This is a genomic window from Stenotrophomonas sp. YJH_SMC_122, assembly GCF_059369535.1.
Genome location: NZ_JCAFST010000005.1, coordinates 169710 through 227380 on the forward strand (window position 1 = coordinate 169710; position 57671 = coordinate 227380).

A 57671-nucleotide genomic window follows, 5' to 3' on the forward strand; every position below is an offset into this window, starting at 1 on the left:
ATGCTGGGATCGGCATGGAAGCCGGCCAGGACGGGATTGCGGTAATGGCCGGCCGGCAGCGGCACTTCAAACGCCTGGTCATCGCCGCGGTACTCGAACCAGTCGAAGTACACCGGCGGAGCGTCCGGCGGCGCGCTGGCCCGGGTGGCAGCGGCCGACAGCAGGAACAACGCCCCCAGCAGGCGGCGCGCCATCGACCTCAGGCCGGCCCTGTCGCGGGCCAGAGGGGACTTCGTGGACAGCGTCATCATCGTCGGGCCTCGGCTTCGGCAATGGGAAGTTCGAACGGGCCGGCCGGTGCCCCGCTGCGATCGCGCAGCGTGCACACCGGGCCATCGGCCCAGCAGTAGCGGACGTGCGTTGCGTGCGTCGAGCGCGGGCCACGCAGCAGGATCCGGCGCCCATCCAGTTCGGCGTCGCCGTAGTCGCAGTGGCGGGTATCACCCCTGGTCTCGCACAGTTCAAAGCCAATCGGTCGCAGCGCACCGGTTGCGGTGAGCGCGCCTTCGACATCCTCGAACGCGATGGCCACGCCCGCGGGCGTCCGCACGGCCGTGACCGCCCGCGGACCTGACGGTGCCAGATCCTGCTCGCCGTACACCACGTGGCGGGCCACGCGCGCCAGGCGGCGCCCGAGTTCCTGCTTGTTCGGCGGGTGGATGTCGTAGGCATCGCCGATGTCGATGGCAATGGCGAGCCCGCTCCGCGCATCCTCGGCGGCGACGCGCCGCTGCGCCTCGCGCACCTGCGCCCAACCGCTGTCGGCCGGCGCAACCGGCGGCTGGCCATAGCTGGCCAGCTGCACGAGCAGCAGTGGCGTGCGTGCACCGAACTGACGCCGCCAATCGTCGCGCAGCGCACGCAACCGCGCCGCGTATGCCGCGCCATCACCGGTGTTCGATTCGCCCTGGTACCACAGCATGCCGCGCAGCCCGAAACCGCCGAGCGGCGCGATCATTCCGTTGTACAGCGTCGACAGCCCGGTGGCGGCCTGCCAGGGGCCAAATGGCGGCGCCTGCTGGCCCGGCGCCACCCGGTACTTCCACGGACGCTGCAGTGCCACCCGCTCACCGTCGTCGAACTGCAGGCCGTATGCCGTGGCGGGGCCGGCCAGGCCGCCTTCGCCGTAGGTGTCCAGCACGTTGACCGCAATGACGTTGGATCCTGCCTTCAGCAGGCCACGTGGCAACGGGTAGCGCCTCTCGCCGGCGCCGTACTGGCTGCCGACGGCGACTCCGTTCACCCAGGTCACGTCCACCTCGTCGGCCGATGCCAGCTCCAGGATCGCGCCGCGTGCAGCCTGTTCAGCGCTCAGCATCACCTGCGTGCGATACCAGACCATGCCGTTGTAGTCGGCAAGCGCGGGCTCGTTCCACCGTTCCCATGCGCCCAGTGTGGACGGTGCGCGCGACCATCCTCGGTCATCGGCATCCGCGCGCCATGGGGCGTCGCCGGGCAGCGTGCCCTCGCGTGTGGCCCACCAATGCTGCCAGTAGCGGCCCCAGGCTGCGCGTGCCTCCAGCGGATCACGCGCAGAGCGCGCGAGGATATCGAGGGCCTCATCCAGGCCGCCCTGCCCGCGCAGTGCACCAACGCTGGTCCAGGCCTCGATCCGCGAGCCACCCCACGCCGCCTCGATCAGCCCCATCGGCACGTCGACCGTGCGCTGCAGTTCGCGCGCGAAGTAGAAGCAGGTGGCGGAGAAATCGCGCACCGCATCAGGCGTTGCCGATGTCCAGGCAGTGCTGTCGTTGAAGCTCTCCTGTGCCTGCGCGGCGGCGTGCTGCGGCACGGTGAACAGCCGGATCCGTGGCATCGTGGCTGCGGCAATCTCGCTGGCTGCGTTGAGCGAGCGCCACACCGGCAGTTCCATGTTCGACTGTCCCGAGCACAGCCACACGTCGCCGACCAGCACGTCGCGCACCCTCTCCCGACGTGTCCCGGCAATTACCTCCAGCGTATGCGGACCGCCCGCGGCCACCGGGGGGAGCGTCGCCTGCCAGCCGCCTGCGGCGTCCGCCCGGGTGCTTACCGCCTGCCCGGCAAACGTCACGGAAACCGGCTGCCCAGGGCCTGCGTGACCCCAGACCGCAATGGGCCGGTCACGCTGCAGGACGGCGTGATCCCTGAACAGGGGATGCAGCAGCCCCGTCGTTTCCTGCGCCGCGGCCGGCATCGCCACCACTGCCGCAACCATCATCAACAGCGCATACCCGACCGCTCCGAACCTGCTCATCGCCCATCCCCCGGTGCGAACGGAAACTGCAACGCCTGGTAGTACGACAATGGCTGCGGCGGTGGCCGTTCGCCGGCGGGCAGCGGCCGTCCGCTGAGTGACTGGAAGTACGCCACGCTGGCGTCACGCCACCATTGCGCTTCGTCGTGCTGGATCTGCAGGAACGCAGCAACGTGCCGATGCCGCTGCGGATCGATCCGGTCGCACAGGGCTGCCCAGGTGTCCTGCATCGAGCGCACCTGGCGCACACCCCGCGAATAGCGCCCGACCAGCTCATCCCAGAGCGTCCTGCCCGAGCGCATGCGGCGGTCCCACGGCACATGATGGAACCACAGCAGCAGCGACTCGGGCACGCGTGCGGAATCGCCGTAGATCTCGGCGACCTGCGGGGCGTACTGGCCCACTGCGTTGCTTCCGCTGGCGCTGCGATCAAAACCGATGCCCTGGCTGTCTGCGCGGTGGTAGTACACCGACGTCCAGTCCGCACGTGGGCCTCCGTCCACCCAGGGGCCGGGGCCGTAGTGATGGCCGCGTGCCATCAGGTGGTGCAGGCCCAGCGGCGTCATGTAATCCACTGCCGCCTCGCGCGAGTCCATCATCATCCGCACGATCGGGCCGGTCACCTGCGGGTCGGGCGAGAACGTCAACGCTGCCCAGTCTTCGGCAATCGCGCGCGCGGATTGCTGCGGGTTCCAGGCCAGCCGGCCGAAGGCGTACCAGTTGGCCTGGTCGAAGTGCGAGCCACTCCAGGTGCGGTCCACGCCGATGTTGGCGACGCCGGCAATACCGGTCAGTGCGTGGCCCTCCAGCGAGCCATCGATCACGCGGGCAACCGTGGAGCCCTCGCCGCGGGCATGGGTGTCGGCCTGCAGCACTTCCTCGTAGAGCGTTCCCAGGTAGACCAGGTGCGTCGCAAAACCCAGGTATTCCTTGGTGATCTGCAGTTCCATCATCAGCGGCGTGCGTGGCATCGCGCCGAACAGCGGATGGAACGGCTCGCGCGGCTGGAAGTCGATGGGGCCGTTCTTCACCTGCACGATCACGTTGGGGCGGAAGGCACCGTCCAGCCGGACAAACTCGCTGTACGCCTGCTTGGCGCGATCTTCGGGAACCTCGTGCGAATACACGAAGGCCCGCCACATCACCACGCCGTTGTAGGGTGCCAGCGCGTCGGCCAGCAGGTTGGCGCCGTCGGCATGGGAACGACCGTAATCCTGCGGGCCGGGTTGCCCCTCCGAGTTCGCCTTGACCAGGAAGCCGCCGAAATCCGGAATGCGCGCATGGATCTCATCGACCTTGTCGCGCCACCAGCGCCGCACGCCGGGATCCAACGGGTCAGCCGTCGCCAGGCCGCCGAGCTCGATGGGCGCACTGAAGCGTGCGCTCAGGTAGACCCGGATGCCATAGGGGCGGAACAGGTCGGCCAGCGCGGCGGCTTTGGCCAGATAGGCCGGCGACAGGCTCAGCGCACTGGCGTTGACGTTGTTGAGGACGGTGCCGTTGATGCCGAGCGAAGCGTTGGCACGGGCGTAGTCGGTGTAGCGCGGGTCACGCCATTGCGGCAACGTCTGCCAGTCCCACAGCGAGCTGCCCGCATAGCCACGCTCGACGTAGCGGTCCAGGTTGTCCCAATGGTCGAGCACACGCAGTGCGACCCGCGGCGACTCCCGCACGTCCAGCCCCCGCAGCGGCATGCCACGCTGCAACAGGCGCAGCAGGTGGAACGTGCCATACAGCACGCCGACATCCCGGCGTGCCGCCACCAGCAGCACATCGCGCCCCTCGGTCCGGACCTGCCGGATCAGGAAGCCCTCGTCGCCCAGCGTGGCAACCTCGTTGCCGAACGCGGCGACCAGCGCCGAAGACTGCGGCGTACCCAGCACCAGGGCATGGTCAGTACTGATTGCCGTTCGCATTGGCGGGGCCGTTCCCAGCAATCCAGGAAGGCTGCGCGCAAGCTCGTCGCGGGTGGCGCGCTGCATCGGCGTGCCATCCGGGGCCACCACTTCGGCCAGCTGCCGCCGGTAGTCGGCAGCGACCGTTGTGGCAACCGGGTGGTAGCGCATCCACAGCCTGTAGCCATCCTCCGCCCGTGCACCGCCAGCACAGGCCAGCAGTGCGAGCACGGCGCACAGGCGCGTGCCGACAGCACGCAACAACGGCGTTAACATGCGCCTTTGTAGACTACGTCCGGGCCCGGGGCAGCGCATCATCGTCCTTCGCACCCGCGCGGCAGCGCCACCAAGAACAAAGGGATCGTGCATTGGACAAGCCGAAGAAGTCGGTTCGCCGCAGAACCGCAGGCGTGACGATCGACGAGGTTGCGGCCCTTGCCGGCGTTTCGCCGATGACCGTGTCGCGGGTGATCAACCAGGGCAAGGTGCGCGACGTCACCCGCGAGCGCGTGCTGCGCGCCGTGCGTGAGCTGGGCTATACGCCCAATCTTGCTGCCAGTTCGCTGGCCGCCGCACAGCACACGCGCATTGCGCTGATCTACACCAACCCCAGCGGCGCCTATCTGCGCGAACTGCTGGTGGGCCTGCTGCGCGTCGCCTCCAGTTCCGCCATCCAGCTGGTCATCGACTACTGGGACAACCTGGATGCCGACTCCGAACGCAGGGCGGCGCGCGCGCTCGCCGGACGCGTCGACGGGGTGATCCTGCCGCCGCCCCTTTGCGAATCGCAGGCCGCCGTAAGCGAACTGGTCAAGGCTGGCATTCCAGTGGTGGCCATCGCATCGGGTCGCCTGAGCGAGGCCCTGTCCTGCGTCCGCATCGACGATTTCAGTGCGGGCAGGGAAATGACCGATCACCTGCTCCGGCAGGGACACACCCGCATCGGTTTCATCCGTGGGCGCGATGACCTGAGCGCAAGTGCGCTCCGTTACGACGGCTTCGTCACCGCCCTGCGCGAGGCCGGGCTTGCGGTGGAGCCTGGCCTGGTCCAACACGGTGACTACACCTACCGGTCCGGCCTGGCTGCCGCCGAAAAGCTGTTGTCCCAACGCCGCCCACCGACCGCGATTTTCGCCAGCAACGACGACATGGGCGCCGCGGCCATCTCCGTCGCGCATCGGCGCGGGCTGGAAGTGCCACGCGACCTGTCGGTGGTGGGTTTCGATGACACCTCGGCCGCCACCACCGTGTGGCCGGAACTGACCACGATCCACCAGCCCATCGCCTCGATGGCCAACGCGGCCGTCGACATCCTGCTGCGCACCATCCGCCGTCCGGCGGGGGACGCAACGGTGCTGCGCGATCATGTGATGCCGCATCGGCTGATCGCACGCGGTTCGGTCGCCGCGCCGCCCCGGGGGCGGTAGCGCAGGCCTCATGCTCCGCATCCGAGGGTGACCTCGGCTTCGTTCAGCGCACCCAGGGCGACGCGTGACACGGAGATCGTCATCGCGTCGGCCGTCACCACCGACCACGGTCGGTCGATCGCGTCCAGCGTTGCACCCGCCTTGGCCAGGCACTTCAGCGGCACGCCGACACGCTTCCACTGGCCCTGTGGTAGCGCCGCCAGCGCCGGCCCGATGGCGATGCGCGCCGAGCAGCCCACGCCGCAACCGACCGACAGCCACGCCTCACCCTTCGGGGCTGCGTCCACCCGCAGCGTGGTCAGCAGCATCAGATCGCCGTTCGATTCACGCCGCAGGTCCAGCGCCGTGTGCGACTGCAGTGCCGCGGCGGCTTCGCCATTGCCCGACCAGGCCAGGCGTCGCCCATCCTCCTGCGCCAGATGATCCACGCCGGTGATCTTCAGCCGGTCACCGGGCAATGCGTCCGGCACGCGGGTCACGGTCAGGCCCTGGCCTGCGGCCTGCTCAAGGCGCAGCGCCATGCCGGGGCCTGCATCACCGCGCGCAAAGAACACGCCCGTCGCGCCCTCGTTGCCGGTCACGCCCGATGCCTCCGGCAGCGCGGCCAGGTCGCCGTTGTCGGCGTAGGTCAGGCCGAAGCCGAACGCAAACAACGGATCGTAGTCCTTCTGGCCGACGTTGTTGGCGTACTGGGTGGCGGTGCGCGGCCAGCTGAAACTGAGCTTGCCCTTGAAATCGTGCTGCACGCGGCCATCGCTTCCGCGCAGCAGTACATCGGCAATGCCGGCGCCTTCCGAGCCCGGCAGCCATGCAGCCACGAAAGCATCGGCGGCATTGATTTCCCGGTTCACCCAGAGCGGCCGTCCGCTCAGGAAAACCGCAACGACCGGTATGCCTTCGGCCTTGAGCCGCTTGAGCAGCGCCAGGTCCGTTTCGTTGCCGGGCTTGTAGGCCAGCGTCGGCCGGTCTCCCTGGAACTCGGCATAGGGGTCCTCGCCAAACACCACCACCGCCACGTCGGGCTTCACTGCATAGCGTCCGTCGACGGCAAGCACGGCTTCACCACCGGCCGCCCTGGCCTGGCGCGCGATGCCCTCGTAGATCGTGTCCGCATTGGGGAAGTCCTTGCGGGTGGTGCCGGTGCCCTGCCAGTTGAGCGTCCAGCCGCCGGCCTGCTTGCCGACATCGTCGGCGCCGTCGCCGGCCACGAGGATCCGCTGCTTCGGCGACAGCGGCAGGAGGCCGTTCTGGTTCTTCAGCAGGACCAGCGATTCGCGCACGGCCTGCCGGGCGACCGCGCGATGCGCCGGCGCGCCGATCAGTGCGAACTGCCCGCCGACGGCCCGCGTGGATGGCCTGCCGGCCTCGAACAGCCCAAGGCGGAACTTGACCCGCAGGATCCGGCGCACCGCATCGTCCAGGCGTTGCGGCGTGATCCGCCCATCCTTCACCGCAGCCAGCGTCGTCTCGTAGAAACCCTTCCAGCTGTCCGAGGCCATCGCCATGTCCAGGCCCGCGATGATGGTGGCCGGGCAATCTGTGGTGGTGCAGCCCTTGACCTGTCCATGACCATTCCAGTCACCTACCACGAAGCCACCGAAGTTCATGCGGCCCTTGAGCACATCGGTGAGGTAATGCCGGTGTCCATGCATCTTCTCGCCATTGACGCTGTTGAACGACGCCATCGCGGTCTGCGCGCCGGCGGCGATTGCCGGCGGATATCCGGCGGCGTGGATGCGCACCAGGTCTGACTCGCTGATGCGGGTGTCACCCTGGTCCTTGCCGTCGGTGGTGCCCCCATCGCCCAGGAAGTGCTTCACCGAGGCGATCACATGGCGGCCATCGAGGAACTCGGGTGTTCCCACCCTGCCCTGCAACCCCTCCACCATGGCGGCGGCATAGCTGGCCACCACGTCCGGCGATTCGGAGTAGCCTTCGTAGGTGCGTCCCCAGCGATCATCCTGGGGTACCGCAACGGTCGGCGCGAACGTCCATTCCATGCCGGTAACGCGGGTCTCCAGCGCGGTGATGCCACCGATCTGCCGCAGCAGCTCCGGATTGCGCGTGGCGCCCAGCCCGATATTGTGCGGGAACAACGTGGCGCCTATGATGTTGCTCTGCCCGTGCACGGCATCGATGCCGAACAGCAGCGGAATGGCCTTGCCGCCTTTCGAGGTGTCCATGGAGGCGTCGTAGAAGGCGTCGGCCAGCGCCAGCCATTCGGCCGGCGAGGCGTCATAGCGGCCGCCGGGATCGGAGTTGCCTCCGGCCAGGATCGAGCCGAGCCGGTAGCGGCGCACATCATCGGGGGTGACGCTGGCGATGTCGCCCTGCACCAGCTGGCCGACCTTCTCTTCCACCGTCATGCCCGCCATCAGGTCGGTGATGCGCTTCTCCAGTGCCGGATCCGCAGCCAGCGGCCAGGTGACCTCCGGCCAGGGATCCTTGTCGGTGGTTGCGGCGGCGGCAGCCCGGTCCTGGCCGCGGCAGCCAAGCAATCCCAGCATCAGTGCGGCGACCAGCGCGCCGCTGCGGATTACGAAGGTCTGCGATGTCATGGCGCTCATCCTTCCATCTGCTCCAGTTCCTTGCCCTTGGTCTCGTGCACATGCCGGACGACGAAGATCACCGAGATCACGGCAGCGACCAGGTAGATGCCGTAGGTCGCCGCCAGCCCTGCCGCGGCCAGCAGCATCGGGAACGTTACCGTGACCACGAAGTTGGAGGTCCATTGCGCTGCGCCAGCGACCGCCAATGCCGAACCGCGGATCTGGTTCGGGAACATCTCGCCCAGCATCACCCACATCACCGGCCCCCAGGACAGATTGAAGAACACGACGTAGGCGTTGGCCGCCACCAGCGCCAGCGTGCCCATGCGGCCGGGCAGCTGCAGATGCCCGTCGGCCAGCGAACCACTGGCAAAGGCCACCACCACCAGTGCAAGCGACAGCGACATCCCGGCCGAGCCGAACCACAGCAGGGGTTTGCGGCCGATCCGGTCAATCAGCAGCACGGTGACCACGCAGGCACCGATGCTCAGCGCGCCGGACAGCACGTTGATCAGCAGCGCGTCGTTTTCGGAAAAGCCGACCGCCTGCCACAACACGGCGCCGTAATAGAACACCACGTTGATGCCGACCAGCTGCTGGAAGCAGGCCAGCCCGACGCCGACCCAGACAATCGGGCGGATCCGCCCGGTCCCCCTGCTCCTCAGGTCGGACAGGCGCGGGCGATGGTGTTCGTTGGACAGCGAGGCATCGATCTCCTCGAGCGTGGCCCTGGCCTTGTCGCTGCCCAGCAGCCGGGTCAGCACCTGCAGGGCGTCGTCCTTGCGCCGTTTCACCACCAGGTAGCGCGGGCTCTCCGGAATGGTCAGCAACAGCAGCAGGAACAGCAGCGATGGCGCGGCCTGCATCCAGAACATCCAGCGCCAGGCGGCCTGCCCGCCCCACAGTGGCTCGGTCGACGCCCCCGCTGCGGCCGCCAGCAAGTAGTTGGACAGGAAGGCAGCGGTGAGCCCGGTGATGATGGCGATCTGCTGCACCGTGGCCAGGCGGCCGCGATAGCGGGCCGGAGCGACCTCGGCGATGTAGGCCGGCGAGATCACGCTCGCCGCGCCGACCGCGAATCCGCCCACCACCCGCGCCGCAATGAACCAGCCCGACGAGACCGCCGCCCCCGCACCGAGTGCCGACAGCAGGAACATCACCGCCGACAGGATCAGCACGTTGCGGCGGCCGAGGCGGTCGGCCAGGCGGCCGGCACTGAACGCGCCCACCGCACAGCCCAGCAGCATCGACGCGATCTCGAACCCCTGCATCCATTCGCCGGACCGGAACGCCTGGTGCAGGCCGTCCTGGGTGCCATTGATCACGCCGCTGTCGAAGCCGAACAGAAAACCGCCAATCGTCGCTACCACGCTGATCAGTACGATCAGCCGGGTGTTCTCGCCGCTGCCTGCTGCCTGGTTCATCCCCTTCCCCTTGAGTGCACCGTTGCCGCCGTTGGCCTGCCTGCTGCGCTCAGCGCAGCAGGTACTGGTTGAGCAGGTTTTCGTAACGCTCCTGCTTGCCGCTGGCTTGGCGCGGTTCGCCGAGGCGGGCGGCCAGGCCCGCCAGGTCCGGCAGGCTGAGCGTGCCGCGCTCGAAATCCTGTCCGGCGCCGGAATCGAAGCTTGCGTAGCGTTGCGCACGCCATTGCTCCCACGGCGACTCGGTCAGCAGTGCATGGGCAACCTCCAGCCCGCGTGCGAACGCATCCATGCCGCCGATATGGGCAATGAACAGATCCTCCAGGTCGGTCGACTCACGGCGCACCTTCGCATCAAAGTTCAACCCGCCCTCCAGCCCGCCCTGGCGCAGCACGACCAGCATTGCGCCCACGGTGTCGTACAGATCGCTGGGGAACTGGTCGGTGTCCCAGCCGTTCTGCGCGTTGCCGCGGTTGGCATCGATGCTACCGAGCAGGCCATGATCGGACGCGACCTGCAGGTCGTGCTCGAAGGTATGGCCGGACAGCGTGGCGTGGTTGGCCTCGATGTTGAGCTTGAAGTCCTTGTCCAGCCCGTGTTCCTTCAGGAAGCCCACCACCGTGGCACTGTCGAAGTCGTACTGGTGCTTCATCGGCTCCATCGGCTTGGGCTCGATCAGGAAGTTGCCCTTCAGCCCGATGCTGCGGCCATAGTCGCGTGCCATGGTCAGGAAGCGCGCGAAATGCTCGATCTCCCGCTTCATCTGGGTATTGGCCAGCGACGCATAGCCTTCGCGCCCGCCCCAGAACACGTAGTGCTCGCCACCGAGTTCGACCGTGGCCTCGAGGGCGGCCTTGACCTGCACGGCTGCACGCGCGACCACCGCGAAGTCGGGATTGGTCGATGCGCCGTTCATGTAGCGCGGGTGCGAGAACAGGTTGGCCGTGCCCCACAGCAGCTTGACGCCGGTGGCCTCCTGGCGCGCCTTGGCCAGGCCCACCATATGCGAGAGGTTCTTCTGGTACTGGCCGATGTCGTCGGCATCCGGCGCCAGGTCGATATCGTGGAAGCACCAGTACGGCACGCCCAGCTTGGTGAAGAACTCGAACGCCGCGTCCACCTTTGCTTCGGCCGTGGCCAGTGGCGAGGCGGCCTCCCACGGGAACTGGCGGGTGCCCGGGCCGAACGGATCGTGCCCGGCATTGCAGAAGGTGTGCCAGTAGCACACGGCGAAGCGCAGATGCTCCTGCATGGTCTTGCCACCGATGACCCGGTTGGCATCGTAGACCTTGAAGGCAAGCGGATTGTCCGAGCCCTTGCCCTCGAACGGAATGCGGCCGACGCCGGGGAAGTATTCCTTGGCGCCGATGAAGGGCTGCGTGCTCATGGTGCGTGCTCCTGTCGTGGTACGGGGTGTCGTGGAGGAGTCATCAGCCGCGCTGCAGCGGCGTGATGGCATCGAGATGACTGAGGAAGCGTGCGTAGGCCCGTGCATAGGCATCGCTGCGGGCCGGATCCGGCCGTGCGGACAGCGCGGGATCGACGGTGACGTGGCGCGCGGTGATGTCGCTGATCGAGGTGGCGTCTCCCTGCGCCCGGGCGAGCGCCCACAGCGCCTGCAGTGCCGCACCAAACGCCGCACCTTCGGCCTGCACCGGGACGTCCACCGGCAGGCCGAACACATCAGCCAACAGCTGACGCCAGGCAGCGCTGTTGCTGCCACCGCCGGTGAGCACGATGCGATCGAACTGCATGCCCGCGCGGACGAAGGCGTCGTAGCCGTACTTCAGGCTGTAGGTCGCGCCCTCCATGGCGGCGCGGTACACATGCGCCGGGGTGAAATTGGCAATGTCCAGGCCAGCCAGCACGCCCTTGCCCAGCGGCAGGTCAGGGGTACGTTCGCCATTGAGGAACGGCAGCATCACCAGGCCCCCTGCCCCCGGCGGCGTTGCGCGAAGATGCGCGTCACCGTCGCGGCTGCTGAAACCGAAGGCGGTGGCCACGCGTTCGGTGGCCACGGTGCAGTTCATGGTGCAGATCAGCGGCAGCCAGCCCCCCGTGGACGAGCAGAACGCCGCCCACGCGCCGTCCGGATCGATCACTGGCGAGCCGGAATAGGCAAACAGCGTTCCGGAGGTTCCCAGGCTCATCGCCAGCCGCCCTTCCGTGACGCAGCCGGTGCCGATTGCCGCCATCATGTTGTCGCCGCCACCCACGGCAATCTTCACGGCCGCCGGCAGCCCGAACTCGGCGGCTGCCTTCGGCGCGATATCGAACAGGGCATCGGGCGCAGCGATCGGCGGCAGGCAGGCAGCAAGATCACGATCAGGATCGGTTGCGCGCAGCAGTTCCTGCGACCATGTGCGTGTGCGCACGTCCAGCCAGCCGGTGCCGGACGCATCGCCAAGTTCGCAGAACCGCTGCCCGGTCAACACGAAATTCAGGTAGTCGTGTGGCAGCAGGATGGTCGCCAGCCGCGCATAGGCGTCGGCACGGTGGGTTCGGGTCCAGGGCAGCTTGGAGGCCGTGTAGCCGGCCAGGATCGGGTTGCCCGCCAGCGCGATGGTCTGTTGGAACCCACCCACGGCGTCCATGATCTGGATGCATTCGGCCGAGGTGCTGGTGTCGCACCACAGCTTGGCCGGCGCCAGTACCTCGCCAGCATCATCGACCGGCACGAACCCATGCTGCTGGCCCGATACCGCCAGCGCGACGATGCGTGCGCGCAGCGAGGGATCGATCCGGGCAAAGCAGTCGCGCAGGGCCGACACCCAGTCGGCCGGCGCCTGTTCACGGCTGCCATCGGCACCGCTGTCCAGCGCGAGCGGCGCGCTGGCCGAGGCCACCACCGCCTGCTTCCGCGGGTCATAGACCAGCACCTTCAGGCTCTGCGTCCCTGCATCGATCCCTGCAACCAGACCCATCGAAACCGCCTCCGATCAACAAAAAGGTAGCGCTAACATTCCGTGGACTCAAAAAGGGGGCGTGGTGTCCGGCCCCCTCGTTGCCACCGCGCGCGTCATCGCCCGCGGTGTTGCCGCACTGTAACCAGCTGCAGCGGAAAAAGCGTGCTGCAACGCAAAACCCTGCTACGTGCTCGCCGTCGTCGAACGCCATACGTCCACGCCGGACGTGCAGTACTGCGCGATGAACTCCGCCTGCGCCGGCATCTGCGCGGCGGCCTGCTGCACAGGCCCTTGGATGCCCTTCAACAAGGTGCGCAGATCGACATCACTCACGGCCCGCGCCAGCGGGTGGGCAGGACCGGGCGCGATGCCCTGCCCGAGCAGCACGCTGGTCCAGGATTCGACACGGAACAGCTCGCCGGGGTCCTGCCACGCATGTGCACGCTCGCGCCACGCCTGCAGCCGCTGCTGCAGCGATTCCGGCACGCGCATCTCGCGACAGGCCTTCCACATCGGTTCGCTGCGCTGCGTGGCGTGGTAGTGCAGGATGATGAAGTCGCGCACGTGCTCCATTTCCTGCCGGCTGACATCGTTGTACAGCTGCACCAGCGACGCACTGATGCCGTCGAACGGGAACAACTGGATCAGGCGCACCACTGCGCTGATCGTCAGATGGATGCTGGTCGACTCCAGCGGTTCGATGAAACCGCTGGCCAGCCCGAGCGACACCACGTTCCTGTTCCACGCCTTCAGCCGGCGTCCACTGCGGAACGGCACCTTCCATGGATCGCGCAGGGGTGGAGCCCCGGCATCGCGCAGCAGTTTCGCGGCGGCCTCGTCATCGGACAGATGGCGGCTGTCATACACCAGCCCACAGCCGACACGGTGCTGCAGCGCGATGTGCCAGCGCCACCCCGCCTCGTGGGCGATCGCCCGGGTATAGGGCACCGGCGGTGCCACCGCCTCGGTCTGCACCGCCACGGCACGGTCGCACGGCAGCCATTCGTGCCAGTCCTCGTAGCCGGTGCCCAGCGCCTGCTCGATCAGCAGGCCGCGGAAGCCGGTGCAGTCGATGAACAGATCGCCCTCGATCACCTGGCCGTCGTCCAGCACCAGCGCCTGCACCGAGCCGTCGTGCGCGTGCTGCCTGACCTGAGCGATCCGGCCTTCGATCCGCCGCAGGCCGTGGGCCTCGGCCCTGCGGCGCAGGAACCGCGCATACAGCCCGGCATCGAAGTGATACGCATAGCTGGCCTGCGGCTGGGTGTGCAGCGAGAAGCGGTCGCCACGCGAGGCGATGCTCTCCAGGCAGAAGTCGCCCAGGTCGGAGGGCATGCCGCGGCGCAGGCTGTCCAGCCAGAAGTGATGGAAGGGGGCCGCCCAGGTGCCGTGGCCGATGGTGCCGAACGGATGGAAGAAGCGATCGCCCGGCAGGCGCCAGTTCTCGAACGAGATCGACAGCTTGAAGGTGCCGGCCACCGCGCGCAGGAACTCCTGCTCATCAATCTGCAGGAAGCGATGGAAGGTGCGGATCGGCGGCACGGTGGACTCACCGACGCCGACCGTGCCGATCTGCTCGGACTCGACCAGCGTGATCTGCAGCTGGTCACGGAACTGGTGCGCCAGCGCGCAGCCGGCCAGCCATCCCGCTGTACCGCCACCGGCAATGACCACCTTGCGGATGCGCCCTGCAGGCGCGCTCTGGGTATCCAACGCGGTGCCCTCTCTCAACGGTTGAGCCTGCCCAGCAGCATCGCGCGCATGCGGCGGGCGCGCTGCTCGTCGAACGGTGCCAGGTCCCCGCGCGCGGGGTCAGGCAGGTGCTGCGCCGCGCGCTCGCCAGGGCCGAATGCGTAGTAGCGGAAGAGTCCTTCCCAGGCCTGCTTTTCGCGCGCCGGCAGGTCACGCACGGCCCACATCGCGTGGTGCAGCGCCGCCAGCGCGGATCCCAGCCATGCCGGCGAGTTTCGCCACCAGTAGTTCACCAGCACGTTGAACGGCTCCAGGCTGCGTACATGGTGCCACCACATGCTGGGAATGAAGATCGCATCGCCGGGTCCAAGTACCGCGCTGCGTGCATGCGCCAGCGCCTCGCGGAAACGTGGATGCCGATCGAAGTCGGGGCGCTCGAAGTCCACCACGCTGACCACCTGTCCGCCCGGCGTGGGATCGAGCGGGCCCGGATAGAGGTTGTCGATCTGGGCGGGCGGGAACAGGGTGAACTCACGCCGCCCCACCGCGCAGCAGGCGAGATTGTCGGGTGTGTCGAAATGGCACGAGGCCGTCACCCGGTTGCCGATCCAGATGCTGGCGGTGGCGTCGATGCCCTGCTTCGCCAGACCGGCGTCGTTGGCCTGCGCGAATGCCGGCAGCAGTGCCCGCGCGATCGGCAGCGAGGCCACGTAGTAAGTTGGCGGTTGCGGTACATGCAGCGTCATGGCGATCTCTTCCAGCACCTGGGCCAGCACGCCGCGCCGCACTTCGAAATTCAACCGGGTGAAGTCCGCGCTGTAGAACGGGCGCCCCCCGATCTCGGGGCCGCCGAACGAGTACTGGATGGGCGCACCCGCATCGACGCTGCACAGGTACGCCATTGCGTCCTGCACCCCGCCCAGTCCGGCCTGGACCAGCGGCCAACCGCTGGCGATGCCGCGCAGTACAACCGGCTCACCGGCCTCCACCAGGTCGGCCAATGGCAAGGCGGCAGGATCGATGCCTTCCAGGATCCGCATCGGCAGGCGAGCGTGCACCGGTCAGTTCCTGACCGCCTGCGCGGTGCCGTCCTGCACGCGAAGGCGGCGCTGCTTCTCGGCAATCAGGCGGCGCATGTTGTGCAACGACGCAAGCATCAGGTACGCGCCTTCCAGGTAGCCGGCGCGGTTCAGTTCAGCCAGGCGTGCGCTGTCCAGCGTCGCCAGGCGCTCCCGGTCGATGCCATGCAGTCCGCTCACACTCACCCGGTGATGCGGCGCGACCTGCACGTCGAGCGTGACCGGCTGGATCAGGCCGCTGTCGTCGAGCATCGCGAACATTGCGACCGCGTACGCGCTGCCCTCGTGGATGCCGCGCAGTACCCCTGCGATGTGGTCCAGGTAAGGCGTGTTTCCACCCTGCGGCAGGAACACCGGCTCCCCGCCGCCGGAGGTGACACGCGGATGGTCCAGGTCGACGTGCATCACCGCGTCCTGGGTGAGCAGGCCGTCCACGTAGTGCTCCTGGAAGCCGATCAGGAACGGCCCTTTTGCGGCCGCGCCAGGCAGGTAGGAGGCATTCCAGCGCCCGTCCAGCAGGAACAGGTTCTCGTGTTGTTCGAAACCCAGCAGGGCCACGGACTGCCACGCTCCCGTCCCGGCTTCCCTGCGCAGGAAGATCGGATACTCACGCTGCAGTTCGGCGAACTCGCTGGGATAGGCCGGCACCATGCCCACCGCATCGCCGAACTGCGGCCCGAATCCGGTGGCGACCTTCAGGTCCCGATGCGCGATGTTGTTGAGCATTTCATAGCGGGCCATCAGGGTATCCAGTCCAGTGCGGGGTGGCTGGCCGGCAGAGTAGCGCAGGCGCGACAGGTGCGGCGACACCGTCCCGGCGCGGCACCGCTGGCGGGCAGCGGTGCCGTGCCGGACGCATCGGCAACCAGGCTCAGAACTTGTAGCGTACGCCCAGCATGTAGCGCGGGCTCTGGTCTGCCAGCTTGACGATCATCTGCGAGGTGCGCGAGCGCCACCGCACATCCTCGCCGGTCAGGTTGATCGCCTCCAGGCTGAAGGACCAGTGGTCATCCAGCGCGTAGTTGACGCTGAGATCCCACTGCTCGTACGGCTCCACATAGTACGGATTGCGGCTGGAGCCCTGGTTGGCCAGGATCAGGTACTGGTCGCGCCAGTTCCATGCCAGGCGCACCGACCACCCGTACTTCTCGTACATCAGCATAGCGTTGGCAGTGTCGCTCAGGCCAGTGAGCGAGAACTGGTCGACGCCCGGATCGCCGCCATTGTTGTAGCCGACATCGCCTTTGACGACGGTGTAGTTGGCCAGCACGCCGAAGCCAGTGTCACCGAAGAAGTACTGGCCGCCCAGCTCCCAGCCATGCAGCTTGGATTTGTTCTGGTTGATCGGGCGATTGACGTTGAACTGGTACAACGGGTCGTTGGGCTGCCCATACAGATCGTAGGCCGCTTCAGTGGCCAGCACCTGCGCATCGGTGCCGTTGTAGGCGCCCAGCCCGGCGGGATTGTTGCGCAGCAACGCCAGTGCGGTGAACAGCGAGGTGTCGTTGGCCGAGCAGGCAGCGGCATTGGCCGGCCCGACCTGGGCGACGCAGGCGCCGCTGGTCAGGAAATCCAACGCCGCCCGCGCATCCGGCCCGGAGGTCGGGTCGGTGAGGCCGTACAGGCTTTCCTGGACGACGGTATTGCCGATGAAGTTGCTGACCGACTTGTTCCAGTAGGTCAATGACACATAGCTGGCGTCGGCGAAGTACCACTCCAGCCCCAGGTCGAGGTTGTCCGATTCCAGCGGCTTCAGGCTCGGGTTCTGCGAGTTGCCGCTGGCGCGCGACGAGGGATCGATCAGCACCGAGCCGAACGGCTGCTGGGCCCCGGGTCCTGCATAGAGATTGCCGTACGGCGCGCGGGCGATGCTCTTGCCGAACGAAACGCGGCCCTTCAGCTCCTCGGTGAGATCGATGCTGAAATCAAGGTTGGGCAGGATGTAGCTGTACCGCGCCTTCTCCGTGAAGGGCTGCTGCTCATCGGACAGCACGATGCGGAAATCATTGTTGGCCTGCCACTCGATCGATTCGGGCACGGCAATGACCGAGGTCGACACCACATCGGTGGTCTCATAGCGCACGCCCAGGCGGGTGTTGGTGCGCAGGCCGCCCAGTTCGCCATCCAGTTCCACCTGGAAGTACGCCGCCTTGGTCTTTTCCTCGACGAAGTTGTCGGCCGCACGTTGCGGGTTCACGCCCAGCCCGACGCCGTACTCGCGCGATGCCCATTGCGCCAGCTGCCCCGCATTGCCGCGCCAGGCCGGCCAGCTGTTCGCGCTGTAGTCGTCGAACAGGCCGACGATGTTGACCGGCTGCAGCAGGTCCATCAGGCCCGCGGCGGTATCCCGGTCCACGTTGGCCACGCCCCAGTCGCCCAGGGTCGAATAGGCCTCGGCCGCCTGGATGCGGTGGGTGGTGGACTTGTTGGTGTCCACGCCGAACTGGAAGCGGCCGTGGTCGAAGTTCCATTCGCCATCGACGCGCGCCTGCTTGATCTCGCTGATCTGGGTCTGCGCGTTGACGCGCAGCACCTGCGTGCCGACCTCGCCCTCCTGGAAGCCCGGGTTGACCACGCCATTGGTCCCGGCGATCGCATCGGCCGTGCTGGGATACCAGACCTGGGTGCCGACCGGGAGGCCATTGTTGAAGTTCAGCTCCTGCACCCAGGAGCCGCCACAATGCGGGCCACGGGTACAGTTGTTGGTGCCGGCGATGCTCATGAAGATCGAACCACCGCCGGTGAGCGGGTCGTTCGGGCGGCTCTCGTTCTTCGAGTTGTGCGCATCGAAGCTGAGCTTGAAGCGGTCGCTGACATTCCAGACGGCATTGAAGCCCAGCGAACCCAGCTTGTATTCCTGCATGCTGCGCTGCTGTTCCAGGCCGAAATCCTTGGTGCCGGCGATTTCACGGATGTACACCGGCGTCGCGACGGCGCCACTGGTGTCGAACTCGACGTTGGTGTAGTTGCTGTTCTGCAACCACATGCCCTGCTCGCCGCGATTCTCGGTGATCTCGTTGGTCGAGTAGGTGTAATCCACGGTCAGGGTCAGGCTGTCCGTCGGTGCGAACTGCAGCACGGCCTGGCCGTTGACGCGCTCGCGCTCGAATTCGGAGAACGCGTAGCGCAGGTCGTTGGGCCGCGCGTAAAGCTGGCCGACGGCCGGGGCATTGACCACGGTCGGATTGCCCGGCATCGACCCTGTCCACGGCTGCACGTTCCAGTAGTTCTCCGTGGCCTGCACCGAGCCACCCTTGCGCTTCTGCTGGCTTGCGCTGAGGCTGACGCCGAAGGTCTTTTCCGGATTGCTGTAACTGAAGATGCCTGACAGCTCCGGGGTCAGGTCATTGTCGAACGGCTGGCTCTGGTCGGACACCAGCTTCGCGCCGGCGTTGGCCACGATGCCGGCGTGATCGAGCGGGCGCGAGGTCAGGATGTTGATCGTCGCGCCGATGCCGCCGCTGGGCACCTGTGCCTGGCTGGTCTTGTAGACCTCGATACCATTGATGGCCTCGGCGGCCAGCTGCGCGAAATTGAAGGCGCGGGTGCCGCCGTCGACACCGCCGATGGCGACCTGTCCAGAGGCACCGAACGCGTCGGCGCCCGGCATCTGCCGACCGTTGAGCGTGACCATGTTGAACTGGGGGCCGAAGCCACGCGCGGTCACCTGCGCACCCTCGCCGTCACGGCGCTCGATGGAAATGCCGGTGATGCGCTGCAACGACTCGGCAAGATTGGTATCGGGGAACTTGCCGATGTCCTCGGCACTGATCGCGTCGACCACGCCCGCCGAGTCGCGCTTGATGTCCATGGCCTGGCTCAGGCTGTTGCGTATGCCCGTGACCTGCACTGCATCAAGCTGGGTGGGTTGCGACTGGCTCTGCGGCTGCTGCCCGGTCGCCGGTGCGGCGTCCTGCGCAAAGGCGGGATTGATGACCAGGGCACCACCCACGAAGGTGAACATGGCCCGGGACCGGAACTTCGCCAACGCGCGGCTCATGAACCGGCCCTCGGGGCCAGGGTGCCGCGGAAACTGCAAGTGCTCATGAAAGTCCCCTCTGACATACGATCGAATGGATGTACCGCCCCCTCCCAGGGGCACGCACGGGCGTGGCCCGCATTCCAAACCGAACAGCACGGGTGCTCGGGCACGCCGCGACTTACACTTGCTTTTCAAGCCTGCCAGGACAAACACGCGGCAAAGAAGGCAGCCCCTGGACCTTGGATCCCCGTCCAACTGGTAGCGCTACCATCGCGTTGCAGCGGAGAGTAATCACCGAGGTTCGCCGTTGTCACCATGCAGCGCAGCAAAATCGGCAGCGCGCGAAACAGCTGCTGACTCGGCCATTGCTGCATCCGGTCACGCTCGCCCGCCGTAGGAAAGATGCCCGCGCTTGCGGGTCATCCAGAAAGGAACGCACCGTGAACGCTCTTCAGCGCATCGCCGCCGCAGTCGGCTTCGCCGTACTCGTTTCGTCCGTGCCCACTGTCCTCGCCGCCAACACCGTCATCGTGGGCGGGGCAGAAATGTATCCCACCAGGACCATCGTCGAGAACGCAGTCAATTCCAAGGACCACACCACTCTGGTCGCAGCGGTCAAAGCCGCCGGCCTGGTCGACACCCTCAACGGCGCCGGGCCCTTTACTGTTTTCGCGCCCACCAATGCGGCCTTCGAAAAGCTGCCTGCAGGCACTGTCGATACACTGGTGAAGCCTGAGAACAAGGCGCAGCTGACCCGGATCCTGACCTACCACGTCGTCCCGGGCAACTACAGTTCCGCCCAGCTTCTGGCCGATGCCCGCAAGCACAGCGGCAAGGCCACCCTGAAGACCGTGCAGGGTGAGCCTCTTACCGTGGCGCTTCGCGATGGCAAGCTCTGGGTCATCGACGCAAAGGGTGGAAAGGCAGGTATCAGCGTTGCAGATGTCAGCCAGTCCAACGGCGTCATCCACGTGGTCGACACCGTGCTGATGCCCAAGTAGGCGGCCTCATGCAACGGGCATCCGGCGCGATGCCCGTTGCCCCGGCCGGTCATCCCGCCGTCACCATGCGGATCCCCGCCCGGCATGGCGTAGTGGCTACCACTCCGGTCCCAGCAACTTGGTCACTTCGGCCTCCAGTTTCTGCGCAGCCTCGTCCTGGGAGGCAACCTTGATGCACAGCCCCGACTGCGCCGGCCCCGGCACCAGCTGGTAGCGGTTGATGGTGCCGCCACCGTCGCCGTCCAGCGCTACCCGCGCCACTACCGTTCGGCCATTGGCGTGGAAGGTCCAGTCCTGATAATCAAACATGCTTCAGTAAGTGTGCGGCCAAGATGTCATCCCACTTTAGGCGCCACGACAGTGAAGAACGCTCCAGGAGGATGTTCAGAGCGCGTGGACATGATGACAACAGGGCCTATGGCAGTGTCCGCGCCAACTGCAGGACATCGGCGAAGAAGGAGGGATAGTCGTCCTGTGGAGCGCTGTGGGTGTCGCGCCGGTGGACCAGACGCACGGCGACCACCCGCTGTTCCGGGACGATCATCAGGTATTGGCCCAGGTAGCCGTTGGCGGCAAAGCCGACGACCGGTCCCCGTGTGATGTCGTAGAGATCGGCGAGCTTCAGGCCGCGCGCGGAGATCTGGCTGGCGTAGCGCTGGGACCAGTCCGCGCCCAGCTGATTGGCGAGGAAGGCGACCAGTGCGCTGCGGCTCTCGAATGCACGCCCTGCGCTGGCCTGCAGTGCGCGCTGTACGTCGTCGTCCACGCCCCTTTCCACCAGCAGATCCCGTAGCCGGGGCTTGAGCTGGTACCGTTCCCAGGCCGGTATCCGCCACCACAGCAGCCCAACCTCTGGCGCACGGGCGCTTTCGGTCGTCATCAACGCGACCGACTGCTCACTCAGGAGTCGTTTGCCATCCGGCGCCACGCCACCGTCCAGCAACAGTTGCCCGATGGCGGCAAGATCGATCGCGCGCAGGGACAGCCCGGCCATGCCCAGCGGAGTGCCTGCTTCATCCTTCATCCAGGTGTAGTGGGCGATGCCCAGTGGCTTGAACAGCCGCGCGTCCAGGTACGCATCCACAGGCTCGCCTGCCAGGCGCTCGACAATGCCGGGCAGCAGGTTGGTAGCCTTGTTGTTGTAGGAGAACACGTTACCCGGCTCATCGCTCAGCTCGGCAGCCAGTGCCAGCTTGATCAGGTCCGGGGCCCCTTCCAGCTCTTCGCCCGCGTTCGCCACGTTCTGCAGGCCCGAGGTATGGTCCAGCAGCATGCGCACGGTAATGGCGCTCTTCCTGCCCTGCTTCCATTCGGGATAGATCCGGCTGACCGGCGTATCGATCGAAGCCAGCTTTCCTTCGTCCAGCAGCAATGCAATGGCCAGCGCGACGACCGACTTGGTGGCCGACATCAGGTGAACGGATTCCTGCCCGACGGCGGGCTTCAGCTCAAGCAGCGTCTCCCGGTCGTGCATCACCAGGACCGCATCGGAATGCGCGGCGCGCGCGTTGCGCTCGATCGCGGCGAGGGCTTCGGCGCGCGTCGCCGCTTGGCTGGGCCCGGCGATGCCGAACACCAGGGCCAGGGCGCAGGACAACCAGCAGGATCTTGGCATCGCAATCTCGTCCAATGAGTGTGCGTGCAGTGTGACTACATGTGTAGTCACACTGCAGTGCCTGAAGTCATGGCGCGCTTGAGTGCTGAACGTGGGCTGGGCGCCGCCCCCGGCCCACCTGCAACGCGGTCGTCCGCAGCGGTCGCCATGCCGCGCCGCACGGTATGATGCGGCGACCCGGAACCTGCGATGATTGCAGCGGCCGCCCATCCGCTGATCGCGCGCGCCAGGCCCTCCTGCGCCGGGGTCGCTGCAGGTGCCGCTGAAGCCCCACTCCATGCTCGCCCCCCAAGCCCCCCTCGTGATCTGGGCAGCGGTCGCCGTTGCCACCATCGGCCTGCTGTTCCGTCCTTTGCGCATCCCCGAATATATGTGGGCGTTGGGCGCTGCCGCCCTGTTGCCGTTGCTGGGCGCGGTGTCGCTGCATACCGCATGGGGCGCAGTGGCCGAAGGCCGCGACGTCTACCTGTTCCTGGTCGGCATGATGGTGCTGGCCGAACTGGCGCGGCGCGAAGGCCTGTTCGATTGGCTGGCGTTGTACGCGGTGCGGCATGCGGGCGGATCGGGGCGACGCCTGTTCGACCTGGTGTTCCTGGTCGGCACGCTGGTGACGGTGTTCCTGTCCAACGATGCAACGGCCGTAGTACTGACGCCGGCGGTCTACGCCGCCTGCAAGGCGGCGCGCGCCAATCCCCTGCCCTACCTGTTCGTCTGTGCCTTCATCGCCAATGCGGCCAGCTTCGTGCTGCCCATTTCCAATCCGGCCAACTTGGTGGTGTACGGCCAGCACATGCCGCCGCTGCTGCAGTGGCTGGCGCAGTTCGCGCTGCCGTCGGCGGCGGCGATCGGCGCCACCTATCTGGTCCTGCGCTGGGTGCACCGGCGCGAGATCGCCCAGCCGCTGGTGGCCGCGCCGGCGCATCGCCCGTTGACCGACGGCGGCCGACTGAGCGCACTGGGCGTGCTGTTCACCGGCACCGTGTTGCTGGTCACGTCCGCCTTGAACGGGCCATTGGGCCTGACCACGTTCTGCGCGGGCACGCTGAGTGTGGCGGTGGTGGCGATCCGCCAGCGGCGCAGCCCGCTGCCACTGCTGCGCCACGTGTCCTGGGGTGTGCTGCCGCTGGTGGCGGGACTGTTCGTGCTGGTGGAAGCGGTGGCGCAGACCGGTGTCATCCAGACCGCGGCCAGCGCGCTGCAGGCCGTGGCGCAGGCATCTCCCCGCCAGGCCAGCTGGCTGGCCGGTGGCGCGGCTGCGCTGCTGAGCAATGTGGCCAACAATCTGCCGGTCGGCCTGGCCGCCGGTTCGCTGGGGCAGATGGCCGACCTGCCGGCGCAGACCCGTGCCGCATTGCTGGTCGGCGTGGATCTGGGGCCCAACCTGTCGGTCACCGGTTCGCTGGCCACGATGCTGTGGCTGGTAGCGCTGCGCCGCGAGGGCGAGCATGTCAGCGCGCTCGACTTCCTGCGTGTCGGCGCGCTGGTGATGCCGCCGGCGTTGATCGGAGCACTGCTGCTGCTCTGATCGGCGCGCGAGCGGCATGCGCTGCTAGAAGGCCACCTGCAGGCGGGTGTTGAAGGTGGTGCCTTCATCCCTGCCCTGGCCGGTGCCGCTGCGGTTGCGGGTCTGCCAACGGATCGCCTCGAACATCACGCGGCTGAAGTCGTTGAGATACCAGTTCGCACCCAGCGTCCACGCGTGGCCGGTACCGCCACTGGGCAGCTCGGCATAGTCGACGTCCTCGTAGCGCCCTTTCAGTTCCCATGCCCCGGCGCCGCCGCGGGTGACAGGATCGGCCACCTTGACCCGGCCCCAGGTGCCGGCCTTGCCCGAATAGGCCGGCCTTGCACCGGCCAGGAACCAGCCAGCCGAAATCGCCCAGGCCTCGTGGTCCAGATCGTAGTGCCCGCCGGCGTCGGCCCCGCGCAGGTTGCGCGTACCCCATTCGCCGGTCGCCCAGGCCGGCCCGAAGATGCCTGCCAGTTCCGCGCCATAGGCCGTGCTGCGCTCGGCGCCCGGCAGTGTGCCCGGCGCGATCTTTACCAGGTCATTGAAGTGCCCGGCGATGGCCGAACTGCGGACGACGCCGCTGGCGCCTGCGGCGATCTCCTCGTGGAAGGCCCAGGCCCCCAGGTGCACCGTGACCGCGTCGTTGGCCACCGGGTTCCAGTGCACGCGCGTGGCCCAGGTCTGGCTGTCGTTGTCGGTGCCGGCGTTGTTGAGATCGTTGCCGGCCACCGACAGGCTGGCATGCCAGTCCTTGCCGTACACGCGCTCGGTCAGGCCGACACCGAACAGGCCGCGCTGCGGCAGCATCAGCGTGCCGACCACGTTTCGGTCCTGGAAAGGCGTGTTGGAAGTGCTGCTGGAGCCATCGATACCCCGGTCGTTGAGGCGGTTGCCCACGGTCAGGTCGGCCGGCAGCCCGAACAGGCGGTGGTCCACGGTGGCGTAGACCGACTTCCACGCCACCGCGTTGTCCGCGAAGTCACCTTCCACTGCCCAGCCGAGGATGCCGTAGCGGCCTTCGGCGCCCAGCCGCACCGAGCGGATCTCGGTACCGGAGATGTTGCGGTCACTCACTGAGGATCCATCGGTGCTGGATGCGTCGACGAACAGACGTCCGCGCGGACGGAACGCCACGGCGCCGTCGGCACTGCTGAACTCCGGTGCGCCCTTGGACCAGGTGACCTTGGGCGCCTTGGCCTGGCTGGATTCCAGTGCGGCGACGCGGGTGTCCAGCGCGGGGGGCTGCGTTGCGGCCGCCGCACCGGCGGTGCTGTGCCCGCCCTCCACGGCACGCAGGCGCGCCTCCAACTGCTGGATCTGCAGCGCCTGCTCCTGCACCAGGCGTGAGAGTTCGGCCTGGCTCAGTGGTGCGGGAGGGGACGAAACAGCCTGGGCGCCAGCATGGCCACTGGCCAACAGCAGGCCGAGCGCGACCGACAGCGCTGCCGGTGGCAGCACGGTGGAATGGTTCATGGACTCTCTCTCCGGCCAGCCGGCCCCCTGGCCCGGCGCTGGCCTGTTGCGGTGGTGCGGGGGAAGATCGGGGGAGGAAGCGCGCGCCGCCGGATCGGCCCGGCGGCGCGGCAGGCGGGCTCAGCCCGGCCCGGTCAGCTGGTGGCCTGGGCCTGGGCGTTGGGACGCCAGGTGATCAGCTTGTTCTCGACCACGTCCAGCAGCGCGTCGATGACCAGCACGAAGGCGGCCAGGATGATGATGCCGGCGAACACACCCACAGCGTTGAAGTTGCCTTCTGCCTGCGCGATCAGGTAGCCCAGGCCCGCCGAGGCGCCGAGGTATTCGCCGATGATCGCACCAACCACGGCAAAGCCGACCGAAGTACGCAGCGAAGACAGGATCCAGCTCGCCGCTGCCGGGAAGTAGACATGGCGCAGCAGGTCACTGCGGCTTGCGCCCAGGATGCGGGCATTGGCCAGCACCACCGGATTCACCTCGCGTACGCCCTGCATGGCATTGAAGAACGTGGTGAAGAACACCAGGGTGACCGCCAGCGCCACCTTCGACCACAGGCCCAGCCCCAGCCACAACACGAAAATCGGCGCCAGCACCACGCGCGGGATCGCGTTGAAGCCCTTGATGAAGGGATCGAGGATGCGTGCCGAGCGGCGGCTCAGGCCGAGCCAGACGCCGCCGGCCACACCCAGGCCGGTGCCGATGATGTAGCCCAGCGCGGTTTCGGTCAGCGTGATGTAGACGTGCTGGTAGAACGACGTATCGGACAGCCAGGTCCAGGCCTGCTGCACGATCGCCGTTGGCGAGGGAAAGAAGAACGGATCGATCACGCCCAGCGCGATACCGCCTTCCCAGCCGCCGAACACGGCCACGACCAGGGCCAGTTGGATGAACTTGTCAGTCTTGGCGTGCATAGCTCTTCTCCACTTCGCCGCGCAGGCAGGCCCAGATGTCGCGGTACAGGTCGGTGAAACGGTCATCCAGCTTGATCTCGGCCACGTTGCGCGGACGTTCCAGATCCACATCGAAACTGCGCACCACGCGGCTGGCCGGGCCGGAGGACAGCACCACCACGCGGTCGCCCAGGGCGATCGCTTCTTCCAGATCGTGGGTGATCAGGATCACCGAGCGCCGGTCTTCCTGCCACAACCGCAGCAGCTCGTTCTGCATCAGGTGGCGGGTATGGATGTCCAGCGCCGAGAACGGCTCATCCATCAGGATCACCTTCGGCTCGACGATCAATGCCTGGGCCATCTGCACGCGCTTGCGCTGGCCACCGGACAGCTGGTGCGGGTAGCGATGCTCGAAGCCGGCCAGACCGACCTTGGCCAGCCACGCGTTGGCCTTGGCCTTGCGTTCGGCCTCGGGCACACCGCGGAAGCGCAGGCCGAGTTCAACATTCTGGTACGCGGTCTTCCACGGCAGCAGCGCGTCCTGCTGGAACAGGTAGCCGACCGACTCCTGCACGCCGCTGACGGCGCGGCCGTCGATGCTGACCTGGCCCGACGACGGCTTCAGCAGGCCCGCCACGGAATTGAGGATGGTGCTCTTGCCGCAGCCGGTGGGTCCGACGATGGCAAGGAACTCGCCGTCACCCACCTGGATGTCGACATCGCGTACGGCGGTGAATTCGCCGAAGGACATGGTCACCTTGTTGATGGCGACCATGGTCTGTGCAGGCTCCAGCTGCGGTGCGCCATTGAACTGGCGCACGGTGGCATTGAGGGCCATGGTTTACCTCCGCTTACGGTTGGGCAGCCGGCGCCGCAGCGTTGGCACGCTCGACGAAGGCATTGGTATAGGTCCGGGACAGATCGATATCGGCCTTGGCGACATCCGTGTTGAACTCACGCAGCACCTTCAGCGGTGTTTCCAGATCGGCAGGCGTGAAGTGACCATCCCGGGTGAAGATCGCGCGGGCGTTCTCCACTGCGCGTGCATAGGTGGCGCGGTCGCCAGACACGTAGCTGTCCGGCAGCGCCGCCACGATGTCTTCAGCACTGTTGTCGGCGATGAACTTCAAGGCCATCTGCTCGGCGCGGGCGATCTTCTCGGCCGCTTCGGGTCGCTTGTCAAGGAAGCTCTGGTTGGCGTACATCACCGAGGTCGGGTACAGGCCGCCATAGACCTGGCGGGCGCCGTCGTCGCTGCGCGCGTCGAGGATGATCCTGCCGACCTTGCGCTCGGTGATCAGGGTGGCGGCAGGATCATAGTTGACCAGCAGGTCGATCTTGCCCTGCTCCAGCGCGGCCACCGCTGCGGCGCCCGAGCCGACGCCGATCAACGAGATGCTGTCGGCCGGAATATCGTGCTGGGCGAGGAAGTGACGGACGAAGAAGTCGGACGAGGAGCCCGGCGCGGTGATCCCGACCTTCTGGCCCTTGATGGTCTCCGGGCGCGCCGGATCGAAGGTGGCATCCTCGCGGCCGGCCATCACCAGGCCGGAGTTGCGCGAGAGCAGTACGAAGGCCACCACGTCCTTGCCCTTGGCCTGCATCTGGATGGTGTGGTCGTAGAAGCCGACGGCCACGTCGGTGGAATTGGCCACCAGCGCCTGCAGCACCTTGGAGCCGCCCTGGGCGAAGTTCTCGGTCTTCACCTGCAGGCCGACGTCCTTGAAGTACCCCTTGGCGTCGGCGATGAAGAACGGCAGGTTGTTGAGGTTGTAGGAGCCGACGCTGATGCGTACCGGGGCATTGTCGCCACCGCCGGCGGATGCGCCTTCGGTGCGCCCGCTGTTGCTGCATCCGGCCGCGGCCAGACCGGCCGCGCACAGCGCGGCCAAGAAGAACTGCTTGTACATCATCCCTCCCAGGAGTGAAGCATCTACGTTGTAATGGAGGGCATGCGCGCCTACGCAGGCCCGTCCGGGTTCAGATCATGCCGCTGACGTCCATTGGCGGGCTTGGGTGGCAGTGGCCGTGGCGGGCGCGGGCGAAGTCGCGTACACGCGCCCCTCGAACAAGCGGCGTGCGGTGCGGACCACGCTGGCAATCACCGGCGAATCGCCCGAGCTGCGACTGAGGCCCACCTCCAGGGCCCCACTCGGATGTTCGAGGGTAATGCTGCCGGGAACGGACCGGCATCCGACCAAAGTGTGGGCCAGCGTGCCCGGCGTGACGGCGGCGGTGGCCAGGCCGACCGCACCGGTAATGGCCAGTGCGGTGTGGCATTGGTGCGGCATGAAATAGCGCACCTGCAGATCGCCGCCCTGTTGCGGCGCCGACAGCAGCACCGGCTTGGGAATGACCTTGTTGCCGGCGTCGGCGATGCCCATGCGGGCGCCCGCCTCGATGCGCAGCGCTTCCAGCCGGCGCATGAACGCCGCGTCCGCGTTCAGTTCGGCGGGCGAGGCATCACCGCGCACGCCCAGGTCTTCGGCACGCACCAGCATCATCGGCATGGCGCAGTCCACCAGGCTGGCCGGCACGCCATCGATGGTTTCCTGCGCATGCCCGCTGGGCAGCAGCTTGCCGGTGCGGGCGCCTGCCGCATCAAGGAAGGAGAGCCTGACCGGCGCGGCTGAGCCCGGCGCGCCGGCAATGCGCGTATCACCGCGGTAGGCCACATTGCCGCCCGGCGTTTCCACCGTCGCGATGATCAGCTTGCCGGTGTTGACGTTGTGGATGCGCACCTCGGTCTGCGGATCCTGCGCCTGCACCAGCCCACGCTCGATGGCATACGGGCCCACGGCCGCCAGCATGTTGCCGCAGTTGGGCGAGGTATCCACCACCTGCTGCTCCACCCGGACCTGGGCGAACAGGTAGTCCACGTCGGCGTCCGCCCGGCTCGAGCGGTCGATGATCGCCGCCTTGCTGGTCAGCGCGTTGCCACCGCCGATGCCATCGATCTGCAACGGATGGCCCGAGCCCATCACTTCCAGCAGCAGGCGATCCCGTTCGGCGGTGTCCGCCGGCAGGTCGCTGGCCAGGAAGAACGGGCCCTTGGAGGTGCCGCCGCGCATGAGCACGCAGGGAATGCTGAGCAGATCGTTGGACATACGTGTGCTAGATTGATGCGTATAGGGGATGAATGACCCCTCTGTGATTCGATACTGGCATGACCCTAATTGATCTGTGAATTGCTGATTTTTGGATGATTGATACCCAATGAGCATCAATTGCGAAATCCTGGATCTACGCGCGTTCCTGCTGGTATCGGAGACACGCAGCTTCCATCGCGCCGCGGAAATCCTGCACGTCTCCCAGCCAGCACTCAGCCGGCGGATCCAGAAACTGGAGCAGGCCGTGGGTTCGCCACTGCTGGAGCGCACCACGCGTAGCGTCAGCACTACGGCTGTCGGCGAGAACCTGCTGCCGCTGGTGCGCCGCATGCTGGAGGAATTCGATGGCTCGCTGTTCTCACTGCGCGGCCGGGAGGACACCCGCGGCGCCACCGTGACCATCGCGTGCCTGCCGACGGCGGCGTTCTACTTCCTGCCCAGCGTGATGGCGCGTTTCCACGAAGCGCACCCGAACGTGCGCTTCCGCATCCTGGATATCCCGGCCACGGAGGGTCTGCAGGCAGTGGAACGTGGCGAAGTCGAGTTCGGGATCAACTTCATGGGCGCGAACGATCCGAATCTCGACTTCGACGTACTGGCCGAGGACCCCTTCGTCCTCGCCTGCCGACGCGATCATCCGCTGGCCCGCAAGCGCAAGGTGGAATGGGCTGATCTGGCCGAGCACCAGCTGATCACCGTGCATCGCACCAGCGGCAACCGCACGCTGCTGGACGGCGCGTTGGCGCGCGAGAACCTCAAGCTGAGCTGGCACTACGAAGTGACGCACCTGTCGACCTCATTGGGCATGGTCGAGGCCGGCATCGGCGTGTCGGTGCTACCGAAGATGGCCACGCCGGACGGGGATCATCCCACCCTGGTGACACGTGCGATCGGCAACCCGGTAGTGTCGCGCACGATCGGCATCGTCCGCCGGCGGGGCGCCCTGCTCTCGCCCACCGCCGAGCGGTTTCTTCAGATGCTGATGAGCCAGTGGCGCGGGAACGTCTAAAACGTCCAAGGCGCTGGACGTCTGACCGACATGTCATGGTCTGGATCCGCACAGAAGGCTCGCCTCGATGGTGCGCAGCACGCACGCCCCCCGCCGCGTATTGGGCGAAAAGTCCTCGGCATACAGCATGGGCGGGTTGGCCGGGTAAGCGCCTGCCCGCGGGTACATCATGCGCACCAGACTGGACAGCGTGTTCACGCTACCCACCGATGATCGCGCATTGCTGGCACCGCGCTGTTGCTGCAGAGCCGCCGCCGGTGTCGGCCCATCGGTGGCATCGACGTCGGGCACGCCCACCTGGTCGATCAGGCGGCGTGCATGAGGTGCGACGGATTCGAAGTCAGGAGATCAATGCGTTTGGCGCACTTCAATCGCCCCTGGATTCAATGGCACTGCTGCGCGACATCGATGCCGTCTCTATGCTTCATGATGAGCGCCTCCAGTCCCGAGGGCTCTCCAGAACTCGGGCCGGGCTTGCCGGGCTGACCCTCCGGGATCAGTCTCGATGTCATCTGATCTTGAAGCTTGGCAATGCCTGGCGCACGTCGGTCTGCGTACCCAAAGATATCGAGGGTGAGCAGGTCATGCCCGTTCTCTACCAGGAGTAATGGAACCTGTCTGCACCGCAGTTCGAACACGCTCGATTGCGGGGGGCCTGCTTCGATGGTAATGCCTTTCGATGCGTTCGCCCGAGCGAAGGCGATCGCATCGTCGCGAAGCATCTTGAATGTTTCTGGTGGAAGTGAGCGGAAGGTTCTGAGCTCAGATTCGAGAAAGGTTGGATACGTTATCCAAACGATTCCTGCCGCAACCACCAAGCCCAGGAACATGAGGGAAGAGATCAGAATCTTCATTCTGGAGCCTTCATTTGACCTGTCTGAACCTTGGCAGTACCCACTACGCTGACGTGCCAAGCTGCGAAATGCAATCCGCCCACCGCATGGTTCATCGTGACGTCTGCGCCAGCTCCGCACAACCCTGCCTGGGGAAGCCGGCCAGCGGCCGGCACTACCAGGTCAATCAGCCTGCGGTTTCCAGTCCCTTGCCCGCCGCATCCACCCGCAGCGAGGCCAGGTAGCGGGCGTACTTGCCGACGAAGATGCCAGTGAACCCGCCTGTCAGCAGCAGGTAGGCGGCACTGAAACCGGCATGGGCGGCCAACGACGGCAACACTGCAAATGCAACTTCGAAGCCATACTTCACCAGGAAGGTGGCCAACAGCAGCGGCAGCAGGCTGAAGTCCGCACTGCGCCAGAGCTTGCCGGTGCTGCGGTCCAGCGTCAGCTTCAAGCGATTCAACAGCAGCCAGGCAAGCGCGGCCCCCGTGGCGATGCCGCCAAGCCACTCGCTCCAGGCGATCAGCGACGCGCCGAAACGATGACTGATCGACCACGCACCCCAGACGGCAAACAGGCCGGGCACGATCGCCAGCTTCTGCAGCGAAGTCTCGGCCGGCTTCATGGCGGCGATGCCACGGGTGACCAGGAAGGCCAGGAGCAGCCAGACCCAGATCGGCGTCTGCGAGGCGAGGTGCTGGAGCATGTTCATGAGCGAACCCTTTGGTGAGTGGCGGCGAGGTGCGCTCGCCTTGGTGCTCACTATTCGCTTCCGCCCCGGTTGCAGCCAGTGACAGCTGTCAGCCTTCGGGGATTACGCTGCGGGCACTGGAAATGCGCTGCCGGTACTGCGCCATCCAGTCCAGCGACGGCGCAATACCGCCAAACGGGAAGAAGTGCGGGCTGACCTGGCCATGGGCGCTGGTCAGCCCCTTCACCAGGCGATCAACGAACACCTCCGGCCCCGCCGTTCCCAGCAGCCGGCCAATCGAGATGCCATACCTGGCCAACATCGATGCACTGGCGCCCACGCCGCACATCGCGGCATAGCGCAGCAGACGGGAGATGCTGGCTGGGCCCGGCACACCGACCAGCACCGGAACGGTGATGCCACGCGTGCGAAGTGCATCCAGCCAGGCCAGCACGAGATCGGCATCGAAGGCGAACTGGGTGACGATCACTAGCGCCATGCCGCGCGTTTCGATGCCCTGGCATTTGCGTTGAAGCACCTGCCAGCGTTCTTCGCTGCTCATTGCCGGATGCCCTTCCGGGTGGCCGCCGATACCCACGACCTTGATGCCGTATTGCTCCAGAAGACCGGTCTGGATGATTGAAGCACTGTCGGCAAACGGTCCGGCGGGCGTGGCCAGGTCGCCCGCGATCAGCAGGCAACGCTCGACCCCGGCGTCGCCGGCGGCACGCTCCAGGAAACGTTCAAGTGCTGCGCGTGACCCGACGCGCCGTGCAGAGAGATGCGGCATCGGCTCCAATCCGAGCGCACGCACCGTGCGCGCGGCGGTCAGGCGGGCGTCGTCATCCTCGCTGGCCAGGTACGGAATGGAGATGACGGTACCGCGCGGGATCCGATCCGCCTCGGCGCGCAGCGCGGGCATGGCCTTCGCACTGACTTCCAGTGAAAAGGCGCTGATGAAGGGGTCCGCCCGCAGTGACAGGCCTGCCGGCATCAACGTGCTCCGCCCACATTGCCGGCAAGCGGCGAGCTGTTGCGGGCCAGTTCGATGAAGGCCTGCAGGTAGTCGATGCCGGTATCGGCCTCGCGCGCGCCAAGATAGATCTGCTTGGGGATGCCCTTGGCGCCCAGGCGTACGGGCACCACGTCCATGCGCGCCGCGTACTCTTCCACCAGCCAGCGCGGCATGGCAGCCACGCCGCGGCCGCTGGCCACCATCTGCATCATGATGTCGGTGGTTTCGATGGCCTTGTGGCGCCGCGGCGTGATGCCGGCCGGCAGCAGGAACTGGTTGTAGATGTCCAGGCGTTCGAACGGCACCGGGTAGCTGATCAGCACTTCCTGGCTGAGCTGGCGTGGCTTTACGTGGTCCACCTTGGCCAGGGCGTGGCTGCGGGCCACCACCAGCACCTGCTCGTAGTCGAACACGGGGATGAACTTCAGGCCCGGCTTCAGCAGTGGATCGGGCGTGACCAGCAGGTCGATCTCGTAGCCGAACAAGGCGCCGATGCCGCCGAACTGGAACTTCTGCTTGACGTCCACATCCACATCCGGCCACGCGGCCAGGTACGGCGAGACGATCTTCAACAGCCACTGGTAGCAGGGGTGGCATTCCATGCCGATGCGCAGCGCGCCACGCTCGCCCTGGGCGAACTGGCGCAGGCGCTCCTCTGCCAGGTCCAGCTGCGGCAGCACCCGGTTGGCGACCGCCAGCAGGTACTGCCCGGCCTGGGTCAACCGCAGGCTGCGGCCTTCGCGCAGCCAGACCTCGGTGCCCAGCTGCTGCTCGAGCTTCTTCATGCTGTGGCTGAGCGCCGACTGGGTCAGGTTGAGCACGCCGGCGGCTGCGGTGAGCGAGCCCTGCTGCTCGACCTGCTGCACGATGCTGAGGTGGATCCGCTCCAACATTAAGATGAATCTCACTCATGGATAGGTGAAGTAATACCATTTTACGTCATGGAAAGGCATGACTAGGATCGGGTCATGCCTCCATCCCACCGTCCTCTCCGTATCGTCGCCGTTTCCGGCGGCTTGCAGCGCCCCTCCCGGGCCGCCACCCTCGCCGAGCACCTGCTGGGCCTGATCGGCGAGAACATGCGCAGCGAACAGCAGCTGATCGAACTCGGCGAACTGGCGCCGCAACTGGCCGGTGCGCTTTGGCGCTCGCAGCTCCCCGAGGCTTTCGAGCGCCAGCTGGTGGCCGTCGAGCAGGCCGATGTCCTCGTGGTGAGCACGCCGGTCTATCGCGGCTCGTACACCGGGCTGTTCAAGCATTTCTTCGACTTCATCCACCAGGACGCGCTGGTCGACACCCCCATCCTGCTGGCCGCCACCGGCGGCAGCGAACGCCATGCGCTGGTGATCGATCACCAGCTGCGGCCGTTGTTCAGCTTCTTCCAGGCCCGCACCCTGCCTCTGGGCGTGTATGCCACCGACCGCGATTTCGCCGAGGGGCGCGTGCACAACGAGGCGCTGATCCAGCGCGCACGACTGGCGGTGCAGCGCGCCATGCCGCTGCTTGCGCTGTCCCATCGCGGCGCGCCACTCGCCGCCGCCGAGGCCATCGAAGCCCTTTGAATGCCGGATGCCGCCGACCTGCATCTGGATGTCACCCTGCAAACGGAACGCCGCCCATGACGAACGACGCCTTCACCTTCAGCATCACGCGCATCCCCTTCAACGAGGATTACCAGCCGGCCGAAGGCACGCGCATCACCACCAACTTCGCCAACCTGGCGCGCGGCGCGTGCCGGCAGGAAAACCTGCGCAACACCATCCGCATGATCAACAACCGCTTCAATGATCTGGCGCATTGGGACAACCCAAGCGCCGATCGCTACGCGGTCGAGCTGGACATCATCTCGGTGGAGATGCACATCGATGGCAACGCGGGCAGCGACCCCTTTCCCTTGATAGAAGTGCTGCGCCCGACCATCGTCGACACGCACACCGGCGCGCGCACCGAAGGCATCGTCGGCAACAACTTCTCGTCCTATGTGCGCGACTACGACTTCAGCGTCGTGCTTCCAGCCAGCAACGAAGGCAAGGATACCTTCGGCATTCCGGAGGGCTTTGGCGACCTGCACGGCAAGCTGTTCAAGCACTTCCTGGAGTCGGACGCCTACCGCGCCAACTTCAGCAAGGGTCCGGTCATCTGCATCAGTGTGTCCAGCAGCAGAACCTACCACCGCACCGAGAACCATCACCCGATCCTGGGCGTGGAGTACCGCCAGGGTGAGCGCTCCCCCACCGACCAGTACTTCGACAAGATGGGCCTGCGGGTGCGCTATTTCATGCCGCCGGGCAGCGTCGCACCGCTGGCGTTCTACTTCCAGGGCGACCTGCTGGGCGATTACTCGAACCTGGAGCTGATCGGCACCATCAGCACGATGGAGGCCTTCCAGAAGATCTACCGCCCTGAGATCTACAACGCCAATTCCGTGGCCGGCAAGGTCTACCAGCCCAGCCTGAAGCATCAGGATTACTCCTCCACCCGCATCGTCTACGACCGCGAAGAGCGCAGCCAGCTGGCCGTCAAGCAGGGCCGGTTCACCGAAGAGCACTTCATCAAGCCATACCGCGCCGTGCTTGAGCAGTGGGCCGCCCGCTGATCCATAGACTTTCCATTCTCCCCCAGGACACACGACACAATGCCGACGAAGACGCTGCTCCCCACCTCCACCGCAGGCAGCCTGCCCAAGCCTTCCTGGCTGGCCGAGCCGGAGAAGCTCTGGTCACCGTGGAAGCTGCGGGACGAAGCCCTGGTTGAAGGCAAGCAGGATGCGCTGCGCCTGTCGCTGCAGGAACAGCAGCATGCCGGCATCGATATCGTCAGTGACGGCGAGCAGACCCGCCAGCACTTCGTCACCACCTTCATCGAGCATCTCAGCGGCGTCGACTTCGAGAAGCGCGAAACCGTGCGCATCCGCAACCGCTACGATGCCAGCGTGCCGACCGTGGTTGGCGCCGTGAGCCGCCCCAGGCCGGTATTCGTCGAGGATGCGAAGTTCCTGCGCCGCCAGACCACGCAGCCGATCAAGTGGGCGCTGCCCGGCCCGATGACGATGATCGACACGCTGTACGACGCGCACTACAGGAGCCGCGAAAAGCTGGCCTGGGAGTTCGCGAAGATCCTCAACGAGGAAGCGAAGGAGCTGGAGGCCGCCGGCGTTGACATCATCCAGTTCGACGAGCCGGCCTTCAATGTGTTCTTCGACGAAGTGAATGATTGGGGCGTAGCCGCACTGGAGCGCGCGATCGAAGGGCTGAAGTGCGAGACGGCGGTACACATCTGCTACGGCTACGGCATCAAGGCCAACACCGACTGGAAGCAGACCCTGGGGTCGGAATGGCGCCAGTACGAGGAGTCGTTCCCGAAACTGCAGGCCTCCAACCTCGACATCATCTCGCTGGAATGCCACAACTCGCACGTGCCGATCGACCTGATCGAGCTGGTGCGCGGCAAGAAGGTGATGGTCGGTGCCATCGACGTGGCCTCCAATACGGTGGAAACGGCGGAGGATGTGGCCAACACCCTGCGCAGGGCGCTGCAGTTCGTGGACGCCGACAAGCTCTACCCGAGCACCAACTGCGGCATGGCGCCGCTGGCGCGCGACGTGGCCAGGGGCAAGCTGCGCGCACTCAGCGCGGGGGCAAGGATCGTGCGCGAGGAGCTTTCGGCGTAGCCCCAACCGGGGAGGTGCCGCCATTCCGGCGCAGCGAGGATGGAATCTGGCCGGGTACAGACCAGGTTCCACCTCGCCCCTGCACCTCGGGCCGGGCCGTCATCGCACGTGGCCGCAGCGCCAGCGCTTCCTTGATCCTCCCCATTTCCCCCGATCCGGCCTCAGCCAGGCGCCGGGCCTGCTGCCGCTGCTCCCGCGTCATTGCCCGCCGGGGCACGGCGCCCGCGTCGTGCGCAGCGTCCACCAGCCGCGCCACCGCATCGCGCAGGGGCAACTGCGGGCAGAGCCGTGCCGCGCACCAGCGTTCGGCGTATCGCTTTGCCTGACGTACGCTGGCGGCGGACACGACCTTGCTCTGGGACATCCTGCGCGCGTCCAGGCACATGCGGAACCCGAGCACGGCATGCGGCACGATTCTGGCCACTGAACGCCCGTTCCACCACAGATCCCAGCGCTCGCCGCTCTGCACCCAGCCGCAGGGTCGGCGGGCCATCATGAAATCGGGAGGGCTGGAGGGCGAATGCATGGCCGTAAGAATACGGTCGGGCGTCGCATGGACTGAGATTGCGGAGTGGCGCTGGCAACCTCACAACGCTTCTGCCGCAGTGAAGCCCTCTTTACCACTCTGGGCCGAGCAGTCTCTCCGCCTCGGTTTCGAGCCTCTTGGCGGCTTCCTCCTGCGAGGCCACCTTGATGCACAGCCCGGACTGGGCGGGCCCGAGGGTCAACCGGTAACGGTTGATGGTGCCGCCGCCGTCGCCATCCAGTTCCACCCGGGCCACCCGGGTTCGGCCATTGGCGTTGAAGGTCCAGCCCTGGTAGTCGAACATCGTTGAGTCCACCGCAACGCCCTGAATGGCTCCCACCTTATGCGGGGAGGTGCGACACCCCGCCCGATGCTCGCTTCCTGTTCCTCTTTCCTCATCTGGGCGGCCGTGACCGTGGCGACCCTCGGCCTGCTGTTCCGGCCATTCCGCATTCCGGAGTACGTGTGGGCACTGGGGGCTGCTCTTCTGCTTCCACTGCTGGGAACGGTGCCGTTCGGCACGACCTTGCACGCGGTGGCCGAGGGCCGCGATGTCTATCTGTTCCTGATCGGCATGATGATGCTGGCCGGGCTGGCCCGGCGCGAAGGCCTGTTCGACCCGGCGCGGTCATTCCCTGGCATGCAAGCGCAAGGTGGAATGGGCGGATCTGGCCAAGCGCCAGTTGATCACCGTGCACCGCACAAGCGGCAACCGCACGCTGCTGAATGGTGCGTTGGCGCGTGAGAGCCTCAAGCTCAGCTGGCACTACGAAGTGACCCACCTGTCGACCTCATTGGGCATGGTCGAGGCCGGCATCGGCGTGTCAGCGCTGTCGAAGATGGCCACGCCGGACGGGGATCACCCCACCCTGGTGACACGCGCGATCGGCAACCCGGTAGTGTCGCGCACGATCGGCATCGTCCGCCGCCGTGGTGCCCTGCTCTCGCCCACGGCAGAGCGCGCCACCTCTCCTGTCCGCAGCAATTCCCTGCGGCGCCTACTGAAGGCTTCCTCGGTCCCGGTGCCTCATACCGGGTCGAGATTCAGATCGGCAACCTTGCCGAAGGGCATGACGGTCAACGCCTTGCAGCTTCCCTTTTCGATTGAATCACTGGGATTCTCAGCGGATTTTGCGATCCCGTAGCCTGAGCCGCTCTTGTTGAAGACGGCGGCGCCGCTGTCACCGGACGCGCATGCAAGTTCGGAGCCTTCCACTCTTCCCCAAGTCGGTGCACAGACTGCAGCGCCACATACGCCCAACGGGGCGTGCTGCACCGATGTGACGGTTCCGCAACTGAATCCGGTGCGAGCCCCTCGGAAGCAAAGGAGGCCATGCAGTGGAAGGTCCGCATGGATCAGTATCAATGCCTTCGTCTGGTACTCACCCTTCAATTCTGCGAACACTTCCTGGAGCGGTGTATTTCCAGCAGGAAGCGAGTGCCATTGAACATCGTGACTACCGTCGAAGAGCGCGTCCTGGAATGTCAGTGGCATCATGACCTGCGGGCCACCAACCTCATGACCGTAATTGCTGTAAAGCAACTGATCATCGCAGTGCGCTGCCGTAAGGAGCCCTTTTACCTTGGTCAGCTTGTGCCGAACCGCAAGGCCGCTTGTGCACATCCTGCCATTGGCAGTCAGGATCGCCCCACCGGCGGTGTACGCCGAATTGCGGAAGGGATCCCTCCCAAGGATGATGTTGACCTTCAGCTTCGCAGCCTCTTCAATCTTGCGCTTGGCCGCTTCATACGATTTTACATCGGCTCCGCGAACCGAAACGTCAATCATGCCCAGCTCGGGGCGGCCGTCCACACTGACTGCATCAGGTATGAGTTCGACCACAAGTGGAACGACTCTATGCATGGTTTCGGAGAACTCCTTCTCCGTGTACGGATACCCCTCCTCGAATTCGACCCTGATGGATGAGTCGCTCACTCTGAAGTGCCGGACCGCCTCCATCATGTTTCCCTTCAGTCCAACAACGAGGTGTTGATCGGGCATGTTTTCGATCGAAACAAATGCGAGCCGATCACTGTATCGCCGTTTCAGTTCGGCGATGACCGAAGGTAGCTCGGATTCAACTTCCAGCCTGCGCTTGGCGGTGTCGAGTGACACGCCGTTCGCACTCATGTAGGCCTTGGCAGCGATATCCGATTCCTTCTCCGAAAATGCCTGGCCTGCCGGCATGACCGCGAGACTCTGAGCTGACGCGAGAACAAGCAGAACTGATGCTAGCGACATCTAGGTTTCCTCCATGGAATGAGTTCAGGAGCCAGTGCCGGCTCCACGGCCGAAGGTAGCAGGAAACCTCTTTGCGCTCGGCGGGGCAGGAGGGCCATTCACCGTTTCGTGATGCATTGCGCGCTTCAACGCAGGTGTGCGTCGCGCCAGATCAAGCTTAGCGCTGGTAGTTCTTCAGAAACAGCCAGGTAATCAGCACCGACCATCACGTGCTCGGTGCGCTGCTGCTGGGACGCGATGGAACCCGCGCGCAGGCTCCTCCGAGGCCGCTGCCCGGCATCGTTGATCGCATCGGCGGTGGCGATGCCTTTGCCGCCGGCATCGTGCACGGATTGCTGTCCGGGCTGGACGCAGAAAGCACCGTGCGCTTCGGACTGGCCGCGGGCGCGTTGAAGCACGCCATTCCCGGCGACTTCAGCCCTGCCCGCGAAGCTGAAGTCCGGGCGCTGATGGAGAGCGACCAGTTCGACGTTCGTCGCTGATCTCCCCCAGGATAATCCCGCTAGAATCCAACGGGCGCTGGAATCGCGCAGGGATCGCCCATGGATTACACCGGATACACGCGCAAATTTCCCAACAACCGCCCGCTGAATGCGTTTGATCGTGAGCACCGCCTGCTGCGGAAGAAGCGACTGGATGTCGCGCCGCTGGCGCAGCTGTGCGTGGTGAAGATGAATTCGAACTGCCTGGTTTCGGTGGATCGCTGGTTCGCCGCACGTGGCTTTGCAGCCCTGCTAGGCGCGATCGGCATTGCCTTCGGGCTGGGCGGCATGCTGATGCTGCTCTGGTTGCTGGTCGTGAACAGGCTACCGAACGAAAACGGCCTGTGGGAGGCGATATTCATAGGCATGGCGATGCTGGCCGTCTTCACTGCAGCGAGCATATGGGTGGCTTGCCTCGAGCTGTTCCGTTGGACCTACTATCCGATCGCGCTTGATCGCAAGCATCGGCAGATACACGTGTTCCGGCTGGATGGCACCACCCTCAGCGCGCCCTGGGACCGGGTGTATTTCACGCTTGGCCGCGGAACCGGAACCTTCGGATGGTACAACTGGGATGTCCGCGGACTGATCCTGGACGCGGATGGCGTGACAGTACGGGAGACGTTCGCGTTCTGCATCGCGACCTCCCGCATCGAGAACGCGTATGCCCACTGGGAGTTCCTGCGGCGCTACATGGAAGAAGGACCGGCAGCCGTCGTGGATGCGGTGCACTACTGCATGCCGCTGGACGGCAAGCGCGGGAGCTTCGCGTCCTGCAAGGAGCGCATCTTCGCCGAAGACGCGCAGCTCCCGGGTTTCATGTGGCTCACGATGCTGCCACTCAACTACCTGCACACGATCATGCGCTGGGTGGTGATGCAGACCAGCAGGATTCCGCGGTTTCCACCGGACATCGAGGCGCGCCTGACACCGGACGCTGGTGATCCCTGTGTACGCGACGCTTCGATGAATCCACCGGACCTGCGCTGACCCATCAACGCAAAGGCACCTTCAGCACCGAAGGCGCGTTGGCCGGCGAGCTGAAGGTCACCGCCCCCCCCAGCTGGCTGATCCCCGCATAGCGCAGGTCCACGGTATCGACCACCAGGGTCAGCCGGCTGCCGGCCGGGAGGTTCCAGCTGCTGGCTTCCAGGCGAAGATCGATGGTTCTCGGCTGGCCGGGCGTGGCACCGCGCAGGGTGTACGGCTTGTGGCTGATCAGCTGGCCGTTGCCCAGCACATCCTCGGCATACAGGTAGGCATACAGCGTGGTGTTGGCGCGAGTGGGCGTCACCGTCAACCGCACTTCCGGTGCGCCATCCAGGCGGCGTGCACTCCAGTAGATCGGGCCCTGCCAGACGCCTGCGGCGTTGCGGCCAACGAACGGTACATAGGCGCCGGGCGGCAGGTTGAACATCTGCAGCGCGCCGGACGCCATCACCACGCCGGAGTTGGCGGCCGTCAGCAGGCCGCTGCCGATCCGGTAGTTCCAACCGGTGCCACCACCGCTCTCGGCCAGCCCTCCGGTGGGCAGCAGCAGCCCGGTCGGCGCGGTCAGCCCGTAGCTTACGGCGCCGGTAGAGGTGGCCTGCCAGTCCGGATAGCGGCTCCAGCTGCCCTTCTGCGACTTCAGCTGCACCGCCGGCTGGCGATCGATGCCATTGGCCACGCCCTTGAGGTAGTGGTCGAACCAGTCGCCCACCGTGGCATAGACCTCATTGGGAATGCCGAGCGCACCGAAGGCTTCGTTGAGGGCGTGGTCGCCATGGCGCAGCTGCAACTGCTTGGGTCCCTTCAGGCGGGTGAAGAAGTCGACCAGTTGGCCCGGCGGAAACAGGCTGTCGTTGAAGGCGTTGGCGAGGAATACCGCGGGTTGGTTGGCATTGATCTCATCAAGGCTGCTGGCCGGGCTGCGCTGTGCCGCCACCGGCAGCAGCGAGTCCACCGCCCCCTGGTAGTTGCCGACCAGCACATTGCCGTTGATGGTGGCCAGTTCCGCGCCGGGGCGGCCAGTGGCCAGGCCCGCTGCCACCAGCAGGGCGATGCCCTGCGCGCTGGGCGTGTCATGGCTGTAGAGCGACGCCTGCAGGTCGGCCCAGCCGCTGAGCGCGGCAACGGCCTTGATGCGCGGGTCGCGTGCCGCCGCCAGCAGGCTGGTGCCGGCACCGTAGGAGATGCCAGAGACACCGATCCTGGCCGGATCGGCGCGGGTGTTGTCCAGCGCCCAGTCGATCAGCGCACTGACATCTTCGACCGTGGCGGGCCCGGCGATGTCGATGCTGCCGCCGGACTCCCAGAAGCCGCGCGAGCTGTAGCTGATGACCACATAGCCGCGTTGCGCCAGCGACTGTGCCACGCCCACGTACTCCACGCTGGGCACTGCCCAGCTGCTGGGCATCACCAGCAGCGGATAGCGGCCACTGCCGGCATCCTGCGGTTCGATGACGAAGGCCCCGAGGGGCGTGCCATCCCAGCTGGGGATGGTGCGATGGGTGGTCTTGACCGTGGCCGCCAGGGCCGTGGGCGCCAGCCCGGTCAGCAGGATCAACAGCAGCAGAACCTTGCGCATCGTTGTCTCTCCCCGTCGGTGGTGGTGCAACGGGTCGGACCGTACCAGTGCGAATGGTGGCTGGCACCTTGCGACGCAGCATGGCGCTTTCGGAGCCGACAGCCCCGGCGGATCGATGCGAAACCAGATTCAGGCGCGGTGGACAACCCATACCAGCAGGCCCGCCAGCGGTATCAATGCCAGCATGCCAACCACGCCCAGGCACCCGGATTGCCCACGGCGCGACCTGGAATCCTGTGGGTGTGATCGCAACCAGTCTGCATGACAAGTGCTGCAGTAGAACCGCTGCTTCCCGTCTCGCCAGGCGCCGATGGTACGTGTGTCGTGCAGCGCCGCGCTGCCGCAGCGCCCACACTTGAAACTGCGATGTGGCGGACGCTTCTGTCGACGCAGCGCAGCCACGATCGCCATTCCGACGACGGCAACAACAGCAGCCCCCGCAAAGACGTCACTGCTCATCATTCCCCCCGTGCAATGCCAGGGCTTTCCCAGATGCCGGGTATGGTACCGAGTCGCGCAGCCACTGTGCCACGACGCCCTATCACGCGCGCGTGTCAGCCACGGACCACGTGATCTGACACATCACCAGTGCTTGCACCCGGTCACAGCTTCGCGTTCTCGTCGTTGACCAAAAGACGACAGCTTGTGACGCTTGCGACACCGCACGGCCTCTGTGGCCCCGTCATCGCGGTCAGTCCCACCGCACTCCGCATCACCCGTATCCGCAATGCCTTCACATGACACAGGCCTGGCCTTGTCGTGGCGGGCAGCTGCGTCCCGAACTCTTTGCTGGAGAATCGCAATGCGCCTTGCAAGCTTTGTCTTTGCCTTCGTCCTCAGCGCCTTTGCCGGCGCAGCCCAGGCCCAGGTAGTCACCCTCAACAAGGGCGGCTTCGTGCTCACCTACGACTGCAGCATCCACAGTGCCACCCGCTACGAGTACACGCTTACCGCCGATACCGGTTCCGCGGCGCGGCCGTCCAGCTTCTACAAGGACCCGGACCTGCCGGCCGGCTGCCTGGGCCAGACCAGCACGGCGTCGTATGCCAGCATCAAGTCCGGTTATGACCGTGGCCATCTGGTCACGTCCAACCACATGGATTACGACGCGACCTACATCCGCCGCGCCAACTACATGACCAACATCGTTCCGCAGGTGTCCAGCTTCAACCAGGGCATCTGGGTGAAGGCCGAGAACGTGGCCGAGTGCTACCGCGACATTGCGCCGGTGGACGTCTACGGTGGCGTGGTCTACGGCGATGCCGCCAACGACTATTTCCTGGCCAGCCACGGCATCCCGACGCCGGAGTTCTTCTGGAAGACGATCATCACCCGCGACCCGAATACGGGAACCGCCAAGGCGATCAGCTGGATCATCCCCAACGAGGCCAACCTGGGCAGCCTGGACAACTACCTGGTGACGATTGCCGATCTGGAGGAGCTGCTGGGTGCGAGCTACGTGGCGATCAACGCGCCGGCCTCGCTGAAGAACATGCTGCCGGCCAGCACGTGGCCGCAGCCGGCCGGGTGTGATCTGGGCTGACCGGTCCACTGGGATCGGGTGGCACCCGGCCCGGGTGCCACGCGGGGATGGCTGTGGGAAAATGGCCTGCAATTGAATCACTGCATTGCGCCCTGGAGTTGTAGATGTCCCGTTTTCCCTTCGATGCCGTGCTGTTCGACTGCGACGGCGTACTGGTCGATTCCGAGCCGCTGGTGGCCCGTGTGCTTTCGGAAATGCTGACCGCACGCGGCTGGCCGCTGACCCCGGCTCAGGCCGGCGAGGTCTTCCTCGGCCAATCCGTGGCCCATCTGGCCGGGCTGATCGCAGAGCGCACCGGCAAGCCGTTCACGGAGGAATGGCTGGAGGAATTCCGCCAGCAGCGCAACCGTGCGCTGGAGCAGGACCTCGAGGCGATCCGGGGGGCGCCCGAGGCCGTGCGTGCGATCGCCGCAGCGACCGGTGGCCGCATTGCCTGCGCCTCCGGAGCAGACCTGCACAAGGTGAAACTGCAGTTGGACAAGGTCGGGCTGCTCGATGTGTTCGGGGCCAATGTGTTCAGTGGCCAGGACCTGCCCCGCACCAAGCCGCATCCGGATGTGTATCTGGCGGCCGCTGCGGCGCTGGGCGTGGACCCCACGCGCTGCGCGGTGATCGAGGACACCGTCACCGGCGCGACTGCGGGCGTGGCCGCCGGCGCCACGGTGTTCGGCTTCAGCGAAGGCGGCCCGCACCACAGCACGCCGGAGGCCCTGCGTGCAGTCGGCGCCCGCGTGATCTTCCAGCGCATGGAAGACCTGCCGGGCCTGCTCGCCGCCTTCGCGGCCGACGCCGTCGCCTGACGGCATGGCCCTCAGCGCGCAGCGCCCGCCGTGGCGCTGCCGCGCTTGCCTGCATAGTGCAGGACGAACAGATACAAGCCGGTGAAAAGCTGCAGGAACAACGGCGGCAACGGCGAATAGGTGATCCAGGCCGAAGGCTCGCCCTGCCCCAGCCCGCGCGCCACGAAATTGGCGACCACTGCCAGCGTGAACACGATGGACGTCCAGCGATGCACGGGCCGCGCCCAGCCGCCACGGCTCATTGCCGGCGCCTCGCGTCAGATCGTGCTTCGATCATCTTCCAGCCGTTGCCGGATGGGTCACGGAATCCGGCATCGACCGCGCCATAACGCTCGATGGGTTCCTGGATGAATTCCACGCCCTTGGCCTGCCATTCCACATAGCGCGCCCTGCAATCGTCCACCGCCAGCACCAGCGGCGGCATCGCGCCCTTGGCCACCAACTGCCGCAACGCCTGCGCCGTGGCGGCGTCGTGGGTGGGTGGGCCGGGCACGAACAGGCCCAGCTGGAAACCCTGCTGGCCGCGGTTGCGCACTGTCAGCCAGCGATAGCCGCCATTGCGCACATCGGTGTGCACCTCGAAGCCGAGCGTGCCGACATAGAAATCGAGCGCTTCATCCTGGTCACGCACATACAGGCCGATCGTATCCACCGTATTTGACATGCAACACCTCCTCACAAGTGCGGCTACGTTACGCCCCCCGGCCCGGCGCCGCTTCTCCAAAACTGCGCCAGTGGCCGCGACGCCCAGCGTGGAGAAACCGGGGGTCAATGGCGCCTCCGGGGCGCATGAATACGCAGATCGGCACAGCGGATAATCCACCGGATGATTAAGTCCACTTAATGTGATGCCAATCACGCACGCACACAGGAACGCATGCGATAACCGCGCCAGCCCGGTCCATCGGCACCATCACGCTGCCAGGGAGCGCACCATGCAGGACGTAGCGCAAGGCCAATGCAAAGTTGTGTCCGACAGCCGCTGGTCACTCAGTACCTTCATGGAATTCTATGAGCGGGTATTGAGTCCTCGCATTTTCCACCCTTACGGGAAGCTGCTGGCCAGCGAAGTCGCCAGCGACATCGATGGCGGATTCGTGGTCAGGGACGTGCTGGAAGTCGCCTGCGGCACCGGGGTGATCACCGCAAGCCTGTATGAGGATCTTGCGCGGCCACGGGGCCTGCGGCTGGTGGCCAGCGATCTGTCGCAGATCGCGGTGAACATGGCCCGGCGCGTCCTGAGCCCGGAGATCCAGCAGCACGTTCCGCTGTTGGCCGACGTGGACATGGCAGAGCTTCCGTTCGAGGACAACAGCTTCGATGTGATTGTCTGTGGCTTCGGCCTGATGTTCCCGCCGGACAAGGCGCGCGTGGCCAGGGAGTTCCGCCGCGTGCTGCGGCCGGGCGGGCGTGTCTATGCCACGATGTTCCACTACAACCAGCTCTTCGAACTCACCCGCCAGCAATCGCAGCTGCATTTCGGCATGCCCTCGCGGCTGATGGACGCTGCGCTGAGCCTGACCGACCCGTCGCCAATCACCCGGGCTTTCGCGATCGAAGGCCTGTCCAGGGCCAACGATCTGCCTGCGGGGCTGCATCCCCTGTCGTTCTCGCTGGATGCGGCCGGCGCGCGCGAGTTCCTGTTCAACGCCTGCATCCTGCTCGAGGAGTTCAACCAGTGCGACACCGGCACCCGCGAGCACTACCTGGACCTGATGCTCGCGCAGTTCCGCAAGGACGTGCCTGACCAGCGCTATCGGGTGGAGGCATGGCTGCTGCGCGGCCAGGCTGATCCGGCCCATGCGGGCACGACGCTGGATATCACGCCCCCCGATTTCTCGCCGCTGCTGCGGTGCCAGCAGCTGACCCATCGCGCGCCCTGCGTGGGCGCCGAGCGCGCCGTCCCTGCGCACGAGGCGCAGGCGCTCGATGCATTCACCGCGGCCAGGGCGCAGTTCCTGACCGAGCATCCGGGCTTCCCCGACGCATCGGTAGAGAAAATGCGCAACGAGGAGTACGCACGGCTGGACGAGCAGCACGTGACGTACCTGGATCATGTGGGCGGAACCCTGCCACCCGAAAGCCTGCTCGAACAGGACCTGCAGGCATTGAAACACGCGATCCTGGGCAATCCGCACAGCGGATCGAAGGCCTCGCAGGCCGCCTACCAGCAGGCACGAGAGGCAATCTACGCCTTTTTCGGCTGTTCGCCGGACGAGTACGAGGTGATATTCACTGCCAACGCCAGCAGCGCGATCCGGCTGGTGGCGGAATCGTTTCCCTTCCAGCCGGACACGCAGCTGCTGCTGACCAAGGACAATCACACATCGGTGCATGGCCTGCGCGAATACGCCAGGGCCAAGGGCGCCTCGGTGAAGTACATCCCCTTGGACGACGACCTGCTGCTGCACGGGGACCTGATGCAGCGTGCGCTGCAGCGGCTGGGCGATGGCGCCCCGCATCTGCTCGCCTTTCCCGCCCAGTCCAACGCGACCGGTGCGCGACATGACCTGGCCTGGATCGCCCGCGCGCGGGCGCATGGTGCGATGGTGCTGTGCGACGCTGCCGCACTGGTTCCGCAGGCGCGGCTGGATTGCGGCGCCCTTCAACCGGACTTTGTGGTGGCCTCGTTCTACAAGATCTTCGGCTACCCCACCGGCGCAGGCTGCCTGCTTGCCCGCCGCTCGTCACTGCAACTGCTCAGGCCACCGTCCTTTGCCGGTGGCGGCGTCTGCTACTACTCGGGCCCGTGGTCGCCCACCGAGCGGTTGCTGTATCGCGATGCCGGGCAACGCTTTGAGATCGGAACACCCAATTACGCCGCGTTCCCGGCGATCGCCCGGGGCTTTGCCTTCGTGGCGCGGATGGGCGGCGTCGAGGCCCTGGCGCTGCGTTCCGGTGCACTGGCCCGGTGGCTCGAGGCGCGCCTTGCCGCGCTTCGCCATACCGTGCGCGGCGACACACCGCTGTGCCGCGTGTACGGCCCGCCGGCACAGCACAAAGGAGCGACGGTGATGCTCAACTTCTTCGACTGCTATGGCTCGATCATGCCGCATGCCCGCATCAAGCGCCTGGCCGACCGCTTCGGCATCACCCTGCGCAATGGATGTTTCTGCAACCTCGGGGCCGTCCAGCAGGCAACCTATGCCACCGCAGGTGCCGAGCACTGCGAACTGGACAAGACCGGGAAGATCCTCGACTGCACCGCCTTCGATGAGAAGATCCTGGACAAGGGAGATTGCGGCGCGGTCAGGATTTCATTCGGGCTCGGGTCGAACTTTGCCGACGCCTACCGCTTCCTCATGTTTGCGACGTGCCTGCTGGACACCGATGTTTCAGGTCTTGAAGGTGCGCTCGCCGGAAGCGATCCCGCGGTCGATGCCGGCCGTCTCCGTGCCGCCCCTGTCGTACCGGCCTGACGCTCCGCGGCGGGCACCACCGGCGGCGCGCCACGGCGGCGTTGTTCCAGCACGGACGTGTCGAGGCAGGGCCGCTGCGCGGCGCGCGCGTGGCATTCGGGCACGGCGCCGCGCAGCGGTGGGTGCCGGCGTTCGCGTGCGCGCACGTTGCCGGGGCTGTCGCCGGTGATGTCACGGAAGATGCGGCCGAAGGTGCCCAGGCTGCTCCAGCCGGTCTGCGCGGCGATCTCGGTGACCGGCAGGTCGGTGTCACGCAACAGCGCCACGGCCCGTTCAATGCGGCGGCTCAGCAGGTAGCGGTGCGGCGGCAGCCCGAATGCCTGCTTGAACGAACGCGCGAAATGCGCCGCGGATACGGCACTCACTTCGGCCAGGCGGGCCACCGGCCAGTCCTCGTGGCTGGCATGGTCCATCCGGTCCTTGGCACGCAGCAGGCGTCGCAGCAGTTCAGGGCTCTGCTTCATGCCGTCACCGTGCGCGCCAGATGATGTCGCGCCGCATGCCTGGCCTGCGCGGCCTGCTCGACCAGCCAGTCACCGAATGCAATGACCTTGGCGCTCCGGCTGCGCGCCGTCGGTGCCACGAACCAGAAACCACGCCCGTCGCTGGCCACACCGGGATGCGCCTGCACCAGGCGCCCGCTGTCCAGTTCGGCCTGGAACAGGATTGGCGAAGCAATGGCGATGCCCTGCCCGGCAATGGCCGCGCCGACGTCCAGATGCTCCAACGCAAAGGGGCTGACCAGGCTCTCCTCGGCCGGCGGCGGAACGGCACCATGTGCGGAGAACCACAGTGCCCACCAGTCGGGCCTGCCGAGCAGCGGAATGTCCAGCGCCCGGCGACCGAGCCCGGCCGCCGCCGGCAGCAGCGCCGGTGCGCACAACGGGGTGAAAATGCTGGGGAACAGGGGCGTGGCCTGCAGCCCGGGCCACGCACCATGCCCGTTGCGGATGGCGGCATCGAAACGCCCGGCGGCCAGGTCCTGCGGCTCTGCCGACAGGTCCAGTTCCAGCACGATGTTCCGATGGCGGGCGCGGAAGCTGCCCAGCCGCGGCGTCAACCAGCTGGTGCCCAGCGTGGGCAAGACGGACAGGCGCAATCGCGCCGCATCCATGTCAGCGGCACGCATGAAACTGGCGCGCAGCGCGTCGAAGGCCCGGGTGGCCTCCACTGCGACGCTCGCACCGGCGGCGGTCAATTCCACATGCTGTGCATGGCGCAGGAACAGGCAGGTGCCGGTCTGGGCCTCCAGCCGGCGCACGTGGTAACTCACCGATGCCGCGCTGGTGTCGAGCTCCTCGGCGGCACGGGCAAAACTGCCCAGCCGCGCCGCCGCTTCGAAGGCGCGGATGGCGACAAGCGATGGAAGCTGGCGTTGGGTCACCATAAGTGTGGCTTAGCCTGAGCCCGGATATCTGCGTGGTCAATCCCCCTCGCACCCGCAACGATGGAGGCACTTCCGGCAAGGGATCACGCACATGGATCGACGGCAGTTCCTGGCCACCTTGGCCGCAGTGGCAGCCTCAAGCGCCTTGCCCTCGGGGCGGCCCCTGGCCAGCCACAGCGAAGACTGGAAATGGTTGCAGGGCAACTGGCGGGTCCGGCACCAACGCCTGAAGGAGCGCCTGGTGGGTGATACCCGCTGGGAAGCCTTCACCGGCGCCAGCGCGGTCTGGCTCTCCCTGGGCGGGCTCGGCACCATCGATGACAACGTCATGGCGCTGCCTTCGGGTCCCTACAGGGGCCTGGGCGTGCGTGCCTTTGATCCGGTGTCTTCCACGTGGTCGATCTGGTGGATCGATGGACGCACCCCTGCTCATATCGAAGCGCCCGTGCGCGGCGTCTTCGAGGGCGACGGCGGCAGCTTCCGTGGTCGTGATGATTTCAAGGGACGCCCCATCGACGTCTGGTTCCGCTGGCATGACATCCATGGCGAGGAGCCTTGGTGGGAACAGGCATTCTCCGACGATGCCGGCGCGCACTGGGAAGTGAACTGGCGCAACTGGTTCCGGCGCACTGCGGCAGCCCCTTCTCCGCTTCCGAAGCTGCCGGATGCACCGCGCGATTTTGATTTCCTGGTGGGCCATTGGAACGTGCGCCATCGTCGCCTGCGCGCTCGGCTGGCGGGCAGTGATGCGTGGGACGCGTTCAACGGCACCCTGCACAACTGGCCGGTACTGGGAGGATTCGGCAACGTGGGCGACAACCTGATGGACGTGCCGGGAGCACCGCTGCGCGGCATGGGCATCCGCGCCTGGAGCGCCGCTGAGCGGCACTGGCTGAGCTGGTGGCTGGATGGCCGGGAGCCGACCCGGATCGGCGCGCCCTTGCGCGGTGGTTTCGAGGCCGGCGTCGGTCGCTTCTTTGGCGAGGACCAGCACGACGGTCGCGCGATCCAGACGCGGGTGATCTGGTCACGTATCACCCCGCGTTCGGCGCGCTGGGAACAGGCGGCTTCGACCGATGGGGGACGCAGTTGGGAAACCAACTGGGTCAGCGACTTCGAGCGGCAGGCATGAAAGCGCGGCTGGCCGTGATGCTGCTGGTTGCTGCGTCGCCCCCTGCGACTCCCTCAAGCGTGCTGCAGATCGTCGGCTCCGCTGAACGCTTTGCGCCGGGCGTTGCATCCACGCAGTACGACGAAATTCGACTGACCCTGAGCCCAGATGGAAAGACCGCACTGTGGTTCAGCCGCAACCGGCCCGGCGGTCCGGGCGGGTATGACATCTGGGTCTCCCGCCACGATGGACAGCGCTGGCGGCCGGCGACGCCGGTCTCGTTCAACACGCCGGGACGTGACTTCGATCCCGCCTTTTCCACCGATGGCCGTGTGGTGTATTTCTGCTCGGACCGCGCAGGCGGCCAGGGCGGCGACGATCTGTACCGGGTCAGGATTGGACGCGACGGTCGATTCGGCGAACCGGAAAATCTCGGGCCTGCGGTAAACAGTGCGGCCGACGAGTTCGCGCCGATGCTCTCGCCGGACGGTCGTACGCTGTTGTTCTCCAGCGATCGTGCGGGCGGTGCCGGCGGCCATGACCTCTACAGCGCGGCGATGATCGGCGGCGTCGCGCAGCCGGCACGGCCGCTGGCGGGTGACCTCAATACCGCAGCGCAGGAGTTCGATGCCACCTTCCTGGGCGACGGCCGAACGGTGGTGTTTGCCCGCGCCCTGGACTTCGCCACTGCACCGGTGCGCCAGTTCATTTCCTACGACCGTGGAGGTCGTTATGACGCGGGCCATGCATTGCCCTCCCCGGTGAACGAAGCCTCCGGCGACAGCTACGGTGCGATGCTGGATGGCTCGCAACCTGACACTTTGACCTATTCGGCGCGGCGCGCAGACGGTGCGGGGTTGGACCTGTACCGCATCCGCTACCGTTCGGGCGAACCATGATCCGCACTCAGCGCTGCGCCGGCAGCTCCAGCCGATGCTTGCGGCACAGCCGGTACACGGTCACCCGCGAGATCTGCATCTGCCGTGCGCACTCGGAGACGTTGTAGCCGGTCTGGCGCAGGGTCTGCAGCAGCACATCGCGCTCGGCCTGGCCGCGGGCATCGTGCAGCATCGCCCCCGGCGGCGCATGCCCGGGCCCACCCAGTTCGAGGTCACGCTCGCTGATCAGCTCGCCTTCGGCCATGATCGCCGCCCGCTGCACCCGGTTGAGCAGTTCACGCACGTTGCCGGGCCAACCGAAGCGTCGCATCGCCTGCAGCGCAGCGGGTGCGAAGCCACGTGCACGCACGCTGTGGCGCAGTCGGAAGCAGCGCAGGAAGTGCTCGGCCAGCAGTTGCACATCGGCGCCACGCTCGCGCAAGGGCGGCATCAGCAGGCGCAGCACATTGAGCCGATAGTAGAGATCACTGCGGAACCGACCCTGCGCCACCGCGTGTTCCAGTTCCACGTGGGTGGCGGCGAGTACCCGCACATCCGCCCGCAGCGGCTGGCTGCTGCCGACGCGCTCGAAGGTGCCTTCCTGCAGCACGCGCAGCAGGCTGGTCTGCGCCTCCGCTGGCAGGTCGCCCACTTCGTCGAGGAACACGGTTCCGCCGTGTGCGGCTTCGAATACGCCTATCTGCCGCTTGTCGGCGCCGGTGAACGAGCCGCGCTCGTGGCCGAACAGCTCCGACTGCACCAGGTTGGCCGGAATGGCACCGCAGTTGACCGCGATGAACGGCTTGCCCGCACGGCCGGACAACGCATGCAGCGCGTGAGCCGCCAGCTCCTTGCCGGTGCCGGTTTCGCCGGTGACCAGCACTGGCAGTTCGACCGGCGCAAACTTGTGCAGCACGATGCGCACCGCATGCAACGCAGGACTCTCGCCGATCAGTGTGCGCGGCCCCTGGCCGCCGCACACCTCGCTGGCAGAAGGATCATCTGCGTCGAACTGCTGGCGCATCGCAGCCACCAGGTCCTGCAGGCCGAAAGGCAGCGTGAACCGCGAGATGCAACGCTGCAGCAAGGGCTGCCACGCCGCAGGCGTGGGCCCCGCGCCGGGTGGCAGCACCGCAAGCCAGGGCAGATGCGCGTGCTGTTCGATCCATGGCGCCAGCAACTGCAGCGCGGGCGTATCCAGATGGCGAAGATCCAGCACAGCGAGCAGCCGATCACGCCCGCGCAGCCCGATCGCCATCGCCGGGTCGGGATGGATGCGGCGCACGTACCAGCCTGCGGCCGCCAGCGCGCTGCGCTCGTTCGCCAGCGGCTCGCCGAACCAGAGCACGCAACGCGATGTAGAAGCCTCCGGGACCGCCGCCATGCTTCCCCCAGCATCCGGACACCGTCGGCGGACTGTCAGGCAATCACCGGCGTGCCGCCCTCCGCCGGGACCTCTACAGCCGCCGCAGCGGCCTTTGATGGGCGGATCCTAGCGCTGCGCTAAACGGCGGCGCAATGAGCGCCGCGTCAAGAGAGCACCGGCTGAAGCGGCATCGTTACAGTCCGCGACGGCACCTGTAACACCCGTGTGACAGTCGGGCGCCCGCCTTGCCCTGCGGCGCTTGGTACAGCGCAATCCCAACATTTTTCCGACGCCGCTGTAACAGCGCGGCAGCAGACCCCCTGCGTCTGCCACCACCTGGCGCCATGGCAGCCAAGCCTTGCAGGGTTGGCACGGTTGATGCGTGGTTCCGCCGCACCCACCACGGGAGATCGGCATGGACGGCATCACCCCCATTCGCGGCCTGCTGGCAACGCTGGCCGTGGCCCTGCTGTCGGTTGGCGCGAGCGCCTCTGCCTCCGGTGCACGCCAGGGCGTGAAGGCTCAACCGGGCGAAATCGTCCTGTTGCGTGATGTGTCCGCACGCCCGGCCTATCGCATGGCACCGCCCGGCATGGCGCTGATCGCCGACCCGAAACCCCAGCGCGAGATCGCGGCGGCCCTCGGTGCGGGTGCCCCGGCAAACGGGATGGACGAGCTGAGCGATGAGGACTACGCAGGCATGGGGGCAGGTCACGCCGCCACAGCCACCACACCCGCAGGCACCACGGTCGAACGTGTGACGCAGCAGGCATTGGGCGGCACGCTCGGCCGCAGCGGTGACGGCATGGTCGGCAGCAGCCTCGGTGGCGCCATGAACGGCCCGCTCGGCGCGGTCGGCAACAGTACCCGCGGCATCGGCGATACCGTGCGCGGCGCTCTCGGCCAGTTCCCGCTGCAGGGCATGGCCCCGGCAGGTGGCAAGTGAGGCGGGCGCACTGGCTGCTGCTGATCCTGCCTGCCACGCCGTTGATCGCGCAGGCCGATGACTACAGCGGCATGCTCGCCTACCTCGACGTTGCCCGCATCGACGGCCATGCACTGGCCGGCGCGAACGGCGCCATCGCGGTCAACCAGGCGGCCGGCGACCTCAATCTGCAGGCCAACCTGCGCGGCATCGCCACTGGCGAACATGCCGACGTCTCGATCGGCAACCGACAACTGCGCGGTGGCGACCGCGTGCTGGGTGCACCGGTTCACGCCACCGCCGTCATCGATGGCAAGGCGCTGGCCGGTGCCAGCGGTATCGCATCCATCAACCAGGCCAGCGGCATCGCCAACACGACGCTCAACGTCGTCAGCGCGACACTGGCCCGACAGGGCATACGCGAAACCGACGATACGGCCTTGGCCGCCGAGGGTTCCGCGTTGGCAGGGGGGCGGGACGACGCCGGTCGCGGCGTCGCGACGGGCACCCGCAGCGCCGGTGTCACCAGCACCGCGCTGCGGGGATTCGACGGGGTCCTGCAACTCAATCAGATCGCGGGCAGCGGCAATGACACGGCCAATGTGCTGGGCCTGGTCGTGCAGGACCGCCCGTGACAACCACCCAACCGATGCACCACCTGATGAGAGAGAGGGCACCATGAAAGCGACCGTCAAACGGACCATGCTCGCCATGGCGATTGCCACTGCCTCGACCGCCGCTGCGGCCAATGGCTGGGACAACCAGAACGCCAACGCGAACATCAACCACACCCACACCGTCAGCGAAACCCGCAACGACACCCACAATCACACCGACAACGACGTGCGCAACCGCACCGTCAACGTCAATGTGCAGAAGCACAGCAACATCCAGGCCGACGAACGCAAGGAAAAGAACAACCACGGCGTCGACGTGAACCTGGAGAAGGACCTGCGACTGGGTACCGACATCAATTTCTCCGGCGACCCGAACATCACCGGCGACATCGACCTCGATTCTGCGGCCATCGCCGTAATCGACAACCGCCAGTCGATCAGCAACAACGCCACCAGCAACAGCCTGGTCACCAACAGTGCCTCCATCGGTGACAGCGTGGGTGCAGGTGCCTCCGGCAACCTCGGCTTCAACGTGGTATCGGGCGACAACAACGCCCAGGACAATGCCGCGTCGTTGTCCGCCGCCGACGCGTCCTTCAGCTTCGGCATGGCCGACGCCGAGGTGTTCGTCAACCAGGCCGGCTTCGGCAACGCGACCATGAACTCCGGCGTCACCAATGCCGCAGGTCTCGGTGGCAATGCCTTCGGCGGTGCGTCAGGCAACATCGGTGTCAACATTGCTTCGGGCAACAACAACGAGCAGAAGAACGCGCTGGCGGCGTCGGTCGCGACCACCGCGGTGGCGCAGTCGAGCATCAGCTCCAACCAGGTCTCCACCGGCAACACGGTCAGCAACGCCGGCTTCGTGCAGTCCTACACCGATACCGTGCAGGTCGGCATGCGTGGCGGCGTCAGCGGCCTGACCCTGGCCTATGGCGCCGGCACCTACCGCGGTACCGGCAACGCCTACCAGATGGCCAACTACTATCTGGATACCTGGAGTGGGGAGCTGCCACACCCGGGTGGCAGCAGCACCGGCCATATCGATCTGGACGACGAAATCCAGAACGCCACGATGAACCCCAACCGGCCGGGGGTGGGTGGCCTGGGCTTCGATACGCGTGAGAGTGGCACCAGCCAGTTCGTCGAACTGGGCGTGGCCGACCTGTATGCCAGCCTCAGCGGCACCGTCAGCACCACGCGATGGGTGAATGTGGATGCGACCAACACCTCGGCGTTGTCCGGCAGTGCCTTCTCCGGCGCCTCCGGCAACATCGGCGTGAACGTGGCCGCGGGCACCGGCAACCTGCAGGCCAACAGCCTGGCCCTGGCAGTCGCCCAGCCCAGCACCGGCGGCGGTGGTGGCAGCGGCGAGTAAGCGCAACACCCCGGCCGTCCGCCAATGGCCGGGTCCCCGGGAGCCCCTGTTCCTCCTCCCCCTTGGGACAGGGGCTCCCCCTTGCTGCCGGAGAATGCGATGTTCGGCCACCGTCTCTCGATACGCCTGCTGGCCTGCCTGCTGTTGCTGGGCGGCGCGTCCGCGCGGGCGGGCGACGTCGGCTTCGCCGGCGTACTGCCCAATGGCGCGCTGCTGCAGCAGAAGGTAGAGAGCATGCAGGAACGGCGCTACCGCAACGTGGTACGCCAGCACACCGATTACAGCTGCGGAGCGGCCGCACTGGCGACCCTCCTGCGCCATGCCTACCACCTGGACACCGACGAGGCGACGGTGATCGAAGGGGTGATGGGGGTGTCCGACCCGGCGCTGGTGGCCGAGCGTGGCTTTTCGCTGCTCGACATCAAGCGCTACGTGGAATCGCTGGGCATGCGCGGGCGCGGCTATCGCATCGATGAGGCACGCCTGCGCACGCTTCGCGTTCCTGGTCTTGTCCTGATGGACGTGCGCGGCTTCCGCCACTTCGTGGTGCTCAAGCAGGTGCGCGGCGGCGTGGTCGAGGTGGCTGATCCCATCCTTGGCAACCGCAGCCTGGCGCTGCCTGAATTCCTCGCCGCGTGGCCATCGCGTGCCGTATTCGTGGTGATCGGCAGTGATTTCGATCGCAACACGGTCCTGCTGCAACCCAGCGAACGGCCCAGCGCCCGCGCGCTCTACGCGCGACAGGGGCCGATCACCGATGCCGAACTGGTCGATTTCGGCTTCAGCCACGCCGACCTGTTCTGAAGGAGGTTCCGCCATGTTCCGCCACCGTCTGTTGATGCTCCTGCTGCTGGCGAGCCCCGCCCTGCCCCTGCAGGCGGCGGATGCTGCGCCGGGACGCGGCCTGAAGGAAATTCCGGATTCCGAACTCAACCTGCTGCGCGGCCGCTACACCGTGGGCGGCAATACCGTCGCGTGGTTCGGGGTGACGATGGTCTCGCAGTGGCAGGCCGCCAACGGAAATGTATTGCAGGGTGCGTTGACCCTGGGCATGGACTTCCGCGGCGGCGGCAGCCCGAAACTGAGCTTCCAGCCCAGCGTGCACGTGACTGCCGCAGACGCGCCGCTGCCGGACACGCAGGGTCGCCTTATCGACAGCAGCGGCCTGGCCAACGCCAGCGGCCTGGTGCAGAGCATGCAGGTGGCCGGCGATGGCAACGTCGCCCGCAATGCGACCACGCTGGTGGTACGCAATGGCGCGGTGCCGGCCCTGCCGGGTGACGGTGCCCATTCGATCAGTGCGCAGGCCGCAGGCCTCTCGGCCTCCGCGGTGCTCGACGGCAACCAGGCACGCCTGCTGTTGCAGGCAGATGGCCAGGGGCTTGTCCAGCAATGGATACGCAACGGCAGCGTCGGCCAGGGCATCGCCCTGGCCGGTGACGGCCAGATCGCCAGCAACCAGCTGCGGCTGGAACTGGTGCGGGATACCGCGGGCGGCAACCTGCCGTTGAGCCAGAACGTGGCCCAGGCGATTGCGATGAACCGCGGCATGGGGCCGGGCCGCTAGCACCACGGCACGGCGTTGGGGGAAGCGCTCCACAACGCAGGACACGAACATGCACACCTTGAAGAGGATCACCCCGTTGGCGCTGGCGGCGCTGGCGGGCACCGTCTTTGCCGCACCACCGGCGGCGGACGATGGCGCCGACGTGCAGGCACTGGCCAACCAGCTGGAGCAGCTCAAATCCAACTACGCACAGGAGGTGCGGCGGCTGCGCGAACTGGACATGCAGGTACAGGCGATGCAGGCGCGATTGAGTGGACGCACGGGGTCCACCGGGCCGGCAACGGCGGCGGCAACGGGCGCGGCAGCCGAGCATGGCTCGACGCTGCAGGCATCGCAGGGTAGCGAGGGCTACGCCAGCACGGCGGCCGAGGCACAGCAGGCGAAGCAGGAATCGCGGCGCAGCGTGGATGATGTGAAACAACAGCAGTCGGCGCTGTTCTCGCGCCGCTTCACCGTCGAGAACAGCCTCACCTACGCCCGCTACGACCGCAAGCAGCTCACTCTCAATGGTTTCCTGGCGCTGGACGCGATCTTCCTCGGCAACATCGCCATCGAGAACGTTGAATCCGATTCGCTCACCTACAACCTGGCCGCGCGCTGGGGTGTCAGCCCGAACCTGACGCTCAACCTGGACGTGCCTTACCTGGCGCGGCGCACCGTCTACCAGAAGGGCGGCGCCGGCGGTGCGGCGGCCGCGATCGCGCAGGAAGAAACCAATGGCAACGGGCTGGGCGATATCGGCTTGAGTGCGAACTACCGTTTGTTCGGCGAACGCGGCTGGCGCCCGGAAACGGTGCTCACCGCCGGAGTCACCGCCCCTACCGGGCGCGCACCCTACGGTCTGGACTGGAAGG

General features: G+C 66.5%; 48 protein-coding genes and 5 pseudogenes (2 of these 53 cut by a window edge). 22 read left to right on the forward strand and 31 right to left on the reverse strand.

The annotated features are described in order from the left end of the window. The 3 genes in view from AC5P66_RS09160 to AC5P66_RS09170 are tightly spaced (at most 53 nt apart) and all read right to left on the reverse strand, a layout consistent with a single transcriptional unit that may run on beyond the window. Positions 1–194: the beginning of a glycoside hydrolase family 43 protein gene (locus AC5P66_RS09160; protein WP_262223314.1), read on the reverse strand. It extends 1501 nt beyond the left edge of the window; the window shows 194 of its 1695 coding nt (coding positions 1–194); its start codon is at positions 192–194; the stop codon falls past the left edge of the window. Between the two features lie 53 nt (positions 195–247). Further along, a complete protein-coding gene (locus AC5P66_RS09165) occupies positions 248–2200 on the reverse strand; it encodes a sialate O-acetylesterase (protein ID WP_495216255.1) in 1953 nt (650 codons plus the stop codon). Between the two features lie 32 nt (positions 2201–2232). Further along, positions 2233–4407 carry an alpha-glucuronidase family glycosyl hydrolase gene (locus AC5P66_RS09170; RefSeq protein WP_262223254.1) on the reverse strand — a complete coding sequence of 725 codons (2175 nt, stop codon included), beginning with the start codon at positions 4405–4407 and terminating at the stop codon, positions 2233–2235. A gap of 92 nt (positions 4408–4499) precedes the next feature. On the opposite strand from AC5P66_RS09170, the gene AC5P66_RS09175 reads away from it, so the two are divergent. Beyond that, a complete protein-coding gene (locus tag AC5P66_RS09175) occupies positions 4500–5558 on the forward strand; it encodes a LacI family DNA-binding transcriptional regulator (RefSeq protein ID WP_049411181.1) in 1059 nt (352 codons plus the stop codon). A gap of 8 nt (positions 5559–5566) precedes the next feature. Here the strand turns inward: AC5P66_RS09175 and AC5P66_RS09180 are convergent, their stop codons facing one another. The 8 genes from AC5P66_RS09180 to AC5P66_RS09215 form a co-directional block, all read right to left on the reverse strand. Next, the gene (locus tag AC5P66_RS09180) at positions 5567–8125 is read right to left on the reverse strand and encodes a glycoside hydrolase family 3 protein (RefSeq protein WP_134709765.1); all 2559 of its coding nucleotides are present in this window, start codon (positions 8123–8125) and stop codon (positions 5567–5569) included. Beyond that, positions 8122–9531, reverse strand: coding sequence for a sugar porter family MFS transporter (locus AC5P66_RS09185; protein ID WP_495216241.1), 1410 nt, complete (start codon positions 9529–9531; stop codon positions 8122–8124). The genes AC5P66_RS09180 and AC5P66_RS09185 overlap by 4 nt, the downstream gene beginning before the upstream one ends. A 49-nt stretch (positions 9532–9580) precedes the next feature. Further along, positions 9581–10915 (reverse strand): xylose isomerase, encoded by a 1335-nt coding sequence (xylA, locus tag AC5P66_RS09190; protein ID WP_099495891.1) that lies wholly within the window; start codon positions 10913–10915, stop codon positions 9581–9583. A gap of 43 nt (positions 10916–10958) precedes the next feature. Further along, positions 10959–12452 (reverse strand): xylulokinase, encoded by a 1494-nt coding sequence (gene xylB, locus AC5P66_RS09195; RefSeq protein WP_495216242.1) that lies wholly within the window; start codon positions 12450–12452, stop codon positions 10959–10961. 165 nt (positions 12453–12617) lie between these two features. Next, positions 12618–14147, reverse strand: a complete 1530-nt coding sequence (locus AC5P66_RS09200; protein ID WP_495216256.1) for a tryptophan halogenase family protein — start codon at positions 14145–14147, stop codon at positions 12618–12620. Between the two features lie 14 nt (positions 14148–14161). After that, entirely contained in the window at positions 14162–15184 is a 1023-nt protein-coding gene (locus tag AC5P66_RS09205) for a cupin-like domain-containing protein (protein ID WP_111191330.1), read from the reverse strand. Positions 15185–15187: 3 nt separating this feature from the next. Further along, the gene (locus tag AC5P66_RS09210) at positions 15188–15946 is read right to left on the reverse strand and encodes a SapC family protein (protein ID WP_262223251.1); all 759 of its coding nucleotides are present in this window, start codon (positions 15944–15946) and stop codon (positions 15188–15190) included. Positions 15947–16076: 130 nt separating this feature from the next. Beyond that, positions 16077–19205, reverse strand: coding sequence for a TonB-dependent receptor (locus AC5P66_RS09215; RefSeq protein WP_262223250.1), 3129 nt, complete (start codon positions 19203–19205; stop codon positions 16077–16079). Between the two features lie 422 nt (positions 19206–19627). Between AC5P66_RS09215 and AC5P66_RS09220 the strand changes: the two genes are divergently transcribed. Continuing rightward, on the forward strand, positions 19628–20188 hold the full coding sequence (locus AC5P66_RS09220) for a fasciclin domain-containing protein (protein ID WP_049411164.1): 561 nt from the start codon (positions 19628–19630) through the stop codon (positions 20186–20188). A 96-nt stretch (positions 20189–20284) separates the two neighbouring features. On the opposite strand, the gene AC5P66_RS09225 is transcribed toward AC5P66_RS09220, so the two are convergent. Beyond that, the gene (locus AC5P66_RS09225) at positions 20285–20497 is read right to left on the reverse strand and encodes a hypothetical protein (protein ID WP_049411161.1); all 213 of its coding nucleotides are present in this window, start codon (positions 20495–20497) and stop codon (positions 20285–20287) included. A gap of 106 nt (positions 20498–20603) precedes the next feature. Then, entirely contained in the window at positions 20604–21785 is a 1182-nt protein-coding gene (locus AC5P66_RS09230) for a serine hydrolase domain-containing protein (protein WP_049411158.1), read from the reverse strand. A gap of 295 nt (positions 21786–22080) precedes the next feature. Between AC5P66_RS09230 and AC5P66_RS09235 the strand changes: the two genes are divergently transcribed. Beyond that, complete coding sequence (locus AC5P66_RS09235) at positions 22081–23328, forward strand: arsenic transporter (protein WP_049411155.1); 1248 nt, start codon at positions 22081–22083, stop codon at positions 23326–23328. A 24-nt stretch (positions 23329–23352) separates the two neighbouring features. Here the strand turns inward: AC5P66_RS09235 and AC5P66_RS09240 are convergent, their stop codons facing one another. The 5 genes from AC5P66_RS09240 to AC5P66_RS09260 all read right to left on the reverse strand — a co-directional run bounded on the left by AC5P66_RS09240 (position 23353) and on the right by AC5P66_RS09260 (position 28783). Continuing rightward, positions 23353–24786 (reverse strand): porin, encoded by a 1434-nt coding sequence (locus AC5P66_RS09240; RefSeq protein ID WP_049411153.1) that lies wholly within the window; start codon positions 24784–24786, stop codon positions 23353–23355. 134 nt (positions 24787–24920) lie between these two features. Further along, entirely contained in the window at positions 24921–25697 is a 777-nt protein-coding gene (locus AC5P66_RS09245; RefSeq protein ID WP_005409726.1) for an ABC transporter permease, read from the reverse strand. Then, positions 25681–26514: an ABC transporter ATP-binding protein gene (locus AC5P66_RS09250; RefSeq protein WP_014647218.1), complete on the reverse strand. Its 834-nt coding sequence runs from the start codon at positions 26512–26514 to the stop codon at positions 25681–25683. The genes AC5P66_RS09245 and AC5P66_RS09250 overlap by 17 nt, the downstream gene beginning before the upstream one ends. Before the next feature lie 13 nt (positions 26515–26527). Beyond that, complete coding sequence (locus tag AC5P66_RS09255) at positions 26528–27586, reverse strand: ABC transporter substrate-binding protein (protein WP_049410922.1); 1059 nt, start codon at positions 27584–27586, stop codon at positions 26528–26530. A 75-nt stretch (positions 27587–27661) separates the two neighbouring features. After that, on the reverse strand, positions 27662–28783 hold the full coding sequence (locus AC5P66_RS09260; protein WP_164284105.1) for a 4-oxalomesaconate tautomerase: 1122 nt from the start codon (positions 28781–28783) through the stop codon (positions 27662–27664). A 109-nt stretch (positions 28784–28892) separates the two neighbouring features. On the opposite strand from AC5P66_RS09260, the gene AC5P66_RS09265 reads away from it, so the two are divergent. After that, positions 28893–29795 carry a LysR family transcriptional regulator gene (locus AC5P66_RS09265; protein WP_049410734.1) on the forward strand — a complete coding sequence of 301 codons (903 nt, stop codon included), beginning with the start codon at positions 28893–28895 and terminating at the stop codon, positions 29793–29795. Positions 29796–29876: 81 nt separating this feature from the next. Here the strand turns inward: AC5P66_RS09265 and AC5P66_RS09270 are convergent. From AC5P66_RS09270 to AC5P66_RS09290, 5 genes and pseudogenes are all read right to left on the reverse strand, one after another. Then, positions 29877–30134: pseudogene (locus tag AC5P66_RS09270) on the reverse strand (hypothetical protein); the annotation flags it as partial. Positions 30135–30178: 44 nt separating this feature from the next. Beyond that, the gene (locus AC5P66_RS09275) at positions 30179–30649 is read right to left on the reverse strand and encodes a hypothetical protein (RefSeq protein WP_495216244.1); all 471 of its coding nucleotides are present in this window, start codon (positions 30647–30649) and stop codon (positions 30179–30181) included. Positions 30650–30815: 166 nt separating this feature from the next. Further along, positions 30816–31343 carry a DUF6622 family protein gene (locus AC5P66_RS09280; protein ID WP_495216245.1) on the reverse strand — a complete coding sequence of 176 codons (528 nt, stop codon included), beginning with the start codon at positions 31341–31343 and terminating at the stop codon, positions 30816–30818. Between the two features lie 88 nt (positions 31344–31431). Next, entirely contained in the window at positions 31432–32316 is an 885-nt protein-coding gene (locus AC5P66_RS09285; RefSeq protein WP_495216246.1) for a methylenetetrahydrofolate reductase, read from the reverse strand. Then, positions 32316–33230 carry a LysR family transcriptional regulator gene (locus AC5P66_RS09290; protein ID WP_049410747.1) on the reverse strand — a complete coding sequence of 305 codons (915 nt, stop codon included), beginning with the start codon at positions 33228–33230 and terminating at the stop codon, positions 32316–32318. Before AC5P66_RS09290 ends, AC5P66_RS09285 begins: the two co-directional genes overlap by 1 nt. 75 nt (positions 33231–33305) lie before the next feature. Between AC5P66_RS09290 and msuE the strand changes: the two genes are divergently transcribed. Genes msuE through AC5P66_RS09305 form a run of 3 tightly spaced genes read left to right on the forward strand, consistent with a single transcriptional unit; the run spans position 33306 to position 36007 of the window. After that, complete coding sequence (gene msuE, locus AC5P66_RS09295) at positions 33306–33899, forward strand: FMN reductase (RefSeq protein WP_495216247.1); 594 nt, start codon at positions 33306–33308, stop codon at positions 33897–33899. A 56-nt stretch (positions 33900–33955) separates the two neighbouring features. Continuing rightward, positions 33956–34933, forward strand: a complete 978-nt coding sequence (locus AC5P66_RS09300) for a DUF1852 domain-containing protein (protein WP_049410753.1) — start codon at positions 33956–33958, stop codon at positions 34931–34933. A gap of 39 nt (positions 34934–34972) precedes the next feature. Then, on the forward strand, positions 34973–36007 hold the full coding sequence (locus AC5P66_RS09305) for a methionine synthase (protein ID WP_049441223.1): 1035 nt from the start codon (positions 34973–34975) through the stop codon (positions 36005–36007). A gap of 617 nt (positions 36008–36624) precedes the next feature. On the opposite strand, the gene AC5P66_RS09310 is transcribed toward AC5P66_RS09305, so the two are convergent. Continuing rightward, positions 36625–36837, reverse strand: a complete 213-nt coding sequence (locus AC5P66_RS09310; protein WP_049410759.1) for a hypothetical protein — start codon at positions 36835–36837, stop codon at positions 36625–36627. Positions 36838–36903: 66 nt separating this feature from the next. Between AC5P66_RS09310 and AC5P66_RS09315 the strand changes: the two are divergent. Then, positions 36904–37221, forward strand: a pseudogene (locus AC5P66_RS09315) (arsenic transporter); the annotation flags it as partial. Continuing rightward, positions 37154–37495: pseudogene (locus AC5P66_RS09320) on the forward strand (LysR substrate-binding domain-containing protein); the annotation flags it as partial. The pseudogenes AC5P66_RS09315 and AC5P66_RS09320, both read left to right, overlap by 68 nt. A gap of 65 nt (positions 37496–37560) precedes the next feature. Here AC5P66_RS09320 and AC5P66_RS09325 read toward each other — a convergent pair. Further along, positions 37561–38775, reverse strand: a complete 1215-nt coding sequence (locus tag AC5P66_RS09325) for a chymotrypsin family serine protease (RefSeq protein ID WP_049440844.1) — start codon at positions 38773–38775, stop codon at positions 37561–37563. Positions 38776–38960: 185 nt separating this feature from the next. On the opposite strand from AC5P66_RS09325, the pseudogene AC5P66_RS09330 reads away from it, so the two are divergent. Together AC5P66_RS09330 and AC5P66_RS09335 are read left to right on the forward strand one after the other, a co-directional pair. Then, a pseudogene (locus AC5P66_RS09330) lies at positions 38961–39257 on the forward strand (PfkB family carbohydrate kinase); the annotation flags it as partial. A 60-nt stretch (positions 39258–39317) separates the two neighbouring features. Then, positions 39318–40247, forward strand: coding sequence for a DUF6708 domain-containing protein (locus AC5P66_RS09335; protein WP_049410768.1), 930 nt, complete (start codon positions 39318–39320; stop codon positions 40245–40247). Between the two features lie 4 nt (positions 40248–40251). Here the strand turns inward: AC5P66_RS09335 and AC5P66_RS09340 are convergent, their stop codons facing one another. Next, complete coding sequence (locus AC5P66_RS09340; RefSeq protein WP_049440848.1) at positions 40252–41826, reverse strand: S15 peptidase family protein; 1575 nt, start codon at positions 41824–41826, stop codon at positions 40252–40254. 802 nt (positions 41827–42628) lie between these two features. Here AC5P66_RS09340 and AC5P66_RS09345 point away from each other — a divergent pair. Both AC5P66_RS09345 and AC5P66_RS09350 read left to right on the forward strand, forming a co-directional pair. After that, positions 42629–43369 (forward strand): DNA/RNA non-specific endonuclease, encoded by a 741-nt coding sequence (locus tag AC5P66_RS09345; RefSeq protein WP_049410777.1) that lies wholly within the window; start codon positions 42629–42631, stop codon positions 43367–43369. Between the two features lie 104 nt (positions 43370–43473). Beyond that, complete coding sequence (locus AC5P66_RS09350; RefSeq protein WP_099495909.1) at positions 43474–44169, forward strand: HAD family hydrolase; 696 nt, start codon at positions 43474–43476, stop codon at positions 44167–44169. Positions 44170–44180: 11 nt separating this feature from the next. Here the strand turns inward: AC5P66_RS09350 and AC5P66_RS09355 are convergent, their stop codons facing one another. After that, a complete protein-coding gene (locus AC5P66_RS09355) occupies positions 44181–44411 on the reverse strand; it encodes a hypothetical protein (RefSeq protein WP_099495910.1) in 231 nt (76 codons plus the stop codon). Then, entirely contained in the window at positions 44408–44833 is a 426-nt protein-coding gene (locus AC5P66_RS09360; protein WP_049410787.1) for a VOC family protein, read from the reverse strand. Before AC5P66_RS09360 ends, AC5P66_RS09355 begins: the two co-directional genes overlap by 4 nt. Before the next feature lie 184 nt (positions 44834–45017). Between AC5P66_RS09360 and AC5P66_RS09365 the strand changes: the two genes are divergently transcribed. Continuing rightward, on the forward strand, positions 45018–47588 hold the full coding sequence (locus tag AC5P66_RS09365) for an aminotransferase class V-fold PLP-dependent enzyme (protein ID WP_495216257.1): 2571 nt from the start codon (positions 45018–45020) through the stop codon (positions 47586–47588). Positions 47589–47614: 26 nt separating this feature from the next. Here AC5P66_RS09365 and AC5P66_RS09370 read toward each other — a convergent pair. Next, positions 47615–48052 (reverse strand): annotated as a pseudogene (locus AC5P66_RS09370) (helix-turn-helix domain-containing protein); the annotation flags it as partial. Beyond that, positions 48049–48975, reverse strand: a complete 927-nt coding sequence (locus tag AC5P66_RS09375) for a LysR substrate-binding domain-containing protein (RefSeq protein ID WP_049410792.1) — start codon at positions 48973–48975, stop codon at positions 48049–48051. The pseudogene AC5P66_RS09370 and the gene AC5P66_RS09375, both read right to left, overlap by 4 nt. A 91-nt stretch (positions 48976–49066) precedes the next feature. Between AC5P66_RS09375 and AC5P66_RS09380 the strand changes: the two genes are divergently transcribed. Next, complete coding sequence (locus AC5P66_RS09380) at positions 49067–50107, forward strand: hypothetical protein (protein ID WP_099496000.1); 1041 nt, start codon at positions 49067–49069, stop codon at positions 50105–50107. Continuing rightward, the gene (locus AC5P66_RS09385) at positions 50104–50985 is read left to right on the forward strand and encodes a TolB family protein (RefSeq protein ID WP_099496001.1); all 882 of its coding nucleotides are present in this window, start codon (positions 50104–50106) and stop codon (positions 50983–50985) included. The genes AC5P66_RS09380 and AC5P66_RS09385 overlap by 4 nt, the downstream gene beginning before the upstream one ends. Positions 50986–50992: 7 nt before the next feature. Here AC5P66_RS09385 and AC5P66_RS09390 read toward each other — a convergent pair whose 3' ends face one another. Continuing rightward, positions 50993–52348 (reverse strand): sigma-54 interaction domain-containing protein, encoded by a 1356-nt coding sequence (locus AC5P66_RS09390; protein WP_099487150.1) that lies wholly within the window; start codon positions 52346–52348, stop codon positions 50993–50995. Positions 52349–52745: 397 nt separating this feature from the next. Here AC5P66_RS09390 and AC5P66_RS09395 point away from each other — a divergent pair, with 397 nt between their 5' ends. The 6 genes from AC5P66_RS09395 to AC5P66_RS09420 all read left to right on the forward strand — a co-directional run. Beyond that, positions 52746–53276, forward strand: a complete 531-nt coding sequence (locus AC5P66_RS09395; RefSeq protein ID WP_049438401.1) for a FapA family amyloid fibril periplasmic chaperone — start codon at positions 52746–52748, stop codon at positions 53274–53276. After that, positions 53273–53890: a FapB/FapC family functional amyloid domain-containing protein gene (locus AC5P66_RS09400; protein ID WP_049438400.1), complete on the forward strand. Its 618-nt coding sequence runs from the start codon at positions 53273–53275 to the stop codon at positions 53888–53890. Before AC5P66_RS09395 ends, AC5P66_RS09400 begins: the two co-directional genes overlap by 4 nt. Before the next feature lie 43 nt (positions 53891–53933). Next, complete coding sequence (locus AC5P66_RS09405; RefSeq protein ID WP_111096274.1) at positions 53934–55250, forward strand: FapB/FapC family functional amyloid domain-containing protein; 1317 nt, start codon at positions 53934–53936, stop codon at positions 55248–55250. 99 nt (positions 55251–55349) lie between these two features. Beyond that, complete coding sequence (locus tag AC5P66_RS09410) at positions 55350–56054, forward strand: C39 family peptidase (protein WP_111096275.1); 705 nt, start codon at positions 55350–55352, stop codon at positions 56052–56054. A gap of 13 nt (positions 56055–56067) precedes the next feature. Next, positions 56068–56817: a hypothetical protein gene (locus AC5P66_RS09415; protein WP_111096276.1), complete on the forward strand. Its 750-nt coding sequence runs from the start codon at positions 56068–56070 to the stop codon at positions 56815–56817. A 49-nt stretch (positions 56818–56866) separates the two neighbouring features. Further along, a protein-coding gene (locus AC5P66_RS09420) for a transporter (RefSeq protein ID WP_111096277.1) crosses the window boundary here: on the forward strand, positions 56867–57671 show its 5' portion. Its footprint extends 500 nt past the window's final position; only the first 805 of its 1305 coding nucleotides appear in the window; its start codon is at positions 56867–56869; the stop codon falls past the right edge of the window.

Coding starts and splice junctions, on each gene's coding strand:
- AC5P66_RS09165 (WP_495216255.1), bottom strand. CDS start 2,200: ATGATGGTTGCGGCAGTGGTGGCGATGCCGGCCGCGGCGCAGGAAACG.
- AC5P66_RS09170 (WP_262223254.1), bottom strand. CDS start 4,407: ATGTTAACGCCGTTGTTGCGTGCTGTCGGCACGCGCCTGTGCGCCGTG.
- AC5P66_RS09180 (WP_134709765.1), bottom strand. CDS start 8,125: ATGAGCGCCATGACATCGCAGACCTTCGTAATCCGCAGCGGCGCGCTG.
- AC5P66_RS09185 (WP_495216241.1), bottom strand. CDS start 9,531: ATGAACCAGGCAGCAGGCAGCGGCGAGAACACCCGGCTGATCGTACTG.
- xylA (WP_099495891.1), bottom strand. CDS start 10,915: ATGAGCACGCAGCCCTTCATCGGCGCCAAGGAATACTTCCCCGGCGTC.
- xylB (WP_495216242.1), bottom strand. CDS start 12,452: ATGGGTCTGGTTGCAGGGATCGATGCAGGGACGCAGAGCCTGAAGGTG.
- AC5P66_RS09210 (WP_262223251.1), bottom strand. CDS start 15,946: ATGGCCCGCTATGAAATGCTCAACAACATCGCGCATCGGGACCTGAAG.
- AC5P66_RS09215 (WP_262223250.1), bottom strand. CDS start 19,205: ATGAGCCGCGCGTTGGCGAAGTTCCGGTCCCGGGCCATGTTCACCTTC.
- AC5P66_RS09225 (WP_049411161.1), bottom strand. CDS start 20,497: ATGTTTGATTATCAGGACTGGACCTTCCACGCCAATGGCCGAACGGTA.
- AC5P66_RS09235 (WP_049411155.1), top strand. CDS start 22,081: ATGCTCGCCCCCCAAGCCCCCCTCGTGATCTGGGCAGCGGTCGCCGTT.
- AC5P66_RS09240 (WP_049411153.1), bottom strand. CDS start 24,786: ATGAACCATTCCACCGTGCTGCCACCGGCAGCGCTGTCGGTCGCGCTC.
- AC5P66_RS09245 (WP_005409726.1), bottom strand. CDS start 25,697: ATGCACGCCAAGACTGACAAGTTCATCCAACTGGCCCTGGTCGTGGCC.
- AC5P66_RS09250 (WP_014647218.1), bottom strand. CDS start 26,514: ATGGCCCTCAATGCCACCGTGCGCCAGTTCAATGGCGCACCGCAGCTG.
- AC5P66_RS09255 (WP_049410922.1), bottom strand. CDS start 27,586: ATGTACAAGCAGTTCTTCTTGGCCGCGCTGTGCGCGGCCGGTCTGGCC.
- AC5P66_RS09260 (WP_164284105.1), bottom strand. CDS start 28,783: ATGTCCAACGATCTGCTCAGCATTCCCTGCGTGCTCATGCGCGGCGGC.
- AC5P66_RS09265 (WP_049410734.1), top strand. CDS start 28,893: ATGAGCATCAATTGCGAAATCCTGGATCTACGCGCGTTCCTGCTGGTA.
- AC5P66_RS09275 (WP_495216244.1), bottom strand. CDS start 30,649: ATGAAGATTCTGATCTCTTCCCTCATGTTCCTGGGCTTGGTGGTTGCG.
- AC5P66_RS09280 (WP_495216245.1), bottom strand. CDS start 31,343: ATGAACATGCTCCAGCACCTCGCCTCGCAGACGCCGATCTGGGTCTGG.
- AC5P66_RS09285 (WP_495216246.1), bottom strand. CDS start 32,316: ATGCCGGCAGGCCTGTCACTGCGGGCGGACCCCTTCATCAGCGCCTTT.
- AC5P66_RS09290 (WP_049410747.1), bottom strand. CDS start 33,230: ATGTTGGAGCGGATCCACCTCAGCATCGTGCAGCAGGTCGAGCAGCAG.
- msuE (WP_495216247.1), top strand. CDS start 33,306: ATGCCTCCATCCCACCGTCCTCTCCGTATCGTCGCCGTTTCCGGCGGC.
- AC5P66_RS09300 (WP_049410753.1), top strand. CDS start 33,956: ATGACGAACGACGCCTTCACCTTCAGCATCACGCGCATCCCCTTCAAC.
- AC5P66_RS09305 (WP_049441223.1), top strand. CDS start 34,973: ATGCCGACGAAGACGCTGCTCCCCACCTCCACCGCAGGCAGCCTGCCC.
- AC5P66_RS09310 (WP_049410759.1), bottom strand. CDS start 36,837: ATGTTCGACTACCAGGGCTGGACCTTCAACGCCAATGGCCGAACCCGG.
- AC5P66_RS09325 (WP_049440844.1), bottom strand. CDS start 38,775: ATGTCGCTAGCATCAGTTCTGCTTGTTCTCGCGTCAGCTCAGAGTCTC.
- AC5P66_RS09335 (WP_049410768.1), top strand. CDS start 39,318: ATGGATTACACCGGATACACGCGCAAATTTCCCAACAACCGCCCGCTG.
- AC5P66_RS09340 (WP_049440848.1), bottom strand. CDS start 41,826: ATGCGCAAGGTTCTGCTGCTGTTGATCCTGCTGACCGGGCTGGCGCCC.
- AC5P66_RS09345 (WP_049410777.1), top strand. CDS start 42,629: ATGCGCCTTGCAAGCTTTGTCTTTGCCTTCGTCCTCAGCGCCTTTGCC.
- AC5P66_RS09350 (WP_099495909.1), top strand. CDS start 43,474: ATGTCCCGTTTTCCCTTCGATGCCGTGCTGTTCGACTGCGACGGCGTA.
- AC5P66_RS09355 (WP_099495910.1), bottom strand. CDS start 44,411: ATGAGCCGTGGCGGCTGGGCGCGGCCCGTGCATCGCTGGACGTCCATC.
- AC5P66_RS09360 (WP_049410787.1), bottom strand. CDS start 44,833: ATGTCAAATACGGTGGATACGATCGGCCTGTATGTGCGTGACCAGGAT.
- AC5P66_RS09365 (WP_495216257.1), top strand. CDS start 45,018: ATGCCAATCACGCACGCACACAGGAACGCATGCGATAACCGCGCCAGC.
- AC5P66_RS09375 (WP_049410792.1), bottom strand. CDS start 48,975: ATGGTGACCCAACGCCAGCTTCCATCGCTTGTCGCCATCCGCGCCTTC.
- AC5P66_RS09380 (WP_099496000.1), top strand. CDS start 49,067: ATGGATCGACGGCAGTTCCTGGCCACCTTGGCCGCAGTGGCAGCCTCA.
- AC5P66_RS09385 (WP_099496001.1), top strand. CDS start 50,104: ATGAAAGCGCGGCTGGCCGTGATGCTGCTGGTTGCTGCGTCGCCCCCT.
- AC5P66_RS09390 (WP_099487150.1), bottom strand. CDS start 52,348: ATGGCGGCGGTCCCGGAGGCTTCTACATCGCGTTGCGTGCTCTGGTTC.
- AC5P66_RS09395 (WP_049438401.1), top strand. CDS start 52,746: ATGGACGGCATCACCCCCATTCGCGGCCTGCTGGCAACGCTGGCCGTG.
- AC5P66_RS09405 (WP_111096274.1), top strand. CDS start 53,934: ATGAAAGCGACCGTCAAACGGACCATGCTCGCCATGGCGATTGCCACT.
- AC5P66_RS09410 (WP_111096275.1), top strand. CDS start 55,350: ATGTTCGGCCACCGTCTCTCGATACGCCTGCTGGCCTGCCTGCTGTTG.
- AC5P66_RS09415 (WP_111096276.1), top strand. CDS start 56,068: ATGTTCCGCCACCGTCTGTTGATGCTCCTGCTGCTGGCGAGCCCCGCC.